The organism is Coleofasciculaceae cyanobacterium (assembly GCA_036703275.1).
Classification (GTDB): Bacteria; Cyanobacteriota; Cyanobacteriia; order Cyanobacteriales; family Xenococcaceae; genus Waterburya.
This window is the reverse complement of the sequence record DATNPK010000070.1, coordinates 57,672-115,342: the sequence shown is the minus strand read 5'-3', so window position 1 is coordinate 115,342 and position 57,671 is coordinate 57,672. Positions and strand designations below refer to the sequence as shown.

The following is a 57,671-nucleotide window of genomic DNA, read 5'->3' as shown; positions in this document are numbered from 1 at the left end:
CGCCAATAACTGTTCCAACCTTAAGGCTGCGAGTTTTACACATCACCACGGTGTACAAGGATATTGCCGTTTCTACGACTACATAAAAACCCATTAATAACCAGGTTGAGGTTGTATCAGGATTAGCCGACCAAACATTGTAAGCTGACCAAGCACCGCAGATAAAAATAACTGTCCAAATTATGGGTATTGCCCATTCAAAGGTTAACCAATTGGGACGACGCAATCGTTTAAACCAGCGAAAATCTTCGCTAGAAATAAAGCGGTTACAGATCAAGGGAATAACCAGGGTAACAATCCCAATTGCCAGCCAAGAAGGAATCATAATAATTAGTTTTTAAGTGAGAAACAATTTAAAATTGATATTTTAAGCCCAAAAAGCAAGATAAAAATAAACAGCATTTTATGATGCCGCATTTTGTTCCCAATTGGCTTCTCTCTTCAGGCATAAACCTTAATAATTGTAGATTTCAGCTTCGAGCAAATAATTGGTTGCATCTCCTCTATTACCCCAGCGTCTGTTTTCTTCGAGCAACTGAACATTTGCATCATCAGTAGAGTCGGAGATGCTATATTCTCCCAAATCGTTGAATCTGTTTTGAACAGAATTTGTTTCGTCTTCACTGGAAAAACTCCAATTCATATCTTCTCCTACCTTAATGTCTTCCAAAAAAATCTCTTCTGAAGTATCAGTTTGAGCATTAAGAGGCAGAATAAAAAGACTAGCAGCTATAATTCCTAAGGCGATCGCACCCAGACTCATTGTAGTTTTCTTAGTAGTCAACATATCAGTAGTTTGATATTTATATTTGTTAGCTTAGTTAACTATAAGTTTAATGAGCATTGCTTTATTTGCGCTTCCCCAATCAGAATGATATCTACATCTATCGTTCGATATAGATTTGCTAGTAGTCAAGTAATATAGTAATTACCGTACCCTAATCGTTCAAGCCGTAAAGTTAGACTTTTCTTCACTAACTCTACGGTTTCTTGTAGTGGTATCGTCAATACTCAAAGCTCCTGCCCCTGCGTAGATCACCATTAATAAACCCCCAATCAGACCAATGTTTTTCAAAAAATCATTAATTTGACTAGGATCGCCTAGAGGATTATGAAACGCTAAAGTAGCAGGAATTAAAAATAAAATTAACAGTATTGAGCCAATTTTTACCTTGTATCCTAACAATAAAGAAAGACCACCTAAAATTTGAAAGGCAATAGTAAAGATCAGCAAGACATAGGGAATGGGTAAGCCCATACCTGCCATCATTTCTACCGTACCGCTGTAGCCCAAAATATGACTAATTCCTGCTTTGAGAAAAATTAGACATAGACAAACACGGGCAGCTAAAGGGAGATATTTCATGGTTTGGTTTGTAGTTAAATTTAAATATAAGTAATGATTAAAAGCACGAGGAAAGGATTGTCTTGCCCTATAAAACAAACAGTTTACCGATGATTAAATAGCTGTCGCATATCTCGTTCTCTGGTTAGATAGTCACGTAACCAACTGCCCAGAATAACCGAGCGATTGGCAATACCTGGCAAATAATAAAGATGTATTGCCAACCACAGCAACCAAGCAGCAAAGCCTTGTAGAGGAATTTTGCCAAACAGATAAGCAACACCGCTGTTACGGGCAATGATTGCGGCTTTTCCTTTATTAAAATAGTTAAAAGGTTTAGGTGGCAATCCTCGTAACTGTCTTGTCAGATTTTGAGCGACTGTTGTTCCCTGCTGTAATGCCTCTGGAGCAATGCCCAATAGAGGTTCACCATCTTGTTTAACCAGGGCAACATCTCCTACTGCATACACCTGTGGATAGTTGGGTAACTGTAGTGTAGATTCGACGCTAATTTTAGCTTTGCTAGCGGTGGGTAATTCAGCTTCTGCTTCAGGATGATCTGCTTCTACTCCTGCTGTCCAAATAATTGCTGCTGTTTCTAAAAGCTCACCATTATTGAGTTTAATTGCTCCTGGTAAGACTTCATTTACTCGCGATCGCAAATGCACTCTGACTCCCCGACGACGCAGTTGTCTAGAGGTATAGTTGCCTAAATGTTCTGGATAATCTTGGAGTAGCGTTGCTCCCGAATGAATTAAAATTACTCTTACTTCTTGAGGATTAATTTTAGGGTAATCTTTGGCTAAGGTAGCTTTGACTAATTCTTGAATTGAACCTGCCAATTCTACCCCTGTCGCCCCGCCACCAATAATAGCAATAGTTAATAGTTGAATTCTTCTGGCTCGATCCTGACAAATCGTCGCCCGTTCAAAATTATTAATCAGGCGATCGTGTATATTAACTGCATCTGCTAATGCTCTCATGGGTAAAGCATACTGCTCTGCGCCATCCACGCCTAAAAATTGAGTCTTGCTACCCGTTGCCAAGACAAGATAGTCATAGGTTAAATTCATCGCCTCAGTTTGAACAACTTTGGCCGCAAAATCTATTTTTTGCACTTCTCCTTTGATAAAGCGAGCATTAGCTATCGAACGCAGAGATTTTCTAATTGGATAAGTAACTGTTTCTGGAGCAACAAAGCCAGTTGCTACCTGGTAAAGTAGGGGGATAAAAGTATGATAGTTGTTTCGGTCGATTAATATAATGTCAGCATTTACTTTAGCCAACTTTTGAATCGCTCTCAACCCGGCGAAACCAGCACCGATAACAATTATTTTGGCTCTTTTATACGACACTTTTATGGCTGGCAGTTGATTTATTAGTGAGCTTGGTTTTAGTGAGGATAACTGTTATCAACTTTAAATAATTCTGTCTTCGGTTATATTTATACTTAAGCGACTAAATTAAATTACGGTATTAAATTTAATTATCTTGCCTCATTTTCGGCAACTGTTTGGCAACTATTTTAGCTAGAAAAAGTACAAGTTTTAATTAAAGGCATTGGCGATTAATTTAGGTCAAGTTGTTTAATATTGAGCGATCGCATCTCTTCCTGGAGTTGGAAGAGATGATATCAAAAGATCCGCCATGTGGATGTAGTTTATTTAACTGTCGCAGCTAATCAATGGTTTGAGCAATGCAAACGTGGCGAAATCATTATCGATGTTGCCACTATTTGTTTTAGCAGCAACAATAAATGTGATTAGAATGTGATGAGAAAATTACAGTGAGCGATTAGTTTGCATCTGTAATGAAGCTTGCGCTCTTCGATTTACCTCATCCCAATTGACCACATCCCACCAACTACTCAAATAATCTGTACGGCGATTTTGGTATCTAAGGTAATAAGCGTGTTCCCAAACGTCATTGCCCATAATCGGATAAAGACCTTCGGTGATTGGATTGTCTTGATTCGCAGTGCTGGTGATTTGCAGTTGACCTTGAGGGTTGCGTACTAACCAAACCCAACCACTACCAAAGCGATCGCCACCCGCTTGCTTAAATTGTTCTTGAAACTCTGGAAAACCGCCAAAAGTTTCGTTAATTTCTTGGGCAATTTCTCCCGTTGGTTCTCCACCCCCGTCAGGACTCATAATTTGCCAGAAAACTGTGTGGTTGAGATGTCCACCACCGTTGTTCTGTACCTTTGTCCGAATATCTTCTGGTACGCTATCTAGGTCGCGCAGCAAGGCTTCTACACTTTGGTTTTGTAAGTCAGGAGTCTGCTCTAATGCTTCGTTAAGTTTTTTAACATAGCTAGCATGGTGTTTATCGTGATGCAATTCCATCGTTTGAGCATCAATGGCTTGTTCTAGTGCGTTATAGGCATAAGGTAAAGGTGGTAATTCGGCTGGATAAGCATTCAGTTCCGAATCAGGCGAAGCTACGGGCAAAGATGAAATAGCGGTCGGTGTTGCTATAAGCTCTGAAGATTGAGCTGGTTGTATTGACTGACCACCAGAAAAGAATAAGATTATTAGCGTAATTCCTGTCATAAAAACGATAAATCGGCGAGCGTTTTTTTGCATAATTCCCTCGAAAAACTGAAAAATTTAAATAAGTAATTTTAATCACATTTTGCTTTCAAAACTTTGAAGTTAAACAAAATAGTATTACTCGCTTAAATTAAATTACTCTTGACAATGGCAAGCTCTAATTTAAAAATATTAAACGAATTTTATACTTGGCTCAATTATGAAGATTAAAAATGACCAAAAAATGACGCAGTAGGGCAATCATTCTCTTTGATGTTTTTAATCGACCTCTATAGTTATATAGTCATAAAATACGCGCTAACAGATAAAACTATCGATAGAGACATCGCGTTTGATCTTTTTGTTAATTTTGTAAATCAAAGATTAAAAGAATGATTATGGTTATCACAATGGCTTAAAATTCTATCATAAGAACGGGATGTGTTTGACTGGTAATAAATCACTAATTAATTTAATCCAACTACAGAAACATTAACACTGTTTTAAGCGTTCGCAATCTAGGCGAGCAAAAACTCGACCAAATGGATCGTGAGATGGGATTGCGTTCGATAATTTTAAATTGAGGGACGTTGCCGAGGTTTTTTCGACTCAGGAACGCTCTAGTAGAGTAGAAATTGACAACTATGACTAAGGAACAGAAATAGCCATATGACAGCAGCTAGAACAAGATATTAGCCAACCTGTATTAAATTAGTGATTACTGATTGCTAATTGTCTCGCTCGTGCTTGACAAGACTGATTGCTGTTTAAGTTGCTGAGTAAATTCTTGGCGATCGCTCAAAATAAGAAAATAATCATCCATACTAGTTAATTCAAACAGCATCTTTACTTGCTCGTTTAACGAACACAAAAACAGTTGCACGTCGGCGACCTTAAGCGTTTTAAGAGCTTTGACTAACGCTCCTAACCCCGAGCTATCCATAAATGTGACGTTGCAGAAATCGACCAAAATCGTATGTACTCCTTTTTCTACGCTTTGCTCGATCTGATGCTGAAAATCAGCTGTTTTAGTGCCGTCTAAAATACCCTCAGGTTCAATTATTTGAACTACAGAATTCATATAGAAAATAATTATTAAAATTATGAGTATACAATATGATAGCAAAGGAATTGTCATGTAACGACAAATTGCTCTTGAAGATAATGCACTATAATTTATCAATCAAAATTTTTCTTAATTACTTTAAATCTAAGGTAATAAAACAAGAGTAAAATTTAATAATTAGTTAACCATTGAACTAGGCGATAGTGCATCTATCTCAAGACATAAAGTATTGTTGAAGTCGCATTTTTTGCTCAATACTCATCAAATGATGATTAATATTCGTCAATGCTTTAAATTGTTATAGAGTGAGGAAATATTATTTTTGAACGAAATTTTTGAACTTAACGTGGCTTATTTTGCTATTCTCAACTTAGAATAATTCCGCTTAATTTCACAACAGGGAAGCATAAATTTAATGGAAGCGTATGATGCGATCGTTATTGGTGCTGGTCACAATGGACTGGTCTGTGCTGCATATCTATTGAATGCTGGTTATAGCGTTTTATTGTTAGAAAAGCGACCTGTTCCTGGTGGTGCGGCAACTACCGAAGAAGCCATCCCAGAAGAAGCTCCTGGTTTTAAGTTCAATCTCTGCGCCATTGACCACGAGTTTATTTTTCTCGGACCAATTATTGCCGAGTTACAGCTACAAAAGTACGGTTTAGAATACCTTACCTGTGATCCGCATACATTTTGTCCCCATCCAGACGGCAAGTATTTTCTGGCTCATCAATCATTAGCCAAGACAAGAGCGGCGATCGCTCGCTATAGTGAACGAGATGCCGATAAATATGTTGAGTTTATTACCTACTGGTCAAAATTAATGAGTGCGATCGCACCGTTTTTTAATGCTCCGCCTCAGTCTATTTTAGGTATTGCCAAGGGATATAAAGGAAAAAATCTAGCCGATCTTTTGGCGCTCGCTGGTTCTAAGGATAAGGCATTAAACTTTATCCGCACGATGATTACTGCCCCAGAAGACTTACTCAATGAATACTTTGATACGGAATTAGTCAAAGCTCCCCTTGCCCGATTGGCTGCTGAAATTGGCGCAGCTCCTTCCCAAAAAGGGATTACCGCAGGATTGATGATGTTAGCCATGCGCCACCACCCAGGTATGGCTCGACCCAAAGGAGGAACAGGTGCGTTGATCCAGGCGTTAGTTAAATTAGTCACGGCAAAGGGTGGCAAAATTTTAACCGAGCAAATGGTCAAAGAGGTAATTGTCGAAGATAATCGCGCTGTTGGGGTCAAAATAGTTGGGGGACAAGAATACCGCGCCAAGCGAGCCGTAATTTCCAATATTGATGTGCGCAGATTGTTTTTACAGTTAGTTGCTCCTGAGGCGATCGCTCCTAACCTGAGAGATAAAGTTGACCGTCGGATTACCAATAATAACGAAACCATTCTCAAAATTGACTGCGCCTTATCTGAACTACCGCGTTTTACTGCTTACGAAGCAGAAAACGAACATTTAAACGAACATTTAATCGGCACAATATTAATTGCTGACTCTGTAGCTCATGTAGAACAGGCACACTCTTTAGCCACTATGGGTCAAATTCCCGATGCCAACCCGTCAATGTATCTCGATATCCCCAGCGTACTAGATCCTACCCTTGCCCCAGAAGGCAAGCACACCCTCTGGATTGAATTTTTTGCCCCGTATCAGATCGCAGACAAAGCAGGGACGGGATTATATGGTACTGGCTGGACAGATGAGCTAAAAAATCAGACTGCTGATAACGTAATTAACAAGCTGGCAGAATATGCACCCAATATTAAAGATGCGATCATTGCCCGTCGGGTAGAAAGTCCCGCCGAATTAGGAGCAAGATTAGGCTCATACAAGGGTAACTACTATCATTTGGACATGACCTTGGATCAGATGATCTTTTTGCGCCCTCTGCCCGAAATAGCTAACTATACTACCCCGATTAAAAATCTTTATCTTACAGGAGCAGGGACTCATCCAGGAGGGTCGATTTCAGGAATGCCAGGTCGTAATTGCGCCCGTGTATTTTTCCAGCAGCAACAGCCTTTAGTTAAGGCACAGCAATCGCTCAATTCTGGATTGCGATCGCTTTTGGGCATTGATTGAATTTGTATCTGAGCGACGATAACTTTGAATCGTTCTTTAATGGCTCATATTGGTCAAAAAAATCCTGCTGTCTTGTTACTCAAGCAAATCATTACTATTGCCCATCAAATGAAAACGTTAGTAACAGCTACAGGCATTGAAACAACTACCAGTTGAATCTGTGCGAGATATGGGATGCGATCGCGGACAAGGATATTTAATTTCTAAGCTACTAGAGCGAGATTCGCTAGATCATTTTCTACTTGGCTCGACTAATCGCTAACTGCCTGCGCTCCAAGCTTAATTTATTGAGATTTACAGCAGTCCGTTGCTTTTTAGTCCTGACTATTATTTGCCGAATTGTTAATCGCAAATTCTGGAACTAGATTGGGAGTAATATTTGCTTGGCTCAAACCTCCTGAATTATGGACTGGAGCTTCGCCAGGAGCAAAATCTTTGCTGGAGAAACTTTCTTGGGGATCTGCTGAAGGCAACCAACCTAAAAAGGGCAGAGGAAGCAGAGTCGATAAATTGGTAATCGTAACTAATAACCAAAGTTGGTCAAAATTATTTTCTGTAACTCCCAGCCATGAAGTTAATAGCGCACCAAATTCATGAGACAACAAGCCAGATAAATTCCAAATCGACATTAATAGCGCAAATAAAGTTGCTTCAACACCTTTGGGGCAAAGTCGCGCTGATAGTACCAACACAGGCATCCAGGTAATTTGTCCGACAACGCTCAAGATTAAACTATCTCCCAAACTAAACCAGCGATCGTCTATACCTAATGCACGGTTAGTATGGGTAACTAACAGCAAGGTTGTCATACCCAAAACTGCGGCAATTACCGTACTCCAGCCGAGAATTTTCCGAAAAGGAACGGTTTTTAAATAACGCTGGAATAAAAAAATTCCGATTAGTGAAGCCAAACTGGTAACTAGCCTGACTCTACCCAAAAACTCTGGTTCAAATCCCAGTTCATTGGTACTAAAGAAAAAGAACGCAGAATCAGCCGTAGGTGTTGCTTGCCAAACGAATAAAAAGGCGATCGGCAACCATACTTGTTTTTGCTTGAGCGCACTCCACAATTGTTTCATTTGTCCTTTTACAGGAGATTTGCCTTCAAGATTGTCTTTGTCGACCTTTTCTTCCGCAATTATCCAGGCTACCGCTGAAATAATTAGGGGAAAAGCTGCGGTAATCTCAAATACTCGATCGCTGCTCAGGTGCTGTAACAATAGACCACTAAAGTAAGCTGTTAGCAATCCTCCTAAAGCCGAAGCACCCCAAGATAAAGATTGTAATGAACCAGATTGTGACAATGATTCTTCCCTAGCTCTTTCGACAATTAAAGAATCGACAATTACATCACTAATCGCCACGGAAAGAGAGGTCAAAAGAATAACTAGGGTTGCTGTTAGAGCATTGTCTACCAAAGTGGCTAAAGCCACCCAGGATGCGCTTCCTAATAGTCCTGCCAAAATCAAATATGGTCGGCGACGATAGCCAAAGATAGGCAACCCATCGGACACAAAACCAAATAATGGTTTAATAATCCAAGGTAGAGCCGTAATACCAGTTAAAGCGGCAACTTCGGCAGGTGTTAAACCTAAATCGTCTTTTAAAAAAAAGCTGACCGCCAAACGCGCTAATCCTAGTATCCCCTGAACAAAATAAACTGTAAGGATGGCAAGTAATTCTGGGGTTGGTTCATTACCAAATAAAATTTTAGCTTGGATTAATTTCTTCCAGCCTTTGAACTCAAAGGAGTTAGCAATCATGTATATTATTAAAGTTTTATAACTATGCCTTAATCATAAGCAATCTTACCCATAAAAGCCGTCCGCTTTTAAAATAAGTTTGAAAATAAAGATGAAAATTAGCCAAAAATATTTAGTCAGTCTGGCTCTAGTCATAACAGCGATCGCCTTTTTATTAACCAACTTTACCTATACTCCTGTTGCCCTGGCTAAAGATAGTTATCCTGATTATTACCGCCAAAAGGCAATCCATAACCCCGACGGTATTGGTAAATACTATATGAAACGAGAAATCGCTCAGGTAATGGGACACCAGGCAATGATGTGGTTAGAAAGAGAGAGTAGAGCCACTGAAGAAAATCCAGATTTGACGGTGCAGAAATTAGACCTTAAACCCGATGATCTGGTTGCAGACATTGGCGCAGGAACAGGTTATTTTAGCTTTCGGATGGCACAGCAAGTTCCCAAAGGCAAGGTGTATGCGGTAGATATCCAGCCAGAAATGTTAAATGCGATCGCTTTGCTCAAAGAAGAGCGACACATTTCCAATGTCGAAACTGTTTTAGGAGAAGAAGACAAGCCTAACCTACCCGCAGAAAGTATCGATCTCGCTTTGATGGTGGATGCCTATCATGAGTTTGCTTATCCCAGGGAAATGATGGCAGAAATAGTCCAAGCCTTGAAGCCAGGGGGAAGAGTAGTCTTGCTGGAATATCGCCAGGAAAACCCGATGATTATGATTAAGCCCCTGCATAAGATGACCCAAAAGCAGGTCAAAAAAGAGCTAAAGGCAGTCGGGTTAAAATGGCAAGAAACCAAAGATTTTTTACCAGAACAACATTTTTTAGTGTTTAGCAAACCCGTTTAACCGGTAAGGGCAAACTGTCTCGCTCGAAAAGGCATTCGCCCTGACCATAATTGTCCGTTGTATTATTGTTTGACTATTGCCGCCAATGCTGGTTTTAGCTCAGGATACTTATAATCAAATCCTGTAGCCTGAGTCTGCTTGGGTAATACCTGCTGTCCTTCTAAAACAACGATCGCCCCATCTCCCAGAAGGATTTCTAAAACGAAATCGGGAACGGGTAGCCAGGAAGGACGGTTCATTACTTCTCCTAAAGTCTGACACAGCTTACCCATACGGACAGGATTTGGGGCAGTAGCGTTATAGACTCCAGACATCTCTTCTTGTTCAACAGCCTGGCAGATTAAATTGACTAAATCATCGCGGTGAATCCAAGAAAACCATTGCTTACCGCTACCAATAGGGCCGCCGGCAAACATTTTGAATGGTCCAATCATCTTACCCAATGCACCACCGTTAGCCAGCACGATACCAATGCGGAGAATTACTAAACGCACGCCCAACTCCGTTACCTTTTGCGCCTCTTGCTCCCAGTTTTGACATACTTGCGCCAGAAAATCGTTACCCGAATTGCTGGTTTCATCAAAGGCTGCGGTTTCACTACTGCCATAGTAGCCGATCGCCGATCCACTTACTAACACCTTGGGCTTAGATTCTGCCATAGCGATCGCTTCGACTAATTTCCTAGTTCCAATCTGGCGACTTGCCATAATAGCCTCCTTTTGCTGAGGACTCCAGCGTTCGGCGATCGGTTCACCAGCCAAATTAATCACCGCATCACAGCCCGAAACGCGCTGTTGCCAGTCTCCCGACTCCTGAGGCGTATATTGAACTATTTCTAACTTGGAGAAAGCAGAAGCAGGAAAAACTTTTTGAGCCTTAGTAGGATTACGAGTAAAAACTAATATTTGATGTCTTTGATTTAGTTGGGCAACTAAACGACTGCCGACTAAACCTGTTGCACCTGTAATTGCGATTTTCATAAATTAATTGTTTTGATTTTAAAGCGTTATCTTAATTCTTGGTTACTAAAATTAGCGACAACGGTTTATTTATTTTGTACCAAATTCCATATCGTTAGCTTCTGCATAACGATTCATAAAACGAGTGAATCTTTCCCAATGACTGTCCGATTCGATATCAAACTTGCATTCGACTTTTCTAAGTTCATTTCCCTGATCGCCACCAAAAATCATTTTTAACGAGTTAGGCGATACTAAAATTTGCCCTTCAGAATCAATCAGACTTAAATTTTGAGCCGATCCTTTAGTAAAGCTGTTAAATCTTTCTAGAGCGTTTAAAGATTCAAAGGTCATCAAAACATTGCGAATTCCAGTATTTTTATTACGTCGCAAGCTGACACCGTTCAATTCTTCGGCGACACCCTGGAAAAACTCAATTGAAGGAATAATAGATGACATCAAAAATGAAAAATTTAAGCTAAATTTTATTTTTTATAATTACCATACTAGACTGGGAGCATAAGTATATTTAGAACAACAATATAGATCGCGTTGTCTTTTCGTTATTTTACTTAATACTTGCTTCTATCACGCGATCGCCATAATTCGCTAGACAAGGCAACAGCAATCTCATCGTAAAAAAATCAAATTATTGTCCAAATTCTGCTCTAGCCTGTTCTACAATCTCAATAGTTACTTCTTCTAATTCTGCTGCACGGGCAATTGCTTCAATTCTTTGGCGTGCTTGAGGACGAGCAAAAAAAGGAATCATTCTCAGTTTTGCTTGTGCTTGAGGTGTCCAATATAGGTCGTCAGTGAAGTTCAAGTTTCTCATAGTAAACTACTCATGCTCTATAAGACTACCTTTATAGTATGTCTATATTTTCAGCTAAGTTCCACCAGCTTAGACAAAGTTAATTATTTAATTTGCCTTGGCATCAAAATTGATTGGATTTGGTTGCTACAAAATGCCGAATTAATCAACCTACTGTAAATTAAAAAATCATTGTGATTAAAATAATCGCCGGACATATTTACGTTATTCTTTGCTTCCTCGTGTTCAATATTCAGCCTGTTGTTGAAGTAGTTTGGCAATTAATCCTGTCCAGCCAGTTTGATGTGATGCACCAATTCCCGCGCCGTTGTCGCCGTGAAAATATTCATAGAACAGAATCAAATCGCGCCAATGAGGATCGGTTTGAAATTGCTTAATATTTCCATACAGAGGGCGTTTTCCAAATTCGTCGGCGAGAAAAATCTTGATTAATCGTTGAGAAATCTCATCGGCAACTTGCCACAGATTAAGCCAGTTACCCGAACCTGTAGGACATTCAACTTGGAAATTATCTCCTAAATAGTGATGAAATTGTTGCAAAGATTCAATTAGCAGATAATTGACGGGAAACCAAATTGGTCCACGCCAGTTAGAATTACCGCCAAACAAGCCGCTAGAAGACTCCGCTGGTTCGTAATCTACTCGGTGTTGTTGCCCATCAACATAAAAAGTGTATGGGTGTGAACCATGATATTTAGACAGGGCGCGAATGCCATAGTCACTCAAAAATTCATTTTCAGCTAAAAGTTTGGTGAGGATCTGACGCAGCCGATCGTGAGATTCAAAGCGATCGATAGTAGTGTAACAAAGGGCTAACATTCGTCTCGCACCCACCCCTTCTGTTTCCATACAGGCGACATTGCTTTTGAGTTGGGGACGATTATTGATAAACCATTCCAATCTTTCTTTAAAATTCGGCAGACGTTCGAGTAAATCTGGTTCGAGGGTTGTAACGGCAAATAGGGGAATTAAACCTACCATCGATCGCACTTTTAATCTAACTCTGCTATTGTCGGGAAGATGCAAGACATCGTAAAAGAAGCCATCTGATTCATCCCATAGTTGAGTATTTTCCTCGCCAATATGAGTCATGGCATCAGCTATATAGATAAAATGCTCGAAGAACTTAGTTGCCATGTCTTCGTATACGGGATTTTCTAAAGCTAGTTCTAAAGCGATAGTCAGCATATTAAGACAGTACATTGCCATCCAGCTTGTACCATCAGCCTGTTCGATATAGCCTCCTGTAGGTAAGGATGCGCTGCGATCGAATACGCCGATATTATCTAAACCGAGAAAACCCCCTTCAAAGATATTATTACCTTGAGCATCCTTACGATTAACCCACCAGGTAAAGTTCAGCAATAACTTCTGGAAAACTCGTTCTAAGAAAGTGCGATCGCCCTTGCCAGACATTTTTTGTTCGATTTTATACACCCGCCAGGTAGCCCAAGCATGAACGGGAGGGTTAACATCACCGAATGCCCATTCATAAGCGGGAAGCTGTCCGTTGGGGTGCATATACCACTCGCGAGTCATGACATCTAATTGTTCTTTGGCAAATTCAGGATCGACCACTGCTAAAGGTAAAGCATGAAAAGCCAAATCCCAGGCAGCATACCAGGGATATTCCCACTTGTCGGGCATAGAGATAATTTCGGCATTATCTAAATGCTTCCATTGATAATTTCTACCTTCTTTACGGGCTGGGGGTGGTGGCAGATTATTAGGATCGCCTTGAAGCCATTCTTCTATGCAATAATAATAATATTGTTTACTCCACAGCATTCCCGCAAACGCCTGTCGTTGAATATTGCGTTCGGCTTCACTAACAGGAAAAGGAGTTACCTGTTGATAAAATTCATCAGCTTCTTGTTTTCTAGTTTGTAAAACATCATTGAATTCTGGATTAAAAGGTTGAGTCAAATCAGCCGTATCGCTAAGGCGTAATTTAATTACTTTAGTTTCCCCCGCACCTAGATTAAAAACATAATGGGGTGAGAATTTTGTACCTAACTGCTGAGAATTTACTGCATCTTTGTCACCATGCACTACATAATCATTGATGCCATCTTTGACATAGGGTGAATTATTGTCAGCATTAAACAGCCGTTGATAATTAGTTTCGTTTTCCGTGAATAACAGATTGGATGTCCCTACGCCATCACAATACAACCAGCGATCGCTCAATTTATTTTGATGAACTTGAATTACGCTAAACTCTTCATTGATATCATAAACTTTTAAATTGGGCTTAACCGCATCTTGTTGCCAAGACCAAGTATTGCGAAACCAGAGAGTAGGTAAAATATGTAGGGGTTTAGTCTCTGTACCACGATTGATCGCCGTAATTTGAATGACGATATCTTCAGGCGTATTTTTAGCATATTCAACAAAGACATCAAAATAACGATTGTCGTCAAAAACACCAGTATCTAATAACTCATATTCCAATTCGTAACGCGATCGCCTTTGATTTTCCTTGACTAATAATTCATAGGGATATGCCGCTTGGGGATATTTATACAAGCACTTCAAATAAGAGTGAGTCGGAGTACTATCGAGATAAAAGTAGTATTCCTTAACATCTTCGCCGTGATTGCCTTGATTACCCGTCAAACCAAACAATCTTTCCTTTAAAATTGGATCTTGTTCATTCCAGAGGGCGATCGCAAAACATAACTGCTGTTGAGAGTCACTAATGCCGGCAATACCATCTTCTCCCCAACGATAGGCACGCGATCGCGCATGATCGTGAGGAAAATAGTCCCAAGCTGCACCATACTCACTATAGTCTTCTCTAACCGTCCCCCACTGTCTTTCACTCAAATAAGGACCCCAGTTTTTCCATTCTTTATTTTGTAAACGTTCTAATTCTTTATTCATTATTAATGGTTAATAGCTAATAGCTAATAGCTAATGGTCAGTTGTTATTTCTGTTTACCAATTGAGTTTAGATAAGCATTGAGTTTGGGTGATAATTCATCAACAATTGGTTGTAGTATATTTATTTGGTCTGTGGTTAATAGATTTCTTGAATACGCCCTTCTTAACCAGTGTCTTGTCTCATTTAATGAACCTCTAGCTATTTTGATAAAACGTTTATTGTCTTGATAGTTATACCGTCCTTCCCCCTCTGCAATGTTTGCACCTACACTGTCAGCAGAGCGAACAATCTGTTTTCCTACGGTATCTTCCGCAAAAAAATCCCAGTTTTGTACAATATTCCAAATTTCATCTGCTAATTTTTCCGATAATTTGTACACCTGTAAATTTTGAAAATTTGGCCGATTCATTTACTTTCATTACTAACTAAAAACTAAATGCTAGCCTTGTACCTAACTATCAGCAATTAGCCATCAACTATTAGCAATTAGCCATCAACTATTAGCAATTAGCCATTAGCAATTAGCCATTAACCATCCCCGCAACACCTCTGCCACAGTCCAAGCTTGAGCAAACGCACCTCGAGGAGTAAAAGGCGCATCGGCATCAAAAATTTCACTCAAACTACCAACGCAGGCTGCTGCAAGATGTTCCGACATTGGTTCAAGAAACGACTTACATACTTCTGGGTTTTGATATACCTTCAGATGTGCCTGAACAAAATGACCGATTAACCAGCCCCAGACTGTACCCTGATGATATGCCCGATCTCGCTGTAAACGATCGCCTCCGTAGATGCCAACGTAATCAGGATGATTGGGACAAAGCGATCGCAATCCATAAGAAGTTAACAAACGTCGTGAGACAAGATCGACTACCTGTTTTTGTTGTCGATCGTCAAGTAGAGGCGCAAGGCTTGCGCCCAAAGACAAGTTTTTACCTATACTCATTGCTGGTAAAGATACGGCAAAAATTTGATTAGGGCGCAGAGAATCATCATTACCAGCGGGAGTATCTAAAACGTCATAACAGTATTGTAAATCTGGATGCCAAAAACGTTGAAACCCCTCTCTAGTTTTAGCTGCCATCTCTAAATATTCCTTCTCCGACTTACCTAGATAGCTAGCAAATTGGGACATAATAATTAAAGCATTGTACCAAAGGGCATTTATCTCCACAGGTTTACCAATACGAGGCGTAACTACCCAATTGCCAACCTTGGCATCCATCCAAGTTAATTGAACTCCCTTTTCTCCTGCATAAATTAACCCATCGGAGTCTAGATGAATATTGTAGCGAGTTCCCCGACGATGCCAGTCAATAATCTCGACTAAAGCAGGAAATAGCTCAATTAATAGCCGTTTATCGCCCGTATGAGCCAAATAATCCCTAATTGCTTCAAAAAACCACAGACTAGCATCAACAGTATTATATTCTGGGGTTTCTCCTCGATCGGGAAACACATTAGGCAGCATTCCCCGATCGATGTATTTAGCAAAAGTACGTAGAATAACCTTAGCCACCTCAAAACGACCTGTGGTTAGAGTTAATCCTGGTAAGCTAATCATAGTATCTCTACCCCAGTCGCCAAACCAAGGATAACCAGCAATAATTGTTTTACCTTGAGGAACATCTGCTATGGGGCGATCGACGATAAACTGATCCGCGGCTACAACTAATTGCTGAATCCAACTGGGGATAACTTTAGGCTGATGGCGATCGCTGAAAAGAGCGATTAACTTTTGTTCTCTTTTGCCTTTTTTCTCAGCGTCTCGTTCCCTATTGTCTCCATCTTTAGTACTGGCAACTATAGTTACCGACTCTTCAGATTGGAGAGAAACCCGACAATTTCCTGCATACAAATGATCCTCAATACTATTCAAACCTCGATACTTTTCTACTGCTAAAGCAAAATTTTTGTACCAGACATGATTAATTTGCCAAGCAATTACCTCTTGATTTTTGACACTAGACAGATACAAACTAGTCGCATCAGCAAATGCTTTAATTTTGATACCCTGTTGTTGATTAACAATTTCATAAGGCCGATCGCTATTACGAGTACTACTATGGCGATCGCGATAATTAACTAAAGCTTTGAGAGATAAGGTTAATAGTTGACTACCACGCAGCATTTTATATTGAATATAGGTAGTATTTTCTTGCTGCTGCATCCAAACTCGCTTTTCGATTAACGCATCGCCGCAAGCATAAACCCATACAGGAGTTGTTCCTTCGAGATAAAATCTTTCTAGCTGTTGATAACCATGAGGTGCAATAGTGCCATCCGCCCAACGGTTAGTATGTAAAGGATAAGCAACATCACCATAGACAACAGTTTCATCAAGTTTGGTTAACAATAGAGTTATGCCCAAAGGTGGCTTGAGAGTAGCCAACAACAAACCGTGATAGCATCTGGTTAACAATCCCGATACCGTACCAGAAGCATAACCGCCAATCCCGTTGGTTACTAACCATTCTCGGTGTTCTGATATTTCTAAATTACCGCAGACTTCTCGACCAAATTTTATACTCATTTTTTTTGTTGAAAAGTATTTAATTAAACAAGAAGAGGAATCCGATTAGCCATTAGCCATTAGCCATTAGCCATTAGCCATTATTCAGGTGTTCTTGTTCTGTGCCATAGTTTTCACTTTTTCCTGCTAATTCTAATCCTAATAAATCCCTATAAAAATTCAAGCTGGTTTCCGTATCAGAAATAGCGATCGCCGTATGCTCGATACCCAAAAACATATTTTCTGTAGGCTTTTGTCAGCTTCCCCAGGGAGAATAGATAATGGCGATCGCCGTTAATCCCATCGCTATGCCGATAATTACCCGTCGGATAAAAGCATGAAATATCTGCTGTAATAGATAATCAGACGACTCCAAAAGGGTCACCACCCCCGCAGCCACCATAAAACTACCTAACCCCCAAGCTTCTATTAGATACTCCCGCCAATTCTTCATTATTAAAAAACTCGCTACTCGCTAGTCAAAAAACTTACCCATTAGTCGTAAACCCTGGATACAAAGTCATTCCACCATCAAAAAACAAGGTAATACCATTAACATAGTCAGAGGCATCCGAAGCCAGCCAAACAGCAGCGTTACCAGTATCTCAAGGATCGCCGACTCGTTTATAGGGAATCAATTCTAATAACTTTGCTTCCGCTTCAGGAGTATCCTAAGCCTCTTAATTAATCGGAGTTTTAATCGCTTCTGGGGCAATACTGTTAACGCGAATCTTTTGAGGTGCTAGTTCTTGCGCTATACTTTTCATCAACATCATCACTCCGCCTTTGGAGGCTGCATAGTTGCAATGACCAGCCCAGGGTATAGTTTCGTGTACCGAACTCATACAGATGATCTTGCCCATCGCACAAAAACGTTCGGGAACAATTCCTCGACGCATAAATTCTTTTACTGCTTCTCGCGCGCAGAGAAACTGTCCTGTTAAATTAATACTAATAACTTTATTCCATGCTTCTAAAGGACATCTCTACTAAAGAAAAATCTTGCTGTAAACCTGCATTGCTAACTAAAATATCTACTGCCCCATAACTTGAGATCGCAGCGTCGAACATAACTTTAACTTCTTCTTGACTAACATCAGCCTAAACAGCAATTGCTTCACCTCCTAAAGCAGCAATCTTACTCACTGTCTCATCTGCACCTTTAGCACTACGAGCATAATTAACTACTACTTTTGCTCCTGCAATGGCTTTAGCGATCGCCACTCCCGCCCCAATACCAGAGCTACCCCCGTCACTAAAGCAACTTAACTTTGTCAAAAATTTGTTTTGCTCATTAATATTTAATTAAGTAATATAGTTGAGATACATTTTGTGAGGAGAATGGCAAGATACTCTCTTTGCCTTGGCGCTGCTTGTGAAAGTTGTTTCAGACAACTGCCCTGCCTCAACAGCACCAAAAGAAACGCCTACCTATTACTAATGATCGGATTTAGGTTTTGTCTTGTAGCCTTACTTGCGCCGTACCGATAGGAATTGTGCCATCTAAACCTGACCACATTCCAAAGATTCGATATGTAGCAAAACCGCCGTCCCCCATGGTAGGCACTTCGACACCATCTAATTTTACAGTTAAGTAAGTCTCAGGCTCTACTGGTTCGCTAAAAGCAAGTTCGAGAGTGTTTTCTTCTGTAGTCACTTTGGTAGCAATTTCGTTACCATCACCGTCTTCTACTGTTGCACCATTAAGAATTCGCATTTCATTGGGAATATTTACTATAAGTCCCTCTAACGGCAAGCTGGTTATAAAAACGGTAAAGTAATGTTCGCTTCCTACTGCATTGGCAAGTCCAGAATTAGAGATAAAAGGTGCAGTAAAGTTCATCTGTAAAACTGCTCCTGCTTTGGGAGAAAATCCAGTTAAGGTAACGCCAGCAATAGCTAAAGCAGATAAAGTACCAACAAATAATTTTTTCATCTTTGAGTCATTTCAAGAGATAAGGATAAGTCACGATTGCAGTTTGTAATTTTAGTTAACACTGGCACTACTATCAGTTATTAAAGGTGCATAACCCATAGTCGCGTTAGCCATACGACACCAAACAACTACCGATTGGAATTGCGAAGGATCGACGAAGTCGGGAATCGGATATCGTTGCGCGCCAGTAACGCTTTGTATTCCGCCTAAATTAAGATATCGAGTCGAGTCAGTACCTTCATATTTTGCAGGTGCTTCTGATATGGTGTCTAATAAGATCTGTAAGTCGGGTGCTTGGTCGTTAGTGCTAAAGGCTGAATCGATTTCAAGATACTTTTGTCCGTTTTGATCAACAATTTTCGCTTTGCCTGTTGTGGGTGCTTCTGCTGCCACAAACTCACCAGACATTAGAGCTGTTTGAGATATTAGAACCCCAGAGTGTTCTAGGTTGTTATTTGCTGATTTGGAAGTAAAGCTAGCTTGACTAGTTTGAGATAGATTTACGATCGCACCTAAGCAGATTAAAGAAATAGTTGCCGACTTTAGCATTAGCATTAATTTTGAGTTCATAATTTTAATTCCTGTGAATAATTGCTGTGGTCAACAAACCAAAAGTTTGTTGGAAATGAATATACTTGGATTGGCTGGAATAATTCTTGCTGATTTTTGCGATCGCTATTGCATTCTTGTTTATTGATAGAAATAATTGAATGAGGGGCTACTCCATATTGCGATAAACATTTGGTGTTAATCCTACACATCTACGAAAGTGCTGTGTCATTTGAGATTGGGAAGTGAATCCACATTCTAAAGCCACTTCTACAAGTGAAAGCTTTCTTTGTTTTAGTAGCTTTTTAGCTTTGGCAATTCGTTGCTGAATTATGTATTGATAGGGAGAAATCCCCGTTGATTGTTTAAAAAGATGACAAAAGTAATATTGACTGATGTTCACAATATTAGCGAGATCGAAGACTTTAATATTTTCATTAAGATGAGTATCAATATAATCTGTAGCCTGCTTGAGTTTGTATTTCGGTAGTCCGCCATAATATTGACGAAGTTTGGGTTTAGTAACAGTATTAGGCAAAGTAATGCGATTATTGTCGCTGGTAATCATTTGCTCTGCTTCTAGTTTGGCTAAAGCTATAGATAAAGTTCCAGGAATCAAACCTAACTCCGCAGCAATTTCCTGAAGTGGAGCTTTTAAGGTAGTGGTTTTAGCGTCTTCAGCGTCTTTTGATAGTTTTTCCAAATTGTATTTCAAGTACTTTAAGACTCGGCGATCGGCAAGAGAAATGTTCCGCCATTCTAAACGCATCTGTAATTGAGATATTTTTTGGCTTAATATCTCTAAGGTTGCTTCAATAACTAAAGGGGATTGTTCGAGGCTGGCTAAGACTATTGACTTCGGATAGGCAATAACTCGAGCCTCAGTTTTGGCGATCGCGCTAGTATGGTAGGTTTCAAAAAATAAGCTGGTTTCTCCTAAAGTTTCTCCCCGATTGAGTGTTTGTAAAACTGCCATTTTATGGTTATCGGGATAGCTAACCTCTTGAAAACGTCCTTGTTGAATTAAATATAAATAGTTAGCACGATCTCCTTTACAAAACAATCTTTCTCCTTGCGACACATTTTGAGCGATCGCACTATTTTTTAGTGTATTAGGCAAGCGATCGACTATGTCCAGCTTCATTTGTTCCATTCCTATTGAGATTACATAATCAATCGTGCTTTTTTAAACTGAGTACTGTCTGAAAATTCGCTTAAATTTCGTTCTAGATAAACCTTAGAAAAAGAATCATCCCAATTGTGCAACGCTAAAAATTTAATATGAGTGGCGCGATCGCGAAAATAAACAGTTTTAATATCTGCTGCTTCGATCTATTCAGAATTACTTCATCTTAATTCCCAACACCTGAGTATGTGCGCCTCTGGCTTGGGTAACGCCGATAGTTCTTTCTGAGGCTTCAATCATTGGACGACGTAGACTTACGACAATAAACTGTGCCGACTGTGCTTGTTTTTTCACCATGCGGGATAGCTTTTCGACGTTTGCACCATCGAGAAACATATCTACTTCATCAAAGGCATAGAAAGGGGAAGGTCGATATTTTTGTAGAGAAAAGATAAAGCCAAGTGCAGTTAAAGATTTTTCTCCCCCAGACATGGAACTTAGCTTTTGTACGGGCTTACCTTTGGGATGAGCAACCAGATTTAAACCTCCGTTGAAAGGATCGTTTTTATCTTCTAGCTGTAGATGTCCATCACCATCAGAGAGTTCAGCATATATTTTCTGGAAGTTTTCATTTACGGCATCATAAGATTCTTTAAACGCTCGCAAACGCAGAGTAGTAAATTTCTCTACACGCATTAACAATTCGGTTCTTTCAGCTTCGATAGTATCTAATTTATGGGATAGTTCTTGTAATCTAGCCTCAGTTTTTTCATATTCTTCCAACGCCAACATATTGACAGGTTCCATTGCTTCAAGGCGTTTTTCTCCGTTACGTATCTGTCTTTGTAGCTGTTCTATTTGTTCTTGAAGATTGGCAAAGGTTATTGATTCTCCTGCCTCGATCGCATCTTCGTTAACCAACTGCGGAATTTGGGGAATTGGATTGGGTAATTCTGCTTCATGTTCGGCTATTTGTTGCTGTAAGGTTTGGAGAGTTGCTTGTCTTTCCTGTTGTGTTGTCTGAAGTTTTTCTAGTTGCCAAGCTTGTTTTTGATGCTGCTCGCGCAACTGTTTTAGCTGAGTTTCCAAGCGATCGCGTTCTTGTTTAGTTTCTCCAAGTTTGGCTGAAAGTTGTTCTAATTCTGCTTCGGCAATAATAATTTTCTGAGCAATTTCGATTAGTTGATTGCTAATTGTCGCCTGTTGTTGTTTGATTGCTGCTTGGTCGTCATTTAGCAAAACAATATTTTGTTCTGCTTCGCTTATTTTTTCCTGTAATCTTTGATATCTATTAGTCAATTCTAATAGTTGAGTTTCTGCCTGTCTTAAAGTTCGTTCCTCTAGCTGTAGCTGTTCTTCCTGGCTGGTAATTACTGTTTGTACCTGTTGCCATTCGCTCTGAGAATGAGATTCTTCTAATACTTTTAGCTGCTGCTGTAACTCCTGTAATCTAGCTTCTTGTTCGGGAATTTCTCGATTTAATATTAACAAACGGGATTGAATCTTATCTCTTTCCTGACGATTAGTGTGTAGTTGATTAATTAATAATTCCCGTTGACCAGTTAGACGTTTCAAATCTTTTTCTAACTGTTCGGACAAGATTTTATTATCTCTACCTAACTGTCTGGCTTCGGTTAACTCTTCTGCCAAATCCTTGATTTGCGCGATTTGATTTGCTATTGTTTGGTCATAGTTGTTTAAGATGCGCTCTATTTCTGCCAAACGCTCTTTTAATACTTCTACTTGTCCAGATTCACGGTTAGCAGCACCACCGAAATGCAGACTAGAACGACTAGATTGACTTCCCCCAGTCATTGCGCCACTGACTTCTAAGATTTCTCCTTCTAAGGTAACAATGCGATGTTTTCCTAGCTGGGAACGAGCATTATTTAAGTTGTCAAATATTACGGTATTGCCAAAGACATAGGCAAAGATATCCTCATAGCGAGGATCGCACTCAACTAGATTTACTGCCAGATCGACAAAACCACTACCAAAGCGCATAGTCGCCATGTTACCAAGATGCGGTGCTTGAATCTTGTTTAAAGGTAAGAAGGTTGCTCTCCCTGCTCGTTCTCTTTTTAATAATTCAATACCTTGTGCAGCAACGCGATCGCTTTCCACTACAATAAATCCCAATCTCCCCCCCGCAGCGGTTTCCAAAGCTAATCGGTAACGCTCTTCTACCTGTCCTAACTGTACTACTAACCCTTCTACCCCTGATAGGTTGGAGTTAAGAATAATCTTGCTGGCGTAAGTTCCCTGAACTTCTTGTTGTGCTTGGGTTTTAGCCTCTAGCTTGTCTAGTTCTCGTTGCTTATCTCGCTGTTCTTTTAACAAACGCTGTTGAGTTTCCTGCTGCAAAGAGCGATCGCCTTCTGCTTCGGCTAGCTGTTGAGCAATTTCTTGGACATGAGCTTGTTCTGTGGCTACTTTACTGAAAAGGGAATCGTATTCACTTTGCTTGGTGTTTAATTCTGCGTCTACTGCTGCTAAAGACTGGGTTTGTTCTCGAATAGTATGATCTAGCTGATTAGATCTTTCGCTAATCCTAGCTTGTTCGGTACGCTGAGGATTTAAAATTTCTTGAATTATCGCGGCTTGACGAGAAAGAGTTGCTTGTTCTTGTACCCAAGCCTCTGAAGCTTCGGCGATCGCATTAGCATTTTCTTTACTCTGACTAACGGTTTGTCTGGCTGCGAGCGCATTTTTGCTTAGTAAGGGAATAGTCTCATCTTCTAACCTGTCTTTCTCTTTGCCAAGCTGCTTGATTTCCTGCTGGTACTGTTCTAAATTTTGCTGAGTTTGTACCAAGTTAAGCTGTTTCTGCTGGCTGGTATTATTTAATTCCCCCTGCTTTTGCTGTAGAGTTAGCTGTTTAGCTTTCTGGGTAGCTAACTCTGAAGCTACCGATAGCTGTTCATCCTCACCCAAGGCTTTGACTTGAGCATTAAGATTTTCTAGCTTTTCACTCTGTTCTTTAACTGCCGTATCTAACTTGGCAATATTATCGGTTAAGCGTACCGCTTCTGCTTCCCCAGCCGTAAACTTCTTCTGTAACTCCTGCTGTTGTTGCGTAAGCGATCGCCAAATTAAAACTTTTTCCTGATTCTTCTTCTCCTGGACATTTTCTTTTAACTGGCGGTATTTTTCCGCCTTGACTCGATCTGCTGCCAGGCGATCGCGATTAGCAATCAATTCTTGAGCAATAATATGGCATTTTTCTTCTCTTTCCTGTACCTTATCCAGCGTCTTGCGCGTTTGCTCAATTTTACGGTCAAATGCTGCTACTCCCGCTAATTCATCGATAATCTCGCGTCTTTCTCTGGAATTCATCGTAATAATGCTGGTAACGTCACCCTGTAACACTACGTTATAGCCTTCTGGATAAACCCTTAGTTTTTGTAGCTGTTCGTGAACTTCCGTTGCTGTAGATACTTCTCCGTTAATATAAAACGTCGAGGTATAGTTACCATTTTTTCCTACCCGCAACCGCCGCGTTATCTTCCACTCCAGACTATTTCCATTGGCGATCGCGATAATTTTCTGATCGTCTCGATCTACTGCGGTGCTTTGTGATTCGTCTTCAACTTCTGGATTTATTTCTGCTTCAAAATGACCATTACTATTACTATTACTATTGCCGTTTTCAGCACAGCCATCTTCCATAGCTGCTGGCAACTCTTCGGTGGAGGAAATAAGAGTTAAATCTTGAGCATCAGTAACTGTTGTCACCACATCTGACAAGTCACCTAAATCAGTTAAATCAAAGGTAACAGAGACAACAGCCTCCGCAGCTTTACCATTGCTAATCTGTTTATTATTAACCAAGTCGGGCAAGCGATCGGCACGCATTCCCTTGGAACTCGCTAAACCTAAACAAAACAGCAGCGCATCTAAGATATTTGACTTTCCTGACCCATTTGGCCCCGAAACTACGGTAAAACCAGGTAATATAGGAACTTTTGTTGTGCCACCGAAAGATTTAAAGTGGGACAGTTCAACGCGCTTTATATGAACCATGAACTAAGGCTTTGACTCGGTAAGGTAAATAGTATTTTTGTACTAGTTGACAGTCACGCTACTGGGAACACTAATGGTTGTAACTACAATCAGTCAATATAGGGGGAAAAACTCGATTTTCTTAATACTTAGTAATATTTGTGTGGCTGCCAAAAGTGTTGTCTAGATTTACTCGAAAAGACATTGTCGTGATTTTAAAAATATACCAGGCGATCGTGATACGCCTTGTGCGCTTCTTTGGGGTTGAGATCACAATATTCAATTTTTTTTGAGGTTAAACTCTAGTCACAAGTATAAAGTTTTAGTAAAGTTACTATCAAGATTTGATTATGAGCAACCTAACTATTCAACAATTTTGTCAGCTAGAAACTGTAAAAACCGATCTTCATTTAGAGTTTAACTATCAATATCAGGAGAGAATCAAAGGCAATTTGTCAGTACTCGAGGTTACTGACCATGAGGGTAACATTCTTCAAGAGTTAATCATAGTGCTTTAGCTAAGCAGCAAAATTTACTGAAAAACCGACCAAGCCTTTTCCCAAGCTGCGCCACCGACTTCTAAGCCAGCTAAGTTGCTACTAGCTGCCAGTATGGTTTTTCCCGTGCGATCGCATAATGATAAACTTAGCTTGCCTCTTGTTGTATCTCGACAGTTAAAAACCAAACCCTTTGCTGTTGGGGTACGCACATAAATACCTGGTAAATCTGTTTCTCCTCTGAGAGTTACCGTATATTCAGCGGATTTTCCCTGTAGTCGCCATTTTCCCCAAGGCTCTATTTGCCAACTTACCTGAGAATTCCAAGGAGCAAATTCGTAAAGTTTCCCCTGGTGATGTATCCCAATTAGAGCCACTTCTTCTTGCCACCATAGTACTTGTCTAATTCCTCCTCCCGCAGTTAAAGCCAAGTCTATTTCTGACTCGAAACTATTACAGTTAAGCCAAAACCATTTTTGCGGAAAAGAGCCACCCCAGTTTTTTTCACTATAGGCAGGTGCATTAGTAAATTGATAGTGCTGATTACGCCACTCAATCCAACCTGTTGCTGCGCCATGTGCCATAGTAACTTGCCATCCTGGTTCAAATATAGGCAATGAAGATAACCAGCCTGCGGTTGATTGCTGAGGTTGTTGCGAGTTTCCCCAGCCATAGACAGGCTCGATTTGATATTCCCAATGGCAATATTCATTTCTGACAGGATCGTAGATGCTTCCTTGATTGAGACTAGCGGTTGCTTGATATCCCTCGACAATAAAGTTGCTAAATTGAGCAGGAGATAACAGTCTTGCTTTGGTTTTAAGATTAGTTTTACCCCAATGTCCCAAGGCTAATTTATATTTGTCAGCAAAAAACTTTTGCACGTCGGGAAAAGCGCGACAAAGATATGTTTCATCAATACCTAAGATTTGCACCGCACCACCACTGTTAGGCTTCTTGCCAAGAGGATCTTGAAAAGAATACATGAAGGCGAAAGTTTGCTCGATTTTAGGTAAAGTGAGACGAAAATACCAACCTTCAAAATAGCGTGGCGTAATTTGATTCCAGTGATAGCCACTATGAGGAGTTTTCATTCATCCTGTAAAGTGAGGTACAGCTAAATTATATTATCTAGAATTATTATGGCTTTAGCTTTAGTTGGCTGTAATCTGAAAATGGCAAAAAGCTCACTTCAGAGTGAGGCGTGTAGCAAAAGTCATGCTGCATTAGGGTTTCAAACTATTTATACCTACTTATACTAAGTTTAATGCTCAATGCTCAATGTTTAATGTTCAATGTTTGGTCAAGAGTAGTTTATCAATCGGATTTAGTACTAAATATCTTCTTGGGTATTGTTTGCCATTTCTATAGTTGTTACTTGTTACGGAATTATTTAGCTGAAAGCGGTAATAATCTAATAGATATTAAATTTAGATATGGATACTACAGATTTAACAGCAAATTCTCAACAAAGCCCTACAGAAAAATTGGAAAATGCTCTCAAAGATATTTATTGTCTTAGCGGGTTAGGTGCAGACGAGCGCGTTTTTCAAAATTTAAAGTTTCAGGGTTATAAGCCCGTGCATATTTATTGGTTAGAGCCTAAAAAAAGAGAAAGTATTGCTGATTATACTCAACGATTAACTGCTCAAATAAAATTAGAAAGACCAATATTAATTGGCTTGTCTTTTGGTGGTATTATTGCTGTCGAAATAGCCAAACAAATAGATACTGAAAAAGTTATTTTAATTTCTAGTACTAAAAATAAACAGGAAATACCTTTCTATTTTAAAATGTTTCGTTGGTTGCCAATCTATCTTTTATTACCGGCAAAACTATTGCTTTGGTTTGGTAAAATAATAGCAAGTTGGTTTTTTGGCATCGAAACCATTGATGAGCGAAAATTATTAAATGCAATTTTGTTTGACACTAACGCGCATTTCGTAAAATGGGCAATTCATCAGATTGTTATCTGGAAAAATGAGTTGATTCCTCATAATGTTTATCACATTCATGGTGAAGGCGATCGCATTTTTCCCTTTCAGTTTGTTCGAGAAGATTTTAGCGTTGAAAAGGGTGGACATTTGATGATTATGAGCCGGGCTGATTGTATTTCTAATCTGATTCAAAAGATTGTTAATTTGAATACTAATTTGCCTACAGAAATCACTGATTCCCTGGCAAATGATGCTAGTTAATCAAATGAATTCTCTTGGCATTGACTGCTAAATAAAACAGGCAATCGGGAAGAGTAAATACTCTAAAAAGAATAACTTCCAGATAAACTGATAAAAGTCGGCGATCGCGCTTTTTTCTGATAAATCTACATTGCGACTACGCCACCAAAGTAATCCTAATAAAATTATGTGGCTGGTGACAAAAAAGCTGACGTTTAAAGAAGTTAGCCAAAACAAACCTGCAACTACCATCCCAAAATAGCAAACAGTAATTACCCCACGGGAAAGATTGAATACTGCTGGTTTACCGATAACCAAAGTAAAGGTATTAATGTTGTATTGCTTGTCTCCTTCTAGATCGGGGACATCTTTGAAAATTGCGATCGCAACTGTGAACAGCAAAATAAATAAAGTCAGCGTCCAAACGTAGGGATTTAATGCTTCTCTACCATCTAGCTTGTCGCCATAGTGTAAAAACAGTCCAATATTGACAATAACTCCCCTAACCGTAAGTATGCAAAAAGCTGCCCAAAAGGGAAATTGCTTCAGGCGTATTGGTGGCAATGAATAAGCTGTACCAATGATTAAACTAACGGCTACAGTCGCAAACAGCCATCTTCCTGATAAAGCTGCAATCAGTAATCCTAAAATACCAGTAAACCCAACAATTAATCTACCTTGTGCAGTCGTCAATTTCCCTGAAGCCAAGGGCAAATCTGGTTTATTAATCCGATCTATTTCAATATCGTGAAGTTGATTTAACCCGACTATATATATATTGCCACAGATGCAGGCTAACCAAACCGCCAGCATCTGCTCTATATTCAGTGGTGTAACATTGTTGCCAGTCGTGGCTAAGGAGATAAAATACAGTGCCAGAACACTAAGGCTGGTACCAATAATGGTATGGGGACGAGAAAATTTCCACAGGCTTTTTACCCAAGTCATATTGCTTTGATCGAATATTGAATGATTAAATGCTTAAAAGCTCTACAAATAAAGAATCAAATTGTAGTAGAGGTTATCTTTGAATATAGCGCGATCGGCAAAGCAAAATATTGATATGTGTACGTCCTCAACAATTATGCGATTTTGAGGATAATTCTTGTTACTTCTTTACACAAAAGAGTTGAGTCACAAACTAACTAAGCTAAATATTACCTATTGAGAAAAACCAGATTTTATCAGAAATTACAGCTATTTTCTCGATCCCTAATCATCTATAGACAGTATTTTCCAAGCTCTAATTTGAACCATAACCACAATTTGAAGCGATCTTCTTACCTAAGCTAGATAGATAAATAATTATTTACATTTATAATTATTATTAATGTAATGTTATCAAATATGAGTACTAACTTATTGATTGCTGTAACTTATTTAATTAATCTATTTTTGGTTTCGCTTTTTATCCTTTTAATTAGAAGCTTGTTACGTCGTAAATCTTCTAACCACAATAAGTAGTCGTGCAAAATAAATTTCCTAGTTGAGATCGGGGAAAGCGAAAATCAAATGTGTAATTAAAGCCGTCCGTTTCGCCTAGGTACTTAGCAATGCTAATTATTTTTAACTAAATTTTTTTTGTTGGAATTTCAAAACTATATGTGATTTTCGACTCAAACATATCTCAAACATACATAATAATCCGAGCCACAGCTATAAGCTTCAGTAAGCTTTAGTTTATATATAGTTAGCGTTTCAGCTTATTTTTTCAGAAAAAATAAGCTGAAATTATCATGCTGTTTATTAATCCCGACTAAAATTATCGGGTATGTTTGACTCGTTGTTTTTGCCTGTGATAGTATCCAACTACTGTTGACGAAATAAATATTTAACCATGACTCAGACACCCATCAAAACCTTAAAGGGACGTACTTTTACCAATTTGGTATCAAAAGAGGGCGGCGTAAAATATCCTCTAGAAGCTCTAAATGTATGTGAGCAAACTTTTTCTCCTTTAGAAGTTGCTTACGACTATGATGAAATTCGCCGTCAAGTAAGCCGAGAGAGTATTGCAGCAGGGCCTAATTCCATCTGGCGTTATAAGGCATTTTTGCCTGTGGAAAGCGAAAATCCGATTGACGTAGGAACAGGAATGACTCCTCTAGTCAAATCTAATCGTTTGGCTCGTCGTTTGGGTCTGAAAAATCTTTATATTAAAAACGATGCCGTAAATATGCCTACCCTTAGCTTCAAAGATAGGGTAGTATCAGTAGCTTTAACTCGCGCACGCGAACTAGGATTTTCTACTGTTTCTTGTGCTAGTACTGGTAATTTAGCCAACTCTACAGCAGCGATCGCCGCTCATGCTGGTATGGACTGTTGCGTCTTTATTCCTGCGGACTTAGAAGCAGGTAAGATAATGGGTACGCTAATTTACAACCCTACAGTGATGGCGGTTAAAGGCAACTATGATCAAGTAAATCGTCTTTGCTCAGAGGTTGGCAATAGCTACGGCTGGGGTTTCGTCAACATTAATCTTCGTCCTTACTATTCCGAGGGTTCTAAAACTCTGGGTTATGAAGTTGCAGAACAACTAGGTTGGTCACTACCAGATCATATTGTTGCACCGTTAGCTTCTGGTTCTCTGTTTACTAAAATCTATAAAGGCTTTAATGAATTTGTTAAAGTTGGCTTAGTAGAAGACAAAACAGTCCGCTTTAGTGGCGCACAGGCAGAAGGCTGTTCTCCTATCGCTGAAGCATTTAAAACAGGAAGAGACTTTGTTACTCCTGTTAAGCCGAATACAATTGCCAAATCTATTGCGATCGGTAATCCTGCTGATGGATACTATGCTCTAGATATCGCTCGTAAAACCAATGGTAATATCGAATCGGTGACCGATGCGGAAATTATTGCAGGAATGAAGCTGTTAGCGGAAACTGAAGGTATTTTTACGGAAACTGCTGGTGGTACTACTATTGCCGTGCTTAAAAAACTTGTTGAAGCGGGTAAAATCAACAGTGATGAAAAAACAGTTGTTTATATTACTGGTAATGGTTTAAAAACTCAAGAAGCAATACAGGGATACGTCGGCGAACCTTTAACTATCGAACCCAAACTAGATAGTTTCGAGCGTGCGCTAGAGCGTTCTCGCACTTTAGAACGTCTTGAATGGCAGCAAACTAGCGTTTAGTCGCTCCGATAAGCTTTGATAGATTAACTAACAGTAAATATTAGAGCTGCTACTTCTAGACTCGATAATTATTTGTTGACCATTTATTGTTTTTCCAGCAAATAAATCTAATAAATGGTTGAACCACTCACGTTCTATTCACTTTTTACAGATCATGACCGTCAAAGTATTAGTTCCGACTCCGCTGCAAAAATTTACCAATAATCAAGCAACCATCGAGTGTAACGGTGGCAATATTGATGAATTAATCGACGCTTTAGAAACCAATTGTCCTGGAATTAAAGCTCGCATTTGTGATGAAACTGGTAAACCCCGTCGTTTTTTAAATCTTTATGTCAACAGTGAAGATATTCGTTTCTTGGAAGGTACGAATACCGCATTAAGCGATGGTGATGAAGTCAGTATCGTTCCTGCTGTTGCAGGGGGCTAAAATAACAGATTTACAAATTTCGTAACAGTTTGAAAAAGGTTGGCAACTACGCCAACCTTTTTTTTGCTGGCGTTCACTTACTAAGTTTGTTGCTGGTTATTGAAGTGAATACGATCTAATACCATTTCTCAAAAGTAATAACAGACTTAGTAGTAGTGCGTCTAAGCTAATTTATTGGGTATTAAAATTATTTTCAGCCCCCTAACCCTTTAGGGGGTCGCTCGCCAAGCTTGGGGGAATCAGCCCAGCATTTTAGCCTAGAGGTGGTAGTAGGTTGGGGAGCCACTGCGTCGCCGAGGTATCGTCCGTCTTCTGCAAGTGGCGTTAGAACAAAGCGTGAAACCCAACAAAATCTTTTACAGCTATGGTTAGAAATCTATTCCATAGGTAGAACTTAAGCTTCTACTCATGTTGATATATTTTTGTGCATTCCAAGAATCTGCTTTCTGTTGGAATTTATCGTCACTTAATCCAAGACAGTAAGCTTGACCCAGATTTCGACTCAGATCAATCCGTTTTTGATTAGTCCAGCCTTGATATTTACCGATTGCTTTTTTATTGATAGACATATTCATCTCCTTTCTGTAGCGAAATATACATTTGAGCTATATTTAGATAATAAAACCAAAAGTTATGTAAAGCCAAGATGATGACCGAACCAGATCGGCTAGTATATTTGGCTGTAAAATTTTATATTTAGGCAATTTGGCGCAAAAGTTTCTATCGATAATCTTAAACTTAATCAAAGATAATTATAAATACTGGCTTAAGCGATCGCCCGCTTCAACTTAAAAATTGCGATCGCGCCTTGGCGGGAAACATTAGTTGGTCGTGAAAAAGATGTATCAATTAGCACGATTGTTTAGCACACTTTAAGAGTAAAAATAATTATGTAGCTACTACTCATGTTGGACTCAATTTATGTCTTATCCTCGCGATTTGATCGGTTATGGCGCAAATCCACCTCATCCACAGTGGCCAAATGATGCCAAAATAGCACTACAAATTGTCCTAAATTACGAAGAGGGTTCAGAATATTCTATTCCCGATGGAGATGATACGGCGGAGATATATCTGCGGGAAGTTCCTGGTTCTTCGATGGGTCGAGGAATGCGAGATTTACAGGTAGAGTCGGTGTACGAATATGGCAGTCGGGTAGGATTTTGGCGGTTGATGCGTCTGTTTGCCGAAAAAAACATTCAGGTAACCATCTTTGGTGCAGCCTTAGCCTTGGAAAGAAACCCCGAAGCAGCTAAAGCGATCGCCAAGGCGGGATATGATATCTGCTGTCATGGTTGGCGTTGGATTGGCTACCACCTATTAGATGAAGCCGAAGAGAGAGAACACATCAAAAAAGCCGTAGCGTCTCTCCAAAAGCTTACAGGCGATCGCCCTTTGGGTTGGTATTGTCGCTACGCACCCAGTCTAAATACTCGACGTTTAATTGTAGAGGAAGGCGGTTTTATTTATGATTCTGATGCTTATAATGATGACTTGCCTTATTGGGTAACGGTTGAAGATCGGCCTCATTTGGTTATTCCCTATACCCTAGACAACAACGATATGAAATATTGCGTCGCCCCTGGGTTTAATAACGGCAATGATTTCTTTACTTATCTCAAAGATGCCTTTGATGTCTTATATGCCGAAGGCAAAACTGCACCCAAAATGATGTCAGTGGGGCTTCATGCCAGACTAGTGGGTAAACCTGGACGAATTGCTGCTTTAGCTCGCTTTATTGATTACGTTCAAACTCACGATCGGGTTTGGATTTGCCGTCGCCTAGATATTGCCCAGCATTGGATTGAGCATCATCCTTATCAACAAGCCTGATCGGGATTAAACGTCGAAATAATATCTTACCGCACCTGTTTGCTCGTCATTATCAACATGAGCCAGATTTTGCTTGAGAGCTTTATTTAACAATCGTTCAATTTCTTCCAAGGGTAATTCTGTAGCCAACATTGCCTGACCTATGGATAAGACATTATTGTGAGATGCAGCAGCTTTTAACAAGATCAACATGGGGTCGGTTTTTGCTAACGGCTCATTTTCTTTGACTAAACTAACTTGCGGACTATTATTACGAGCGTCAACCGTCGCTTCATACCATAGGCGCATATTCCTTTCTCTGGTCATGCCAGGAATAAGAAACAAATCGACAAACTGGCCAAAACCAAAAAAACCCAGGGTAAAAAAATAGATTAAACCACTTGTAATTTTACCCGAATAAAAACGGTGAATACCACAAAATCCCATCAATCCAAAAGCCCATAGTATGTAAGCTACTCCTGGATCGACCTCTTGCTTTTGCTGGTTCATTTTATAAATTAGGTCAACAACATCTACAATATTTTATATATTTTAATTATAGACATTTTGCTTTTATCGTTACTGTGAACTAAAAAAGTATTAATTATTTGTAAGCTTTAAGCTATATGTCCTAAGATTACTATTTTCACTATAGACTTCGTTTTATTTAGAATATATACCAAGATAAATTTCTTTAATCACAAAACTAACCTCGATCAAAACCTAGATTCATATTCAATTAACGCCCTGCTGCCATCTTCCTGAAAATTGGTTGAACCACGAAGCACAAAGTTATTGTTAATACGGTAGCGGAAACCAAACTGAGCTGGAATATCAGTATTCAAAATTTTCAGAGCAGAAAAAGAGAGATCATCGATCAAGTCAAAAGCAATCTCTCCTGCTAGTCCATCGCGATCGCGATCGCGATTTTCATCAATAATGGGAGTAGGAAACAAACGCAATTCGCCAATTGGAAAAATATCTTGAAATTCTGAATTCAAGCTGCCAAACAGTGCCGAACCAGCTAAAGTGGCTAATCCTGACGTACCGTTGCTGTTGGCTAAGGCTTCGACAAACCCACCTCCTAACAAAGCGGCGATTTCTGCGGGGCTGCGGGGAGGGCTGCTGGTAAGCTCGATTCTATTAGTAATTTGGCTAGCAAGCCCTTTTACCTTAGCGGAAACTCTGATAGTTTCTAAAGTTCCTAAGCTAGAATCGGGAATTTCTGTAGGGGATACTTCATTGGGAATACTTCGGGCGTTGGTTTCTATGGCTGAACCGACTAACAGTAGATCTAAGAAGGGATCGAGGACATTATTGTTAGAAAAACGAGCCGTGTTTTTATAGTCTCTTGATAAGTTAAGTTGGGTAGTAAATAAATTAACTTGTCCACTTTCGAGAACAATAGTGCCGTTAGGGCTAGGCTGGAGAAAAGTCCCGTTGATGTTTAGGTCTCCCGTAGCCGAAAAAGTAAATATTGGCGGTTGACTAATTTGAATATCTTTTCCCAATCTTAATTGGAAATTTTTGTATTGAGTTACCGCTGCAATTGAGCCGTCAGAATCGCCTCTGGTAACGACATTTGCCTGATTGCTAAGATTATTGACTGTTTGTTCTCGCTCACTGGTACTTTCATCGGCTAGAAGAATCGTACCGTCAAATAAAGTTAAATTCCCAGTAATATTGGGTTCGGTAGCCTTGCCTAATATTTGTAGCTCGCCTCTGATACCACCATTGTATAGGTTGGGTAGCTCAACTCTTTCAATTTGATTAAAACCAATCGTCAAAGGATTGAGGGAAACATCATCACCTAGAGGAATTGTACCTACGGCGGTGATTTTGCCACCGCCAAAATCTCCCTGAAAACTATCGACCCGAATATTATCAAAATCGAAGAAGACTTGACTATTAATATTGGTAATTAAATTTTTTGGTAGGCTTTTGGCTGCAACAGTCGCATTTTTAATCGTAGCTATTCCTTGGACAGATAATTTGCGAGGTAACTTTTGTTCCGCATCGAGAATACCAGAGATATCTAGCGCAATTTTACCCGATCCGTCAATCCATTTAAGTTCTCCCCGCGAAAAGATATCTAATAAAGCCAAGCCTTTATCTTTGACATCTACCTCTAGTTCCAGGCGATCGCTCTGGGGTTTTGTTTTAGCAAAAGGCAGTTGATAGGGAACGCTTCCTCTGAGGATTAACGGATCGGCATCTTGAGCAATAACGCTGCTGGCAGAAAAGTCGAGGCGGGATTCTTTATAGTTAAAGCTACCTTTAGTAGACTCAATTAAAGTGTCATTTAAAGAAGCATTATCAATGCGAATTTCTCCTCTAGCCTGAGGGTTTTCTGGTGTCCCGGCAATACTGGCAGTGGCATTAATCAGACCATCTAAAGCTAATTCTGGAGGAAAGGAAAACAGTTGCTCGATTAATTTTACGGGAACTTCCACTAGTCTAAATTGCCCTGATTGAGTCGAGCCGCCAAACGTTCCCGTGAACAGTAGGCTAGGGGAAGTATCGCTTTGAGCTTTTGTAGCAGTAGTATTTTGAAGGTTGACTGAAATAGGTAGTAAAGTTAGGATTCCATCGCGAAGATTGCCTCTAGCGACAATTTTTTCGCCAACTAAATTACCCCAGCGCCATTCTTTTCCTAAAAAGTCAAATTCTGAGGTTAGTCCCGTGCCGAGAGAACCAAATACATCAATTTGACCATCAAAAGTTCCTCTCAAGTTTTTGAGGGCAGGAACTAAAGCACTTTGTCTTTTTTGTTGAGCTGAATCTAGCCCAGCTTGAATTGCTGCTAATAATTGCAGCTGTTCAATAACAGGTGCATCTTTAAAACCAACATCAAATAAAGACTGTCTCTCTACTGGTAGTGGTGGCAAATATAGATTGTTGGCATTACCGTAGGCGCGATCGCTAAAAATGCGGGCAAAATCGGTTAGTTCAAAAATTTGCAGTGCCACTAAAATATCTTGAATTTGACCGCCTTCGATGTTAACGCTGCCATCTAGCTCGATATCATCTGGTTTTTGACGGAGATTACCTTCTAGCTGATAAATACTGTTTCTTTGCTTAAATTCAACGTCTTGAATCGCGAAATAACCATCAATATATTGAAAATCTCCTTCAAGGCGATCGCCTCGAATACTGGCTAAAGCAGGATTATCGATGACGATGTTGTTTCCTGAAGTTGCTAGGGTATTGAGATTAAAAATAAATTCCCCTGATAACTCGCCATTTACAGGCTGTAGGGCAAAATTTTCTGGCAGTTTAAAGTCTTCGCTTTTTAGGGCAATGGTTTTAAGCAACTCTACAGGAAGGTTTTGGGTGGTGAGGCTTAAAATTTCTGACTTACCGCTTCCTTCAATTAGTAGATAATCTTGAGCGATCGCCAGTGCCACAGGAGAGAAGTTGGCATCTAATACTAATTCGATTTTGTCCAAGGGTCGAGACTCAGAACCAAAATCTTCAGTAGCAGGTAGCAGAGGGGTGGTCAAAATTTCTTGCAGGCTTAATTTAACTCCTGTATCAGGAGATATCTGCACATCGCCCGCCAGAAAAGGCGCAAAATCTAGATTTTCTACTTGAAAATCTTTTAAACCTAAGTTACCGCCAATTTTTAGGGCAGAGGGAACACCACTAATTTTTCCAGCAAAGTCTCCTCTTCCTGAATAATCGAGGTTAGCTGCCCAACTAGGTAAAGTCAAACGCAACTTGGTGATATCAATCCAGCGGGCTTCGGGAACATCGAATTCAAAGTAGTCTACCGCAGCTAATTTATCGGGAATATCACTAAAAAACGATTTATCTAAGACGATATAACCCCGAGCATCTAAACCATCTCCTTTTGCTCGTAGCACATCTAATCGTTTGCCATCCCAGGCTATTGCTGCGGATAAGGATTGCTTTAGTAAATCAATTCCTTGACTGAAACTCAAATTACCCTTGGCTGCTACGGCTGTAGGACTGAGGTTGTCTACTTGTCCGGTAACTGTTAACTGTCCTCCCAGTTGCCCATTAAGTTCTAATTCATCAGAATTGGGATCGGCAAATAAACTTAAATCTACATTCTGAGGAATTACCTGAGCGTTGAATCGTCCATCAGCGATCGCTAGTTCGGCAGCAAAAACTCCTTCAGGCAAAGTTAAACTACCGTCACCCGAAGCTTTAATCCCTTCAGGAGTTATGTTATCCGTCGTTCCTGCCAACTCCAGCCTGCCATTAATTAATCCAGCAAACTGATCGGGAGTACTAGAGCTTAGTTCTTTTAACTTGAGATTAGTTCCTTGAGCGATCGCCGTCCAGTTTTGGTTGACAATTTTTAAGTCTTCTACCTGAACCTTGCCTGCTGCCAAAGCTAAATCGCCGAAGCCGTTGATTAGGGTTTGGGGTTGAGCATCATCGGGAATATTTCCGGTTAAATAAAACTTACCACTCAGGTTATCGTTAAATTCGTTTGGTAAGTCAACAAATAAACGCTGTAGCTTTAAATTTTTGGTATTTGCTTCTGCCCTCCAGCTACCATTCGCTATGTTAATTGCAGTTAGGTTAACTTTCCCTCCGACGGTATTTAAATCCGCTTTGCCCTTAGCATCAACCTGGTTTAAGTTACCGAAGTCATTTGTGCCTGAAACTTTAAACACACCGTTTACCAATCCTTGAGCAATAGTCGGTGCGCTACCTTTGCCGATTGGTAAGCTACCGAATTCGACTCTAGAAGCCTTTAGTTGAGATGACCATGTACCATTACCATAGTCGAGATTATCTACCTCAACAGTGCCGTTACCCAAAGCAAAATTAGCACTGCCGTTACGAAAACGTAGGGTTGATAAATCACCCGCTTGGGCTGTTAGATTGGTTTGACCAGAAATTGAACCCAGATCTACGGGTAGCTGATTATTATAGCTACGAGCGATCGCCTGGGCTGAAACAGCTTCTGCCTCCACATTAAAAGCGAGGTTTTGTGCGCCGTCTAGCTGTAGTTTCCCGTTTCCGACAATTCTGCCTCCCGCCTTGGGCAAGCTAGTAAACTGCTTAACGTTTAAGGTTGTCCCGACTAATTCGAGATCGGCATCAATTTGTTTAAAATCTAGGCGATCGATACGGCTGGGGCTAGCCGTGGCAAGATCCATTTTAATTACTGGATTTTCTAAACTACCTCTAACCGCTAAATCACCCCGTATTTTGCCTTCAATTGGCACTGGGGCATCTAATTCTAAAGCATCAATGACTTTTTGCGCTGCTACGGGCTTAATCTTCGTATTAATTTGATAATCGCCTGCCTCAGCTAAATTAAGTGAACCAGAAGCAAGCCCTGATACTTGACCAAAATTAGTTGAGATATCATCCAACTCAATTTTTGACCCCTCAAAGCGAATTTTGCCATTGCTATTGCTAAAGGGTTTGACTAAATTAGGTATTTGTAAACTCACATTGTCTAGATCTAATGCACCATCTAGTTCGGGAAAAGGCGCATCAGTCAGAGTTACCCCAAGTTCACCGTCAAGATTGCCTCGATCTAACTCAATCGGCAACGCTAGCAAATTACTTACTTCTGCTGCTTTTAGCTGCTGCGCTACTATATCTAAATCGATTATCCCCGTTTTGTTATTTCCTTGACCATCTACGGTAAATTTACCCCCCTGCACTAATTCTGCTACGGCATTAAACTTAATTTTGTCGTCTACGGGACGAATAATAATGTTATCTATTTGGGCAATAACTGCAGGGTTTAAGGCAGCGATCGCCGAATTATATGCCGCGAGAGAAAGTTGTCCGTCGTAGAGTTGAATCGACTTGACGTTAACCGCTATTGCCTCTTGAGATCGATCGCCAGAACCAAAATTTGTCGGTGTCCACAGCTTAGATTCGTCTTGCTCAATATAGACATCTGCTTTAACCAAAATAATGTCTAGCTTTAGTTCACCCTGACGCAGAAAATGAAGTGGCGCAAAGTTAATCTTGACTTCTTTTACCTCGACAAAATCAGGATTTTCTTCAGTGGCAGGTAGTGCGCTGTTGCCAAAACTTGCTTGAGTCGGAAAAATGGATTTTAGTTCTCCTAACTCTAGTGGACGATGTAGATAATTTCCTGCTTCTTTCTCTACCAAAGGGATTAATTTGCGCTGTACAAAGTACCAACCATAGATTAGTCCACCCCCCGCACTACCTAAAAGTAGCAAGGCGACAGTCATGACTATTTTGCGCCACCAGTTATTTGTTTGGCGATCGCACTTAGCCTGTTTATCTGAATTGCGCTCACAATCTTGGTTCATCTTATAGTTATCGTCTGTGGCTGAAGATGCCAATAATAAAAGCTAAATTTTTTAGCCATATGCTGTGGCAATTTGCTATTTAGAATCTATATATATAGAAGATGAAATTACGTAAATAGTTGCCTATTATTAATATATTTTTGACAACAACCAGTATAGCTATTTTAAAAATATATTATCACTGCAAAAAAATTGACTTGTTAGTTTAATTAAAGCTGATAAAAATAAAAATTTAGGTGAAGAGTACACTGTCCTTAAGACGACCGGAGTTGCGTTCACCTCGTCAACATAAAACTAAATTCTAAACAAAAAAATAGCAGAGTTAGAAGACGGTAACTTAATAATTAAGTAGTAAGTAGTAAGTAGCAATCAAATAAACTTGTCCTAACTTTTATACGTAGTGCTATAAATCTTGGTCTAGGGAACAGGGAAGAAACTTCAATAGCTAATAGTCAATTAAAGCGATTGTTAGTTATCTCTTTCTCGCCAAGAGATCGCTTGCACCGCTTGAACTATTAAAGAATGAATTTGCTGGAGATCTTGAGTGCCATCAATAGCGAGCGCTCTACCAGTATATTCGGCAAATATCTGTTGATACTGTTTTCTAACTTTAGTTAGCTTGGTCTTAGTTTCATATATTTCCTGTAAGGAACGTTCTTGTAATCTAGACAAAGAAACTTCAATTGGAATATCGATATAGATAGTTAAATCTGGAGGAGGAAAGCGATCGTTTAGCTTGGTAATAAAGTCGAACTGCTCTACGCTATCACAATTATATGCTAAAGAAGAAAAGTAATATCGAGTACTAATAACATGATAATTATTTTGAATTAACTTAAATACTCCATCAATATCATTGTATAAATGATCGTGGCGATCGGCAGCAAAAAGGTACGCCATTTGTCGATCGAACAAATCTCGATCTCGACTAAAAACAATTCTCTGTTTTAAAGCTTGACGAATTAGATTTCCAATAATGCCGTTGGAAGGTTCAGGACTAATTACTGCCTGTTCCTCTATAGCTAAAAAGTATTGCTTTAATAACTCTGCTTGAGTTGTTTTACCTGAACTATCAATACCTTCAAAAACAATAAAAAGCCTTTTTGACATTACATATATCCCATTTATCGAGGCTGATTAGTAATTACTGATGAATGATGAATGATTACCTATGCCAATTTTTGCGGAGGGAAAACCAAGTTATCAGACGATCTAATAGTCTAGAATTGCGCTGTAGCTTTTGCTGATAAAAGTCATCGACAGAGCGTTGTAATATTTCAACCATACTAGGATAAACGGTAGGTATTGAGAAAGAAGTTAATCCCCGCATTGGATTGCTATCAAGCCTAATTTTGTGTCGAATCATCAACGCGATAACAGTAATTAATTCCGCAGCGCGATCGCCGACTAAACTACAGCCTAAAATCTCACCATTTTCTTTAATTAATAGCTGACATACTCCAGTGGTTCTGTCTAATATTTGTCCTTGTGCCAGATTACTAAAATATTGTTTAATCACATAAATATCTGCACCGTATTGCTGATTAGCTTGCCGTTGGGTTAAACCGACTCTAGCTAAATTAGGCTGAGTTAAAACCGCCCAGGGCAGGTAATAATAATTGATTTTATACCAGGGCAAAAACAAAGTATTTTTAAGGATTAAATCCACCTCAGATTGAGTAATATTAGGTAAACAGTAACCACCAATTAACTCGCCACAGGCGTATATATTGGAATTAGTAGTCTGTAGCTTTTGGTTGACATAAATTCGCTGGGAATCATATTTTACATCTACACCAGCTAAATTCAAACCAGCAATATTTGGTTGACGATCGCCAGCGATAATAATTTCATCAGCAGCCAAAGCGCGATCGCCTGCTTGTAACCATTTTTGTTCGTCAATAGCTTTTATTTGGCTGACTACAGAGTTGGTATAAACTTTGACTCCTTCGGCTTCTAGCTGTGCTTGAATTAGTAAAGCAATTTCTAGATCTTCTTTGGGTAAGATCCGTTGCTGTTTAACCACCAGAGTAACTTTTTTATTAAATCTGGTTAAGGTTTGAGCCAATTCTAAAGCCAGCGGATCGCTGCCGACAACGATGATATTTTGCCCTAAATCTGCTAAATCCCGATCGCCCAATTGCCGCAGAGTCAAATAATCATTTGCAGCATTATTATTATCTAAAAACTGAGGCGCAAAATTAGCACCTGTGGCGAGTAAAAAATTACGCGATCGCAACTTTCGTTTAGCAACCTGAAAAGCTAGTTGGGGTAAACGACAAAATTCTCCCTTCCCGGCAATTACATCTACTCCTAAAGCTGCCAGGCTAGATAAAGCATTATTACCAGTTTGCATGACGTAATTAATTCCCTTTGCCCAATCGCTGGCTTGGGAGAGAGAAATATCAGAAAGTGTTTCTGATGCTGTAATAAAGGGATTGTTGGCTAGCTGATAGTTCAACCGTCCTATTTCGCTGATACTATGATTGATTAGCGTATCGTTGGGCAAAAACAAATCATCACATTGAGTTACCAAAGCAATACGGGCTTGAAGCCTAACTGCCTTTTGCGCAGCATAAACACCAGCCCAACTGCTACCAATTATCACCAAGTCATAATCTACTGCCATGTTGCCATGTTGCTAAGTCAGAAGTCAGGAGTAGAGACGTTCCATGGAACGTCCGTACAGAAGTCAGGATTGAGCTAGTAGTACCACATCTAGATCAATTTGTTGGGTATTAAAAATTATTTTCAGCCCCCTAGCCCCAAGCTTGGGGGAATCAACCCAGCATTTTAGCCTAGGCGTGATACTACCAAGTCTCTTATTACTTTTGAGAGATGATATTAGCTTTAGAAAGGTTTGATTAAGCAAGTAGCCAAATATAATTGAAAAATAATCAACAAGCTGCTTGTTAAACCATAGCAGCAAAACTAAAGAATGTTTCTGTTCGGCACTCCTGGTTTTGGTAAAAAAGTTTCTAGATTACAAACTCTCCAAAATTTCCGCTGTTGCTTGAACTAAGCGATTATTCTCGGCGGGTAGACGTACGGCGATGCGAAAATAGCGATCGCCCAGTTCGGGAAAACTAAGGCAATCTCGAATCACAATTTGATAATTTTGCAATAACTTCTCTTGTAGCTGAGTTGCGGATTTTTCTGTCTTGACTAACAGATAATTTGCTGCCCCCTCAAAAGGCTGTAGTCCAGGAATTGCTTCAAGCTGCTCAAATAATTGCGATCGCGCCGAAATTAACCAAGACCAAGTTTGCTGTTGAAATGCTTTATCTTTAATTGCTGCTGCCGTTGCTGCTGCTGCCAAAGTATTAACCGACCAAGGATCGCGCCACTTTTTCCACCTTTGTAATCTGTCTGGATGAGCGATCGCATAACCAATGCGTAACCCTGGTAAACTATAAAACTTGGTTAGCGATCGCAAAATAACTAAATTTGGATATTCTGCCACCACAGGAATCAAACTTTGCTCCTCAGAGGGAGTTAAAAAGTCCATAAAGGCTTCATCAATTACCACTAAACCAAATTGCTTCAAATAAGGCAAAATCTCCTCTTTTGACCATAATTTGCCTGTGGGATTATGGGGGTTGTTTAGCAGTAATCCCGATTGGGGATGGGGCGACTGCGGGATGGGTAACGTAGGGGCCCCGAAGGGCGAAACGCCCTTACCAGGGATTAAAGATAACGGACAGGGTAATATTTCGCCGCCAAAAGCAGTTAAAGCCCTTTGATAATCACTAAAGGCGGGAGTAATTAAATAGGTAGAATTTTGTTGCGCTAACTCTCTTCCTGCCCAAGTTAGCAATTCGGCCGAACCATTACCAGGCAAGATAAATTCAGCTTCAATCTGATGATGGTTCGCTAAATGCGATCGCAATTCTGAATATTCAGGATCGGGATAAGCCGTTAATTGAGTCGTGCTATTTATAATAGCGGCGATCGCACTTTCGGGTGTTCCTAACGGGTTAATGCTGGCAGAAAAATCGATTAAAGCAGAAATTGGACAACCAGCAATTGTGGCTGCCCAATTCAAATTTCCACCGTGTCGTGGTCTGTTCAAAATAAGCTAACTAGCTCAAAAACTACTTCTTGCCAGGGGCTACTTTTTCTTTAAATAGTTTACCCGCCGAGAAAGCAGGAACTTTAGTCGCAGGAATGGACATTTTTTCGCCAGTTTTGGGGTTACGTCCTTCTCTTTCTTTGCGATCGCGACGTTCAAAAGAACCAAACCCAACTAGGGTTACTTTATCTCCGTCAGATACAGCTTCCATAATAGTTTCAATGGCTGCTGATAATACAGCATCAGCTTGTTTTTTAGTTACAGTCGCTTTTTGAGAAATGCGATCAACTAATTCACCTTTATTCATTGTGATATCCTTCTGGTGTTTACTTATGACTTGTGTGTTTTGTGTGTTTTGTTCTCGATCATAGAGAACTTAGAGGTGATCTAAAAAGTCCTATTCGCTACATCGAAGCCTCTTAAATGAAGCCCCTTAAATGAAGCCCCCTAAATCCCCCAAATTTGGGGGACTTTTAACTCTCCCCCTCAGCATTGAGCTTAAGAGACTTTCAACTCTTGTTCCCCCCAGACTTGGGGGGCTAGGGGGGCAAAAGGCAAAATTTAGCAAAAAAACTTTTCAGATGTCCTCCTAGAGTTGAAAAATAGGTTAACCAGCCTAATTTATAGCATCTGGGTGATAAAAACCCATAACATTTTATAGACTTTGTTTCACTTTGCAATCACTTTAGGCTTCATTACCTTGAGGCAAATTAACCCGTGACTGCCTTATTCTAAGCTCTACTTGCCAAATATGGATCGTTGAAAGCATTAATTTACATAGACTTCAACAATATTTTCGATTTCAACCACCAAAACCAAGCCATAAAACAAGCTATTTGTTAGAGTCTTGAAGTATCTCAACCCCAGATTTGTCAATGAGTTCACGGCTTTCCTTGCTCGGAGTAAAGTTGCTTGCCAACCCCGCATCCTCTTCAATAATTTCAGGAGTTAACAAAACTATTACTTCTGCCCGTTCATTAGTTTTGTCGGTACTTCTAAATAAAGAACCAAGCAAAGGAATATCGCCCAAAATAGGTACTTTAGAAACAGTAGTTCGCTCTTGGTCTTGAATAATTCCCGATAGAATTAGAGTTTGACCATCCCGCATCCGTATCAAGCCAGAACTCACTTCACGTTTACTCAACAAGTTAAGTTGGTTTTCTGCCCCTCCTCCACTGTCGAAAACCTGAGTTGCACCAATAGAACTAACTGAAGGACTAACGGACATGGAAACAAAGCCGTTATCATCAATTCGCTCTACATTTACAGTTAGTACTAATCCAGCTTCTCCTATTTCTGGAGTGACAGTTCTTGCGCCTGAATCTCCGTCAATTGTTGAGGTAATACTTTGAACAATATCTTGAACTAGTCTAACCGTTGCCTGTTGTCCTTCTTGTACGGTTAAAGTTGGATCGGTAAGAACTTTGGCATTACCGTTACTCACTTGGGCTTCTAACAGGGCAAGAAATTTATCTGGAAATTCACTTGGAGTCGGAATCCTAATTTCTCTTAAGTCACCGTCAGGTAGTGCCTCAAATATTGTAGTTTCATCTCCTCTAGGTCTTCTAACAAAACTCTCATTTAGCGCAGGGTTGTCTCCACCAAAGTTGATAGCAGCGGAACCTCTATCTTGAAGAAATTGAGTGTCGTTGATGCCAAAAGAAAAACTAGCGTTAGCAGTATCTTGATTTAATAAATTAACATCAACTACTTTTACATTTACTGATACCTGACGGCGACGAGCATCTAACTGTGTCAAAAAAGCAGTAGCTACTTCTACCTTACGTGGTTCGCCAACTAGAGTAATTGAATTTAGCCTTTCGTCAGCGGAAACTTGTAAACCTTTAAGCATTAATGCCTGAGTGCCTGTTGCATCTTCGCTACTAGCATTCAAATCGCTTAATGTTGGACTAGTGTCATTCGTTTGAACAACTCGACCAGTTTCAGGATCGATGATTTCTTCATCTTCGATAGTTAGTGTTTTACCTGCTGCACCTTGGCTGGCTAGATATAAGGCTGCGCTTTCAGCACTAACCTGATTTAAACGAATCGTACGGCTAACTAAATTACGGGCTTGTGCGGGTAACTGTTCGCCTACGTAGATAATATTGCCACTACGGTTAGCATCTAACCCAGATACCAGCAAAACCGAGTTAAATACTTCCTGTACGGGTTGATTTTCTAAATCTAAGGAAATAGTCGGTTCTGTTGCTTCTCCTTGACCTTCTGGCGCACTACCAGCACTACCAGAAGCATACACGACGTTTAAGTTAGCCGATCGCGCTAGCAGAGACAAAACTTCTCGAATTGGAGCATCTCGTAAAACTAAGCGGGGAACTAGCGCGCTTGAGCCTAGATCTACCATGTCGGGCATGGTGCTTATATTAGAAACCGCCATATCCCCTACAGGAGGCGCAACGGCGCGTGGTAGAGTTGCAGGTAGTTCAGCAGGTTCGTCACTTTGAGCTTTAAACACCCGTTCTTTAACGTTATTAACGCGGTTGTCATCAATAACTATTTCTGGATTGGGAATTAATACCTCAGAATTTTCGTTGTTTTGGTCTGAGTCTAGGCTAGACTTTTCATCGTCTTTGGTTTTTTTCTGCCCTAATGCAGACTTGTAAGTTTGCTTAATATTTTTAATAGTTTGATGTCCAAACTCTGTCACCTCTCTTTGGAGAGACTGAGCCTTAGTTACTCGATTCAAGCTCAGAATCAGTTTATTTCCCTGTTGTTCTAATAGGTGTTCGACAGGAATATCTGCTTCGGTAGAAACGACAATTTGGGTATGTTTACTGTCAATCTGATTAACTTCAACTGTTTTGACACCTGGAATAAGATTAGTTTGCTTAAAAGATTTTCCTTGAGGCAAAGTTAAATTAGTGTTGAGTAGGTTAGCTTCAATAGTATTGCCATCACGTAAGGTATAAAAGGAAGCATCAGTATCGCCTTTGTTGGTTGCCGATAATTTTAGTTCCAGTTGGTGATTATTTTTTTCTAGCTCGATGTCTGTAATTGTACGTTCGGCAGCCATTGAAGGGGCGCACGCTAGCATCACCGTTAATGTGGTCAAAAATCCCAGGCGATCGGACGTGGAGCGGAGCGGAGCTATATGCGAAGCGGTATGGTAAACCATATGCGGAGCGGTATCCTTTAGGACTAGCTTCGCGTCGTCCTTTAGGAATCCTTTAGGGCAATAGTTTTTCACTGTTTAATCCTCAACCTATAATATTAGTCAATATATTTTTGCTAGAACTTTTATTGTTCGGCAGCTTCAGCCTCTGGCTGACCATCTTGTTGCTCACCACCTTCTGCTGCTGCTTCCTGAGCTTTTTTCGCACTTTCTATTTCGGCTTCGCTCAGAGGTAAAATAGCATCTAGTTTAATTTGTGTTTTTAACTCGGCTTGCGTTTGCGGTACAATCTCGCTACCACTAGTCAAAATTGCCGTTGGTTTTTCTTCCACAGTCGAACTAATCGTCTGTACCATTAACAATGGCTGTAGGCGTTCGAGATCTTGTAAAATCTCTTTGGTTTCGAGAAAAGTTCCTTGGATTGTCAAAGAAATTCCCTGACGTTTGAGCTTCCCCTGTACTCCTTCACCCAAAGAAGCATCTTCAATTATGGTGGCATTGCCTTCAGGTTGATAGTCAATTAAAGTTCCCTGATTAGAAGCAACAAAGCCATTTAAATCTAAGAGCAATGTGTCTAAATCCTGCTCATTAGTAAACATGGACATCACCTCAGTTTTTAAAGCTTTAGTTTCGGCTAAATCCGCTTCTAGTTGAGCTAACTTTAGCTGTAGATCTCCAGTTTGAATTTGGCTTAGCTGTACCTGTAGTTCTTGCTTTTTAGTTGCTGCCTCGTCGTAGGTTTTTTGCGCAGGATTGACATAATTAATCAAGCCATAGGCAGCTAGAGTAATCCCCGCAACTGCGATCGCTATTCCCGAAACTTTGGGGGTAAAAGTAATCCCAAAGGCACTAGGATAATCTCCTGCCAGACTTTTTTCCGTAGCAAAATCGTCAGCAAAGGTCATTTCAAAATCGCTCCTTTACGCTCTAATGTTTTTAGTCTGGTTACTACACCAATTGAACCTTTTTCGCTAATTACTTGAATCAGCTCAGAAGAAGGAGCATTATTTAACTGGGCTGAAATAGTGTATTTAACCCCAGGCAGTTCTAACGAAGCGATATCAGGGAAATCTTCTCGGTTGGCTACTTCTACAGCAAAATCAGCATTACTAGCACTATTTAACCTAACTTGTTGTCGCTCAAAAAACGGCGATCGCTGGAGGAATAAAACAAAGTCATTTACGTCTTCATAAGAACGAGCTACGCCAGACAAATCCACGCCGATGTCAGAGTCAGAAGCAGTTTGTTGAATTGAATCTACCTGAACTCCTGGCGGAGTGCGATCGCTTATTTCCTGCATAATCGCTGCCCAAGGTTTAATTTTTTCAAATACTTGAACAAAAGCTGCCGTTTCTGCTTCTGCTGCCTGAATTTCTGCTTCTGCCGCCTCCAGCTTTTTGTTTTGATTTCCCAGTTCGGCAATTTCGCTTTCTATTTGCTTTATTTCTGATTCTATAGCAACAGTTTTTGCCTTAACGCTTTGTAAATAACCAAATGTAATGGCAGGTGCTAAGAGAAATACAAATGCTCCCCCTATAATAGGAATTTTGTCGGCAAAAGAAGGTTCTTTTTTCTGAACAAAACCGCTAGTAATATTAGCAGTTTCTCCTAAATTCCTATCTCTCAGAAAATTAATATCTAAGTTATACATAAAGCCAGGCAAATTCTAATAATAATTAATATATTTTTGGCACTATTCCAGTTACTCAATGTATTTTTTAGGTAACATTATGATAATTTTAAATAATTTTAAACCTCCCTTATTCCCAAACCTAAAACAATTCCCAAGCCAGGGCGATTGTTGGGAGCAATATCTTGACTAACATTTAAACCTAAAGTGGCAATAGGATCGACTTTCATAGTAGGTAAATTTAATTTTTGAGTAAAAAATTCATCTACTTGATTAATTCCTGCTCCTGGTCCAGCTAATAGTAACTGAGCAATTTCTAAATCTTCGCTTTGATTAATATAAAAATTTATTGACCGACTCAATTCTTCCGTTAATTCGCCGAGAACTTTCAGCAAAGCTGCTTGTCCTGACTCAATCTTTGATAAATCTATATCTCCTGAATCTCTTATGCCAGTAAAAACGTCAATATCGTGTAGTATTTCTGTTCCACCAGTAGCTGGCAAATTCATTGCTTGAGAGAATGCAGCACGCATTTGATAAGTACCAATAGGAACAGTCCTAGAAAACTGAGGAACTCCTTCAACTATGATCGCAATTTCTGTACTATCAAACTCCAAATCCACTAAAACTACAGCCTCTTTAGAACCAAAGGAGCGTAATTGCTCTCTAATAGTTCTAATTAGAGCAAAACTATTAATCTCTAAAACTCCTATTTCCAGATCAGCTTGCTTAAAAATTTCGGTGTATAGATCGGTTATCTCTCTTCTGGTAGCAACTAACAAAACATTGACTTTTTCAATGCCATCTTCATCCATAAAATAGCCTAATTTGGCATAGTCCAAATCCACCTCTTCTCTGGGATAAGGCAGGTGCATTCCCGCTTCATGAAGCAAAACCATATCTTTAAGTTCTGCTTCATTTAATTCTGCGGGAACAGGAATTACTCGAATAATAGCTTCCCGCATTGGCACGGCCGTCGCTACTTTCTTAGCACTAATTTTATTATTTTTGAGAGTATTTTTAATCAATTCTGATAAAGTTAAAGTATCAACAATTTCTCCATCTTTATACACTCCATCAGGAATATCAGCCGAAACATTTTTAATTAGTTTATACTGCTGTCCTTGTTTGGCTATTTGAGCAATATTTATTTTTTGAGAATTGATTTCAATTCCTACATTGTCGCCTTTCTTAGCAAATATATTAGTTAAATTATTCAGCATACCCCTGTCCTAGGTAGTATTTCAAAATTTGTACCTTATGATTAGATATAACAATCTGACTTAAAATCAGATTGTGTCAAAGCATTGAGAATTTACTCTTAATAAACAAAATAGAGTTAATATCTTAAATTCTGTTTCTCAACAATTTGCCAAATAGCTAATTATTAGTTAAGAAATATCAGATTTATTAAATTATAGGCTTACTCACATTGGACATTGTAGCTGCTAAAAACAGATTTTTAGATAAGTAGTAGTACCGAAAAAAACACAAGTGGTATATATAATCATAGTTAAAATTACTTATAGATATTGCCATTTTCACCTATAAGTAATATGGTTTGATCTATTGTTTATATTTAAATTTAAGCGGTGAGAAGAATCATCTTTACCAAAAAGTTAAGCAGGTACTTGTTGTTTGGCGTAATTTTAAGTGGGTTATTTGGCTGTAATCCTCAAGCAAATTCTAATTCTAATCAGCTTGAGTTTTGGACAATGCAGCTTAAACCCAACTTTACTGAATATTTTGTTAATTTAAACCGTACTTTTGAACAGCAGAATGAGGCACTTGAGCTACGTTGGATTGATGTTTCTTGGTCAGCTATGGAAAATAAGATTTTGACCTCTATTTCCGCTAGTACAGCACCAGATGTAGTCAATTTAAACCCCAAATTTGCTTCACAATTAGCTACGCGCAATGCTTGGCTAGACTTAGAAACAATAGTTCCTCCTGAAGTAAAGGCGACTTATCTACCGAAAATTTGGCAAGCCAGCACCATTGAAGTCTGTCAAGAAAATAATTGCAACGAGCAAACATTTGGTCTTCCTTGGTATTTAACTACCACCATTACTGTTTACAATAAAAAACTCTTGACCGCAGCCGGTATTAATCAACCGCCTCAAACCTACTCGCAATTGGCACAAGTTGCTAAAATAATCAAAGAGAAAACGGGTAAATATGCCTTCTTTATCACTTTTGTACCTAGTGATTCGGGAGATGTTTTAGAGTCTTTGGTAAAAATGGGCGTAAATTTAGTAGATGATTCAGGAAAAGCAGCTTTTAATACTCCAGAGGGCAAAGCAGCCTTTCAATATTGGGTAGATTTATACCAGCAAAAATTACTGCCTCCAGATGTATTGACTCAAGGTCATCGTCGCGGAATTGAACTATATCAGTCTGGAGAGACAGCTTTGTTGGCTTCTGGTGCCGAGTTTATTGATAGCATTACTAATAATGCCCCAACCGTAGCTGAAGTTTCTGCTGTTGCTCCACAAATCACTGGTCAAACAGGCAAAAAAAACGTGGCGGTAATGAATTTAGTTATTCCTCGTGATAGCGATAAATCGGAACAAGCACTTAAATATGCTTTGTTTGTGACTAATACAGAAAATCAGTTGGCTTTTGCTCAAGAGTCTAATGTTCTTCCTTCGACCACAAAAGCAGTAGAGCAATATTTAAAGGATCTTAAACAGCAACAAACTAGTTTAAAAGAGCAGGCAAAACAGGTTAGCGCAGCGCAGCTTGAGGATGCAGAAGTTTTAATTCCCGTTCAAAAAGATCTTCAAATCTTACAAAAAGCAATTTATGAAAATTTACAAGCTGCAATGTTGGATGAAAAAACTGTAGAACAGGCGGTTCAGGATGCTGCCGATGAATGGAATCAAAAATAGAGAAATCAAAAATTCATTCAAAAGTCACATTGTGCTAAAGCATACACCTTCGGATATCCTGCGGGAAGAGGAAAAGTCAAAAGTCAATCAGAAGTCACCCCGTCCCCTAGTCTCTGCCTAAAGTCAGCCAATATCGGGTACACTCAATGCGATAAGTACAAGCCGCTTCGCGACGCGATTGCCCGTGCATGACTCCTAAAGGACGACGCGAAGGACGCGCCTCCAGGCGCTAATCCTTTAGGGCTAGTGCTTTAGCATACCGCTTCGCATATAACTTCGTGTCGCGTAGCAAGTCGAAGACTCAGCTAGTTATGCACGGGCATAAGGATTCAATAAATGAAATTTTTAGTACAATCAATCGTCCTAAAGGACGGGGCTTTAACCCATTTATTAAACGGTAATAAATCAAATTTTTTATATTGGATTACACTTTATTTTTTGAAATATTTCTATCAAATAAATTTATATAATATCTATTGAGAGCAGAGAAGCTACAAGCTCTGGTAGAATAGCGGGGAAGCTACTATTACTTAATTTAAAACTTAAAGCATAATCAGCGTTGTTGGTATTTAATAAGCAACCAACTTGCAGAACAATCTTTTTCTAAAACTTGAGATGCAAACCAAGCAAGATTATTTTTTCCCTGTCATATAACTAAAAAAGATATTGTGACTACTATAAAAAATTTTAAGGTTTTGTATTCTCGACGAATCATGACATCCAAAAATTAGTATTTTGACTAAAATATGTATATTCAGACAATTATTACTTTGTCTTCAGTAAGAATACTACAGCTAAATAACTTTCTTCTACCGTCTTGTCATGGTTAGTTCCTCCTAATTAGGCAATAGTGTTAAAATTAAGATTAAGCGATCGCATTTTTATTAGAGTCAAGCAAAATCGCAGCTAAGTATTCTGTAACTAAACTTTATTGCAAAGGTTGATTAAAAATCTTATTATTGTCAATAAGCAGCAAATAATTGATAAAAGATTGGTATGGTTGACTATACGGCATCTTCTTTAAAAGCCGAACTCAATTCTCGAGGTTGGCGCATGACACCTCAGAGAGAAAAAATCCTGCACGTATTTCAAAATTTGCCGAAAGGCGATCACCTCAGCGCGGAAGAATTGCACGCTTTGGTGGAACAACGGGGAGAACCGATTAGCCTGTCCACTATTTACCGTAGTGTAAAATTAATGGCACGTATGGGAATTCTGCGAGAATTAGAACTAGCAGAAGGACACAAACATTATGAGTTAAATCAACCTTACCCCCACCATCATCATCATGTTGTTTGTATTCAATGCAACAATACAATTGAGTTTAGAGACGACACTATTTTAAAACACAGTTTAAAGCAGTGCAAAAAAGAGGGGTTTCAATTAATTGATTGTCAATTAACGGTAATGACTATTTGCCCCGAAGCGATTCGTATGGGTTGGCCATCAGCTTTGCCCATAGACTGGTGCTGTACGCGGGTTGTTTCCGAAAGAGAAGCTAAAAAGAAATAAATATTGCGTCCCATCCAGGGCAAAATAGTTAAGCAAAAGTGCGATCGAGCAGGATCGATCTATACTAATTAGCCAATATTTCTTATTAGCAGAAAATTTAGAATATCAGTAAAAGAAAGGGGTATTAGATGCGACCAAGAGTTTACCCGCATCTAATTTAATTTAAAGTCAAAGCAATACCAATACCAATAAATATTTTAGCTTTCCCGACGGGAAGCCCCACGCTCTGTAAGATCGCACGAGCGTCTATCACGGATAAGCTTCGAGACCGAAGGGCGGAGTGCGGTTTATCCGTGAATCCGCGATTGGCAAATGCTAAATTTAAACTATACTTATTTATCGAATTTACCCACCGGCCGACCAGCAAGCATTGATGCTTGAATGGTTGGAAATTTGTCGTCGGTTGTATAATAGATGTTTGCGCGACCTCAAGGATTGGCTTAATTCGAGAAAGTGTAGTTTTTACTCTTGCTTTTTGAATCGCGAATACATAACATCGGCAGATGTTCTCTTCCCTAGTTACTTTGAACAAAAAAGACAACTTAGCCTAATGGAAAAAAACTAATCCTTGGTTACAAGCTGTTCATTTTCAAGTAACTCAAGACGTGGTTAAACGACTGCATAATGCTTGGGAAGCATTTAAGTGTGTAGAGTCGAGCCTATAAGGGAATCCCTCGCGCGAAAGAGCGATGGGAGGTTCAAATCGAGAAACCAGGGCAGTAAAAGAAGCCTAAATCAAACCGTAGGGACGTTTGGCGACATGCCCTCACAATTAGTTGATTTTGACAGAAAATTAAGGAGCAAAAATTATGGCAATTTCGGAAATTACCGAAAAATTATTAGCAGCAAAAAAAGAAAAGGGAATAACCTTTGAAGACTTGGAACAAGCAGTTGGACTAGATGAAACCTGGATCGCATCAGTGATCTATCGTCAAGCTAGTGCCAGCTTAAAAGAAGCCACTAAAATCGTCACCACCTTGGGTTTACCCGAATCAATGGCTGAACCTCTGACTATCCCACCGCTTAAAGGTTCGCTTGAGCCTCAAATTCCTACCGATCCCTTAATTTATCGGTTTTATGAAATTATGCAGGTATACGGAATGCCGATCAAAGCGGTAGTTCACGAGAAATTTGGTGATGGCATCATGAGTGCAATCGACTTTTCGGTAGAAGTTGAAAAGGTTGAAGATCCTCAAGGCGATCGCGTCCAGATCGTTATGTGTGGTAAATTCTTACCCTACAAAAAGTGGTAGCTTCTTGAAGAGATGAACTAGCAAATAGCGAGATTAACCTATTGCTAGTCTGTCATCTTGTTTTGTTATAAATGACGATACAAAGACAACAATGGAAACCAAACCACCTTTTCCCCCATTTACCCTCGAAACCGCCAAAGCTAAAGTCCAAACCGCCGAAGATGGCTGGAATGGGCGTAACCCCGAAAAAGTCGCCCTTGCATATACAGTTGATTCCCAATGGCGCAATCGTGCCGAGTTTATCAATGGTCGAGAGGAAATTATTGTTTTTCTCAAGCGTAAATGGGCTAAAGAATTAGACTATCGTCTCCAAAAAAGACTCTGGACTTTTACGGATAATCGTATTTCTGTCTGTTTTGAATATGAATGGCACGACGACGGTGGCTTTTGGTATCGTGCTTACGGTAACGAAAATTGGGAATTTGCCGAAAATGGCTTGATGAAAAGAAGAGAAGCCAGCATTAATGACGTTCCCATTCAAGAAGCGGACAGGAAATTTCTGTGGCAAAGAAAGATAAATAAATAAACCTCGAAAAAAGCGATCGCTTGGGAATTTTTTTTCTGATTAAGCTTATGAATCAAGCACCTCAACCTTGATACAATGTAGCGGAATGATATGCAGCTTTGTTAGATGCAGGAGAATTATTGTTTTGTCAGGGATATGCTCGAGCTTATCGCAATTTTTTCTGAGAGATTATTGAAGCGGGAATTGAACCAAAAATCTTTCTAGATAATGAGTATTAAAAAAAGACATCAACGCCGGGGTTATCTATTGCTTATTGCTAGCTTGTCTGCAATCTGCGTTGCTACGATATTTCCCTTTAAATTTGTAATTCCGCCAGGATTTTCGGGACGGTTTGTCATTGAGGAATTTAACTTTGGCAGCAACGTCAAGGATTATTTACAGAACATTTTGTTGTTTATTCCGTTTGGTATCAGTTTAGCTTTTATTGTCGATCGCCCACAGCGCAACACTGCGATCATTTTAATTGTTGGTTTAAGTGGTGCGATGGTATCAACTGCTATTGAACTAACACAGTTTTTCTTACCCATTCGTGTTTCTAACCTTACCGACATCATTTATAACAGCTTGGGGGCTACTCTCGGAGGTATTTTATACTGTTGGCGTAGCGATATTATTCAGCTAGCAATTGGTATAATCAAAGGCGATCGCCGCAAGCTTAGTTTAAAGTCTTTACTTGTGGCAATTTTTAGCTATTGTTCGATAGTTATTTTAGGAGTATGGATTTTATTAATTAACGTTAATTTATCTAATTGGAATGAAGACTTTCCCCTAGTAATTGGCAATGAGGCAACAGGCGATCGTCCCTGGAACGGGTATATTAATAATTTGTATATTTGCGATCGTAGTTTAAGCAAATTTGAAGTAGAAAAGGCATTTGAGCAAGCAGATGCTTTTTTCCCGCAATTATCCAGCTTGGTAACGGTTTTTAATTTTGATAATCCACAAAACTATTATCTTGATAATAGCCATCATGTTGCCAAATTATTGTGGCAATCGCCAGATTCATCGCCAACAAATCATCAAGATATACTAAGTAATTTATCTAAACATCAAGAATCAGCAAATAACCTAATACCACAAAAATTAGGAGTTTTAGTAAATTCAAAACAATGGCTAAAAACCGCTCAACCAGCAACTTTTCTTACTGAAAAATTAAAGAAAACTGACGAGTTAACTCTGTTTCTGACTATTTCTACTAATGATATTAATCAAGACGGGCCAGCTAGAATTCTAGCCTTATCAGATGGAATTTATACTCAAAATCTGATCATTGGTCAGGAAAAAACAGGCTTAAATTTTCGTTTGCGAACTCCGATTACTGGAAGCAATGCTACTCAACCAGAGTTTATTATCCCGAAAGTTTTTGATACCAATAATTTTCACCAGATTCTAATTACTTTTGTCAATAACCAGCTGAATTTCTATGTAGATAATTTTGAGCGTAAATATTCGTTCAAATTCACCCCCGCTATTACTTTTTTAGTTTGTTTTCCTTGGCAAAAGCAAAACTGGAAGATTAATCTTAAAGAATTTGACATTATTAGATATCAGCAGCTTTTTTATACAATGATTTTTGTTCCTTTTATTTTGTTGGCTAGTGTTTTAGTTTATTATCTAGCTGCAAATAAATCTGTCTTTAAATAAAATATGTTTAGGATTGTGAATTAAATAACTTACAAATTAGGTAGTGGCGCGTCAGGCTTTATTTGAGTCATTAGAAAAGTCCCCTAAAGGATATGCCCGTGCATGATTCCCGTGCATGGTATATCCGTAGGTGTATCCGCTATAGACACCTTCGGTCACACTAGCTTCTTACAAAAGTTGCTCATGGGGGAAACCCCCAAGACCGCACTTTTGCGCTTCGCGTCGTCCTTTAGGAGTCCTTTAGGACTAGCTCCGCATATCCTTGACGCAACTGTCTCACTTTTAGCTTTTTTAAATTTTATTATTGTGGTCTACTGATTTGAGCGCGGGGGATGCGCCCGCAGGTGGCGCATATCCAACCGTGCTGTTGAAAAGCGCAGTAACAGCGAGTATTGCTAAATTAGAATCACGTACAAATTATCTTAAAATAATGTTAACTAATGTTTAGTTATTTTGCTAAACATTGCAAATAAAATATTTTACTTCAACAATTTTCCCCAATGCTCGTTTTTTTACCAATAGATTTTAAGAAATGCCAAAATAAAAAGAGATTAAAATATCATGATTTAATTCGATAAAATGCTAATGTTTAACACCAGTGTTTAAGTTTATTACTAAATAAACTTCAGAGTCAAAATCAATGATATAAGAATCTGAGCCTGATTGTGGTGTGAGTGAGGATTATTGTCAATGTTTAGGTTATGGGGAAGAATTTATCAATTAGCCCCTGTTTTTGCTATTTATGTAATGTTATCATCAAGCATTGATGCAACTGAAATACCCAAAAACAAGGAAATAAATTTCAATAAGCCAAATAAAATTAGCTTAAAAATTGCAGAGCGTAAAGCAAATTTCGCTGATAATTTGAGTTTAAAATCTAACCAGATTAACTTATTAATTACTCAGGTAAATAATATCGAACAACTGAATGATATTAAGCCTACGGATTGGTCTTACGAAGCCTTAAAAAGTCTAATTGAACGTTATGGTTGCATTGATGGATTTCCCAAACGGACAACGCAAGTAGGGGAAGAAACCTTACCAGACGTTTCCTCTCAAGTTTATCGAGGTCAACAAAGTGTTACTCGTGCCGAATTTGTTGCTGGACTTAATGCCTGTTTAAACAAAATTGAAAAGACGATCGCGCTTTCTGAAGATGTTGCTCAAACAGATGTAGAGACGGTTCTGCGATTAATGCAGGAGTATCAAACAGAGTTAGCGATTCTACAGGGTAGGACAGACGGATCTCAGGCAAGATTAGACGATTTGTCAGTAACTCAATTTTCTACTACCACTAAACTAAGAGGAGAAGCTATTGTTGGCTCGGGTAGCATTTTATCGGGAAACAGCGAAAATAATACTAATAGTACTATATTAGGCAGTAGGCTCAGACTAGAATTAGCAACTAGCTTTCAAGGAAACGATCTGCTGTTCACTAGATTATCCCGCAATGGCTTTCCTGGCTTTGAATCTGCGCTCGGAACTTGGCAAGGCAATCTAGCTTTTGCCGAACCTGATGACGATGATTTGGAATTGGATGCACTACATTACTCCTTTAGTATTGGCGATCGCTTCGACTTTATTATAGGTGCAGCGGGGATAGATGCTGACGATATTGCTCCGACAGTTAATGTTCTTGATGGCGATGGAGGTTCAGGGGCAATTTCGGATTTTGGGACGCGAAACCCTTTGTATTATGGTCCAAGAGATGCTGGATTAGGAATTACCCATCGTCCCGTTGAGCGAATCGAGATTAGTGCTGGCTATTTAGCTTCTCCTGCCAATGAATCAAGTTCGGGAAGTGGTCTATTTAATGGTCCTTATAGCGCGTTAGGACAAATTACCGTTACACCTTTTCCCAGCCTTAATTTGTCGGCTACTTACGTTCATAGCTATAACCAAAGCGACACTGAAACAGGTACAAATCGAGCAAATCTTCGCTCGCGCACTGCTGAGTTGTTCGGTCAAGAAGTTCCCACTATCAGCAATTCCTATGGTTTAGAGTTATCCTGGGCAATTAGCGATCGCCTAGTCATTGGTGGTTGGGGTGGATTAAGTAAAGTCAGTAATCTTTCTACCCTTAATCAACAAATTGATCGTGGGACACAAGACATCTGGAACTGGGCAGCAACCCTAGCTATACCAGATTTAGGCAAAGAAGGTAGTTTGGCAGGGATTGTAGTGGGAAGTGAACCCAAGGTTACTAATTCTA

The 57,671-nt window shown here is 39.5% G+C and carries 47 protein-coding genes and 2 pseudogenes (2 of these 49 cut by a window edge); 15 read left to right on the top strand and 34 right to left on the bottom strand.

Annotated features, from left to right (window positions below; translation table 11 throughout):
* The 6 genes from V6C71_13075 to V6C71_13050 all read right to left on the bottom strand — a co-directional run.
* Positions 1-325, bottom strand: partial view of a TspO/MBR family protein gene (locus tag V6C71_13075; protein HEY9769404.1) — the 5' portion only. Its footprint begins 152 nt before the window's first position; the window shows 325 of its 477 coding nt (coding positions 1-325); it begins with the start codon at positions 323-325; its stop codon lies off the left edge, out of view.
* A 129-nt stretch (positions 326-454) separates the two neighbouring features.
* On the bottom strand, positions 455-787 hold the full coding sequence (locus V6C71_13070) for a hypothetical protein (protein HEY9769403.1): 333 nt from the start codon (positions 785-787) through the stop codon (positions 455-457).
* A 159-nt stretch (positions 788-946) separates the two neighbouring features.
* Positions 947-1,366, bottom strand: a complete 420-nt coding sequence (locus tag V6C71_13065) for a DoxX family protein (GenBank protein HEY9769402.1) — start codon at positions 1,364-1,366, stop codon at positions 947-949.
* An 83-nt stretch (positions 1,367-1,449) separates the two neighbouring features.
* Positions 1,450-2,700, bottom strand: a complete 1,251-nt coding sequence (locus V6C71_13060; protein HEY9769401.1) for an NAD(P)/FAD-dependent oxidoreductase — start codon at positions 2,698-2,700, stop codon at positions 1,450-1,452.
* 426 nt (positions 2,701-3,126) lie between these two features.
* Positions 3,127-3,771, bottom strand: a complete 645-nt coding sequence (locus V6C71_13055; protein HEY9769400.1) for a superoxide dismutase — start codon at positions 3,769-3,771, stop codon at positions 3,127-3,129.
* An 826-nt stretch (positions 3,772-4,597) separates the two neighbouring features.
* Positions 4,598-4,960, bottom strand: coding sequence for an STAS domain-containing protein (locus V6C71_13050; GenBank protein ID HEY9769399.1), 363 nt, complete (start codon positions 4,958-4,960; stop codon positions 4,598-4,600).
* Positions 4,961-5,360: 400 nt separating this feature from the next.
* On the opposite strand from V6C71_13050, the gene V6C71_13045 reads away from it, so the two are divergent.
* From V6C71_13045 to V6C71_13035, 3 genes are read left to right on the top strand one after another with little or no spacing between them, the layout of a single operon-like run.
* The gene (locus tag V6C71_13045) at positions 5,361-7,046 is read left to right on the top strand and encodes an NAD(P)/FAD-dependent oxidoreductase (protein HEY9769398.1); all 1,686 of its coding nucleotides are present in this window, start codon (positions 5,361-5,363) and stop codon (positions 7,044-7,046) included.
* 24 nt (positions 7,047-7,070) lie between these two features.
* Positions 7,071-7,202 carry a hypothetical protein gene (locus tag V6C71_13040; protein ID HEY9769397.1) on the top strand — a complete coding sequence of 44 codons (132 nt, stop codon included), beginning with the start codon at positions 7,071-7,073 and terminating at the stop codon, positions 7,200-7,202.
* Positions 7,183-7,308, top strand: a complete 126-nt coding sequence (locus V6C71_13035) for a hypothetical protein (GenBank protein HEY9769396.1) — start codon at positions 7,183-7,185, stop codon at positions 7,306-7,308. Before V6C71_13040 ends, V6C71_13035 begins: the two co-directional genes overlap by 20 nt.
* A gap of 52 nt (positions 7,309-7,360) precedes the next feature.
* Here V6C71_13035 and V6C71_13030 read toward each other — a convergent pair whose 3' ends face one another.
* Positions 7,361-8,809: a folate/biopterin family MFS transporter gene (locus V6C71_13030; GenBank protein ID HEY9769395.1), complete on the bottom strand. Its 1,449-nt coding sequence runs from the start codon at positions 8,807-8,809 to the stop codon at positions 7,361-7,363.
* Between the two features lie 91 nt (positions 8,810-8,900).
* Between V6C71_13030 and V6C71_13025 the strand changes: the two genes are divergently transcribed.
* Positions 8,901-9,656, top strand: a complete 756-nt coding sequence (locus V6C71_13025; GenBank protein HEY9769394.1) for a class I SAM-dependent methyltransferase — start codon at positions 8,901-8,903, stop codon at positions 9,654-9,656.
* Between the two features lie 62 nt (positions 9,657-9,718).
* On the opposite strand, the gene V6C71_13020 is transcribed toward V6C71_13025, so the two are convergent.
* From V6C71_13020 to smc, 14 genes and pseudogenes are all read right to left on the bottom strand, one after another.
* Positions 9,719-10,636 carry a TIGR01777 family oxidoreductase gene (locus tag V6C71_13020; GenBank protein ID HEY9769393.1) on the bottom strand — a complete coding sequence of 306 codons (918 nt, stop codon included), beginning with the start codon at positions 10,634-10,636 and terminating at the stop codon, positions 9,719-9,721.
* A gap of 69 nt (positions 10,637-10,705) precedes the next feature.
* Positions 10,706-11,074, bottom strand: coding sequence for a photosystem II reaction center protein Psb28 (psb28, locus tag V6C71_13015; GenBank protein HEY9769392.1), 369 nt, complete (start codon positions 11,072-11,074; stop codon positions 10,706-10,708).
* A 190-nt stretch (positions 11,075-11,264) separates the two neighbouring features.
* Positions 11,265-11,450 (bottom strand): PCP reductase family protein, encoded by a 186-nt coding sequence (locus V6C71_13010; protein ID HEY9769391.1) that lies wholly within the window; start codon positions 11,448-11,450, stop codon positions 11,265-11,267.
* 225 nt (positions 11,451-11,675) lie between these two features.
* A complete protein-coding gene (locus tag V6C71_13005) occupies positions 11,676-14,336 on the bottom strand; it encodes a hypothetical protein (GenBank protein ID HEY9769390.1) in 2,661 nt (886 codons plus the stop codon).
* Between the two features lie 44 nt (positions 14,337-14,380).
* A complete protein-coding gene (locus tag V6C71_13000) occupies positions 14,381-14,746 on the bottom strand; it encodes a four helix bundle protein (protein ID HEY9769389.1) in 366 nt (121 codons plus the stop codon).
* A gap of 105 nt (positions 14,747-14,851) precedes the next feature.
* On the bottom strand, positions 14,852-16,873 hold the full coding sequence (locus tag V6C71_12995; GenBank protein HEY9769388.1) for an amylo-alpha-1,6-glucosidase: 2,022 nt from the start codon (positions 16,871-16,873) through the stop codon (positions 14,852-14,854).
* Positions 16,874-16,946: 73 nt separating this feature from the next.
* Positions 16,947-17,090, bottom strand: coding sequence for a VOC family protein (locus tag V6C71_12990; GenBank protein ID HEY9769387.1), 144 nt, complete (start codon positions 17,088-17,090; stop codon positions 16,947-16,949).
* Between the two features lie 18 nt (positions 17,091-17,108).
* Positions 17,109-17,306 carry a hypothetical protein gene (locus tag V6C71_12985; protein ID HEY9769386.1) on the bottom strand — a complete coding sequence of 66 codons (198 nt, stop codon included), beginning with the start codon at positions 17,304-17,306 and terminating at the stop codon, positions 17,109-17,111.
* 34 nt (positions 17,307-17,340) lie between these two features.
* Positions 17,341-17,802 (bottom strand): annotated as a pseudogene (locus tag V6C71_12980) (SDR family oxidoreductase).
* Positions 17,803-17,953: 151 nt separating this feature from the next.
* Positions 17,954-18,130 (bottom strand): hypothetical protein, encoded by a 177-nt coding sequence (locus V6C71_12975; GenBank protein ID HEY9769385.1) that lies wholly within the window; start codon positions 18,128-18,130, stop codon positions 17,954-17,956.
* 172 nt (positions 18,131-18,302) lie between these two features.
* Positions 18,303-18,788, bottom strand: coding sequence for a hypothetical protein (locus V6C71_12970; protein HEY9769384.1), 486 nt, complete (start codon positions 18,786-18,788; stop codon positions 18,303-18,305).
* 51 nt (positions 18,789-18,839) lie between these two features.
* The gene (locus tag V6C71_12965) at positions 18,840-19,358 is read right to left on the bottom strand and encodes a DM13 domain-containing protein (GenBank protein ID HEY9769383.1); all 519 of its coding nucleotides are present in this window, start codon (positions 19,356-19,358) and stop codon (positions 18,840-18,842) included.
* 148 nt (positions 19,359-19,506) lie between these two features.
* Positions 19,507-20,490 carry a helix-turn-helix domain-containing protein gene (locus V6C71_12960; GenBank protein ID HEY9769382.1) on the bottom strand — a complete coding sequence of 328 codons (984 nt, stop codon included), beginning with the start codon at positions 20,488-20,490 and terminating at the stop codon, positions 19,507-19,509.
* Between the two features lie 189 nt (positions 20,491-20,679).
* Positions 20,680-24,486 carry a chromosome segregation protein SMC gene (gene smc / locus V6C71_12955; protein ID HEY9769381.1) on the bottom strand — a complete coding sequence of 1,269 codons (3,807 nt, stop codon included), beginning with the start codon at positions 24,484-24,486 and terminating at the stop codon, positions 20,680-20,682.
* Between the two features lie 329 nt (positions 24,487-24,815).
* On the opposite strand from smc, the gene V6C71_12950 reads away from it, so the two are divergent.
* Complete coding sequence (locus tag V6C71_12950) at positions 24,816-24,983, top strand: hypothetical protein (protein ID HEY9769380.1); 168 nt, start codon at positions 24,816-24,818, stop codon at positions 24,981-24,983.
* Positions 24,984-24,997: 14 nt separating this feature from the next.
* Here the strand turns inward: V6C71_12950 and V6C71_12945 are convergent, their stop codons facing one another.
* The gene (locus V6C71_12945) at positions 24,998-26,056 is read right to left on the bottom strand and encodes a tocopherol cyclase family protein (GenBank protein ID HEY9769379.1); all 1,059 of its coding nucleotides are present in this window, start codon (positions 26,054-26,056) and stop codon (positions 24,998-25,000) included.
* A 342-nt stretch (positions 26,057-26,398) separates the two neighbouring features.
* On the opposite strand from V6C71_12945, the gene V6C71_12940 reads away from it, so the two are divergent.
* On the top strand, positions 26,399-27,160 hold the full coding sequence (locus tag V6C71_12940) for an alpha/beta hydrolase (protein HEY9769378.1): 762 nt from the start codon (positions 26,399-26,401) through the stop codon (positions 27,158-27,160).
* A 27-nt stretch (positions 27,161-27,187) separates the two neighbouring features.
* On the opposite strand, the gene V6C71_12935 is transcribed toward V6C71_12940, so the two are convergent.
* On the bottom strand, positions 27,188-28,087 hold the full coding sequence (locus tag V6C71_12935) for a homogentisate phytyltransferase (GenBank protein HEY9769377.1): 900 nt from the start codon (positions 28,085-28,087) through the stop codon (positions 27,188-27,190).
* A gap of 889 nt (positions 28,088-28,976) precedes the next feature.
* Here V6C71_12935 and thrC point away from each other — a divergent pair.
* Both thrC and V6C71_12925 read left to right on the top strand, forming a co-directional pair.
* Complete coding sequence (gene thrC / locus V6C71_12930) at positions 28,977-30,275, top strand: threonine synthase (protein HEY9769376.1); 1,299 nt, start codon at positions 28,977-28,979, stop codon at positions 30,273-30,275.
* Between the two features lie 154 nt (positions 30,276-30,429).
* Complete coding sequence (locus tag V6C71_12925; GenBank protein HEY9769375.1) at positions 30,430-30,705, top strand: MoaD/ThiS family protein; 276 nt, start codon at positions 30,430-30,432, stop codon at positions 30,703-30,705.
* A 368-nt stretch (positions 30,706-31,073) separates the two neighbouring features.
* Here V6C71_12925 and V6C71_12920 read toward each other — a convergent pair whose 3' ends face one another.
* Positions 31,074-31,274: a hypothetical protein gene (locus tag V6C71_12920; GenBank protein HEY9769374.1), complete on the bottom strand. Its 201-nt coding sequence runs from the start codon at positions 31,272-31,274 to the stop codon at positions 31,074-31,076.
* Positions 31,275-31,626: 352 nt separating this feature from the next.
* Between V6C71_12920 and puuE the strand changes: the two genes are divergently transcribed.
* Positions 31,627-32,538: an allantoinase PuuE gene (gene puuE, locus V6C71_12915; protein ID HEY9769373.1), complete on the top strand. Its 912-nt coding sequence runs from the start codon at positions 31,627-31,629 to the stop codon at positions 32,536-32,538.
* Positions 32,539-32,544: 6 nt separating this feature from the next.
* Here puuE and V6C71_12910 read toward each other — a convergent pair whose 3' ends face one another.
* The 10 genes and pseudogenes from V6C71_12910 to pilM all read right to left on the bottom strand — a co-directional run bounded on the left by V6C71_12910 (position 32,545) and on the right by pilM (position 48,856).
* Positions 32,545-33,027, bottom strand: coding sequence for a TM2 domain-containing protein (locus tag V6C71_12910; protein ID HEY9769372.1), 483 nt, complete (start codon positions 33,025-33,027; stop codon positions 32,545-32,547).
* Positions 33,028-33,233: 206 nt separating this feature from the next.
* Positions 33,234-38,831 carry a translocation/assembly module TamB domain-containing protein gene (locus V6C71_12905; protein HEY9769371.1) on the bottom strand — a complete coding sequence of 1,866 codons (5,598 nt, stop codon included), beginning with the start codon at positions 38,829-38,831 and terminating at the stop codon, positions 33,234-33,236.
* Between the two features lie 435 nt (positions 38,832-39,266).
* Positions 39,267-39,908 carry a dTMP kinase gene (gene tmk / locus V6C71_12900; GenBank protein HEY9769370.1) on the bottom strand — a complete coding sequence of 214 codons (642 nt, stop codon included), beginning with the start codon at positions 39,906-39,908 and terminating at the stop codon, positions 39,267-39,269.
* A 55-nt stretch (positions 39,909-39,963) separates the two neighbouring features.
* On the bottom strand, positions 39,964-41,427 hold the full coding sequence (locus V6C71_12895; protein ID HEY9769369.1) for an NAD(P)/FAD-dependent oxidoreductase: 1,464 nt from the start codon (positions 41,425-41,427) through the stop codon (positions 39,964-39,966).
* Between the two features lie 354 nt (positions 41,428-41,781).
* Entirely contained in the window at positions 41,782-42,870 is a 1,089-nt protein-coding gene (gene cobD, locus V6C71_12890) for a threonine-phosphate decarboxylase CobD (protein HEY9769368.1), read from the bottom strand.
* Positions 42,871-42,892: 22 nt separating this feature from the next.
* Positions 42,893-43,219, bottom strand: a pseudogene (locus V6C71_12885) (HU family DNA-binding protein).
* 483 nt (positions 43,220-43,702) lie between these two features.
* On the bottom strand, positions 43,703-46,078 hold the full coding sequence (locus tag V6C71_12880; protein HEY9769367.1) for a secretin N-terminal domain-containing protein: 2,376 nt from the start codon (positions 46,076-46,078) through the stop codon (positions 43,703-43,705).
* Positions 46,079-46,128: 50 nt separating this feature from the next.
* Positions 46,129-46,908 (bottom strand): hypothetical protein, encoded by a 780-nt coding sequence (locus V6C71_12875; GenBank protein ID HEY9769366.1) that lies wholly within the window; start codon positions 46,906-46,908, stop codon positions 46,129-46,131.
* The gene (locus V6C71_12870; GenBank protein HEY9769365.1) at positions 46,905-47,654 is read right to left on the bottom strand and encodes a PilN domain-containing protein; all 750 of its coding nucleotides are present in this window, start codon (positions 47,652-47,654) and stop codon (positions 46,905-46,907) included. The genes V6C71_12875 and V6C71_12870 overlap by 4 nt, the downstream gene beginning before the upstream one ends.
* A gap of 98 nt (positions 47,655-47,752) precedes the next feature.
* Entirely contained in the window at positions 47,753-48,856 is a 1,104-nt protein-coding gene (gene pilM / locus V6C71_12865) for a type IV pilus assembly protein PilM (protein ID HEY9769364.1), read from the bottom strand.
* 369 nt (positions 48,857-49,225) lie between these two features.
* On the opposite strand from pilM, the gene V6C71_12860 reads away from it, so the two are divergent.
* The 6 genes from V6C71_12860 to V6C71_12835 all read left to right on the top strand — a co-directional run.
* Complete coding sequence (locus V6C71_12860; protein HEY9769363.1) at positions 49,226-50,524, top strand: sugar ABC transporter substrate-binding protein; 1,299 nt, start codon at positions 49,226-49,228, stop codon at positions 50,522-50,524.
* A gap of 996 nt (positions 50,525-51,520) precedes the next feature.
* Positions 51,521-52,036 (top strand): transcriptional repressor, encoded by a 516-nt coding sequence (locus tag V6C71_12855; protein HEY9769362.1) that lies wholly within the window; start codon positions 51,521-51,523, stop codon positions 52,034-52,036.
* Between the two features lie 809 nt (positions 52,037-52,845).
* Positions 52,846-53,289 carry a cyanase gene (cynS, locus tag V6C71_12850; GenBank protein ID HEY9769361.1) on the top strand — a complete coding sequence of 148 codons (444 nt, stop codon included), beginning with the start codon at positions 52,846-52,848 and terminating at the stop codon, positions 53,287-53,289.
* A gap of 91 nt (positions 53,290-53,380) precedes the next feature.
* Positions 53,381-53,815 (top strand): nuclear transport factor 2 family protein, encoded by a 435-nt coding sequence (locus V6C71_12845; GenBank protein ID HEY9769360.1) that lies wholly within the window; start codon positions 53,381-53,383, stop codon positions 53,813-53,815.
* A 207-nt stretch (positions 53,816-54,022) separates the two neighbouring features.
* On the top strand, positions 54,023-55,459 hold the full coding sequence (locus V6C71_12840) for a VanZ family protein (GenBank protein ID HEY9769359.1): 1,437 nt from the start codon (positions 54,023-54,025) through the stop codon (positions 55,457-55,459).
* A gap of 690 nt (positions 55,460-56,149) precedes the next feature.
* On the top strand, positions 56,150-57,671 hold the 5' portion of the coding sequence (locus V6C71_12835; GenBank protein HEY9769358.1) for an iron uptake porin. 182 nt of this gene lie beyond the right edge of the window; the window shows 1,522 of its 1,704 coding nt (coding positions 1-1,522); its start codon is at positions 56,150-56,152; the stop codon falls past the right edge of the window.

Bases quoted from the DNA above. Each gene is read 5' to 3' on its own strand.
- V6C71_13010 (HEY9769391.1), bottom strand. From the start codon at position 11,450: ATGAGAAACTTGAACTTCACTGACGACCTATATTGGACACCTCAAGCA.
- pilM (HEY9769364.1), bottom strand. From the start codon at position 48,856: ATGCTGAATAATTTAACTAATATATTTGCTAAGAAAGGCGACAATGTA.
- V6C71_12995 (HEY9769388.1), bottom strand. From the start codon at position 16,873: ATGAGTATAAAATTTGGTCGAGAAGTCTGCGGTAATTTAGAAATATCA.
- V6C71_13020 (HEY9769393.1), bottom strand. From the start codon at position 10,636: ATGAAAATCGCAATTACAGGTGCAACAGGTTTAGTCGGCAGTCGTTTA.
- V6C71_12990 (HEY9769387.1), bottom strand. From the start codon at position 17,090: ATGTTTTTGGGTATCGAGCATACGGCGATCGCTATTTCTGATACGGAA.
- tmk (HEY9769370.1), bottom strand. From the start codon at position 39,908: ATGTCAAAAAGGCTTTTTATTGTTTTTGAAGGTATTGATAGTTCAGGT.
- V6C71_12950 (HEY9769380.1), top strand. From the start codon at position 24,816: ATGAGCAACCTAACTATTCAACAATTTTGTCAGCTAGAAACTGTAAAA.
- V6C71_13000 (HEY9769389.1), bottom strand. From the start codon at position 14,746: ATGAATCGGCCAAATTTTCAAAATTTACAGGTGTACAAATTATCGGAA.
- V6C71_12970 (HEY9769384.1), bottom strand. From the start codon at position 18,788: ATGAAAAAATTATTTGTTGGTACTTTATCTGCTTTAGCTATTGCTGGC.
- V6C71_12985 (HEY9769386.1), bottom strand. From the start codon at position 17,306: ATGAAGAATTGGCGGGAGTATCTAATAGAAGCTTGGGGGTTAGGTAGT.
- V6C71_12965 (HEY9769383.1), bottom strand. From the start codon at position 19,358: ATGAACTCAAAATTAATGCTAATGCTAAAGTCGGCAACTATTTCTTTA.
- V6C71_13045 (HEY9769398.1), top strand. From the start codon at position 5,361: ATGGAAGCGTATGATGCGATCGTTATTGGTGCTGGTCACAATGGACTG.
- smc (HEY9769381.1), bottom strand. From the start codon at position 24,486: ATGGTTCATATAAAGCGCGTTGAACTGTCCCACTTTAAATCTTTCGGT.
- V6C71_12875 (HEY9769366.1), bottom strand. From the start codon at position 46,908: ATGACCTTTGCTGACGATTTTGCTACGGAAAAAAGTCTGGCAGGAGAT.
- V6C71_13005 (HEY9769390.1), bottom strand. From the start codon at position 14,336: ATGAATAAAGAATTAGAACGTTTACAAAATAAAGAATGGAAAAACTGG.
- V6C71_12925 (HEY9769375.1), top strand. From the start codon at position 30,430: ATGACCGTCAAAGTATTAGTTCCGACTCCGCTGCAAAAATTTACCAAT.
- puuE (HEY9769373.1), top strand. From the start codon at position 31,627: ATGTCTTATCCTCGCGATTTGATCGGTTATGGCGCAAATCCACCTCAT.
- psb28 (HEY9769392.1), bottom strand. From the start codon at position 11,074: ATGTCATCTATTATTCCTTCAATTGAGTTTTTCCAGGGTGTCGCCGAA.
- cynS (HEY9769361.1), top strand. From the start codon at position 52,846: ATGGCAATTTCGGAAATTACCGAAAAATTATTAGCAGCAAAAAAAGAA.
- V6C71_12960 (HEY9769382.1), bottom strand. From the start codon at position 20,490: ATGGAACAAATGAAGCTGGACATAGTCGATCGCTTGCCTAATACACTA.
- V6C71_13065 (HEY9769402.1), bottom strand. From the start codon at position 1,366: ATGAAATATCTCCCTTTAGCTGCCCGTGTTTGTCTATGTCTAATTTTT.
- V6C71_13030 (HEY9769395.1), bottom strand. From the start codon at position 8,809: ATGATTGCTAACTCCTTTGAGTTCAAAGGCTGGAAGAAATTAATCCAA.
- V6C71_13050 (HEY9769399.1), bottom strand. From the start codon at position 4,960: ATGAATTCTGTAGTTCAAATAATTGAACCTGAGGGTATTTTAGACGGC.
- V6C71_12920 (HEY9769374.1), bottom strand. From the start codon at position 31,274: ATGTCTATCAATAAAAAAGCAATCGGTAAATATCAAGGCTGGACTAAT.
- V6C71_12945 (HEY9769379.1), bottom strand. From the start codon at position 26,056: ATGAAAACTCCTCATAGTGGCTATCACTGGAATCAAATTACGCCACGC.
- V6C71_12940 (HEY9769378.1), top strand. From the start codon at position 26,399: ATGGATACTACAGATTTAACAGCAAATTCTCAACAAAGCCCTACAGAA.
- V6C71_12840 (HEY9769359.1), top strand. From the start codon at position 54,023: ATGAGTATTAAAAAAAGACATCAACGCCGGGGTTATCTATTGCTTATT.
- V6C71_12895 (HEY9769369.1), bottom strand. From the start codon at position 41,427: ATGGCAGTAGATTATGACTTGGTGATAATTGGTAGCAGTTGGGCTGGT.
- V6C71_12855 (HEY9769362.1), top strand. From the start codon at position 51,521: ATGGTTGACTATACGGCATCTTCTTTAAAAGCCGAACTCAATTCTCGA.
- V6C71_12935 (HEY9769377.1), bottom strand. From the start codon at position 28,087: ATGACTTGGGTAAAAAGCCTGTGGAAATTTTCTCGTCCCCATACCATT.
- V6C71_13070 (HEY9769403.1), bottom strand. From the start codon at position 787: ATGTTGACTACTAAGAAAACTACAATGAGTCTGGGTGCGATCGCCTTA.
- V6C71_12845 (HEY9769360.1), top strand. From the start codon at position 53,381: ATGGAAACCAAACCACCTTTTCCCCCATTTACCCTCGAAACCGCCAAA.
- V6C71_12910 (HEY9769372.1), bottom strand. From the start codon at position 33,027: ATGAACCAGCAAAAGCAAGAGGTCGATCCAGGAGTAGCTTACATACTA.
- thrC (HEY9769376.1), top strand. From the start codon at position 28,977: ATGACTCAGACACCCATCAAAACCTTAAAGGGACGTACTTTTACCAAT.
- V6C71_13025 (HEY9769394.1), top strand. From the start codon at position 8,901: ATGAAAATTAGCCAAAAATATTTAGTCAGTCTGGCTCTAGTCATAACA.
- V6C71_12870 (HEY9769365.1), bottom strand. From the start codon at position 47,654: ATGTATAACTTAGATATTAATTTTCTGAGAGATAGGAATTTAGGAGAA.